The organism is Pseudomonas sp. FG13, assembly GCF_057809755.1.
Genome location: NZ_JBMDKO010000039.1, coordinates 1 through 48,722 on the forward strand (window position 1 = coordinate 1; position 48,722 = coordinate 48,722).

Genomic DNA, 48,722 nt, shown 5'->3' on the forward strand with positions numbered 1-48,722 from the left:
GCCTGCTTTGGGAGCAGGATGTCAGGAGTTCGAATCCCCTTACCCCGACCATATTGAAAATCCTCGTATCGAAAGATACGGGGATTTTTTTTTGCCTGCGAAAAAAAAACCGGGAAGTCTTAAGTTATCGTACAACTTGCCGATAGCTCACCGACAGGGGCACGTCCCCATTCCCGGCCAATAACAAAAAAGGGCGCCCGTTATGTTTCTTCGTCAACTGAATATCGCCCCTCGCGCGGCGCTGGGTTTTGCCTTGATCGCCGTGCTGGTGGCACTGCTCGGGATGTTTGCGCTGGGGCAGATGTCGAGTATCCGTGACAGTGAGGTGGCGGTGGAAACCCAGTGGCTACCGAGCATTCGCGGCGGTGACGAGATTCGCGAATGGATGCTGCGCATTCGCACCATCTCCCTGCGCATGGCCCTGGACCAGGACCCTAAGAACACCTCGGTCTACCGTGGGCAAATGGACGTTCGTGACAAGGAACTGAGCGAAAAAATCGCCAGCTACGAAAAGCTCGTCGTGACCCCTGAAGGCAGAGCGCTCTACGACCAGTTCAAGCAGACTTTTGCTGCCTACCGCGCGGGTATCGCGCAATCCTTCATCCTCGCAGAGCAGGGGCGCCGCGACGAGCTGATCAAACTGCTGCTGGTGGACATGAAAACCGTCGTGGACGGCTCCGGCAAGCAACTCAACGACCTGGCGGAGCTGTTTTCCAAACAGGTGTCCATCGAGAGTCAGAAGTCCCAGGAGCACTACGCCAATTCACGCATGATCGTCATCCTTTTCATCGTCTTGGCCGCCCTGGCTACCGTCGCCCTGGCGATGTTGTTGACGCGCAGCATCGTCAAGCCCCTGGGTGAAGCGCTAAGCGCCGCGGAAAGCGTGGCTGAAGGTGACCTGACCCGGCCGATCGAGACCCATGGCAACGACGAAGTGAGCCGCTTGCTCAAGGCCTTGGCGACCATGCAGAAAAACCTGCGCGATACGCTGCAGAGCATCAGTGGTTCGGCGGCGCAGTTGGCAACGGCAGCCGATGAGCTGAACGCCGTCACCCTCGACAGCACACAGAGCCTGCAACAGCAGAACAACGAAATTGAACAGGCCGCCACGGCTGTCACCGAAATGACCACTGCCGTAGAGGAAGTGGCGCGCAACGCCGTTTCCACCTCCGACGCCACACGTCAGTCCAGTGAGTCGGCATCCCTCGGACAGCAGCGGGTCAGCGACACGGTTGACGCGATTGGCGCCCTCGCCAGTGACGTGCAGGTGACGGGTGGGTTGGTGCAATCCTTGGCCAACCAGTCGCAGGATATCGGCAAGGTCCTGGACGTGATCCGGGCCATTGCCGAGCAGACCAATTTGCTGGCCCTCAACGCGGCCATTGAAGCGGCCCGGGCCGGCGAAAGCGGTCGAGGGTTTGCGGTGGTGGCTGATGAAGTGCGAGCGCTGGCTTACCGCACGCAGCAATCGACCCAGGAAATCGAACAGATGGTCCAGGGCATGCGCAGCGGCGCCACCCAGGCCCTGGATTCCATGCAGGCCAGCTCGACCCGCGCTGCCAGCACTCTGGCGATGGCGGAACGGGCGGGGGAGGCATTGCAGACCATCACCGCGTCGGTCAGCGAAATCCACGAGCGCAACCTGGTGATCGCCAGCGCGGCCGAAGAGCAGGCACAGGTGGCCCGCGAGGTTGATCGCAATCTGGTGAATATCCGTGATCTTTCGGTGCGCTCGGCCACTGGCGCAGACCAGACCAGCGCGTCCAGCCATGAACTGTCGCAACTGGCGAACTCGTTGCGCACGATGGTGCAGCGGTTTCAGGTTTGAGTGCAGGAGGAGACTTCGCGGGCAAGCCACGCTCCCACATGGGATTCGGGGTGGATGCAGCATTTGTATACATCATCAAACCCTGTGGGAGCGAAGCTTGCTCGCGATAGCGATGGGCCAGTCAATATTGTTACTGACTGACTTAGCGCAATCGCGAGCAAGCTTTGCTCCCACAGGTTTGTGGCTTAACTGACTGCACTAGCGCTTGCCCGCTCCCGCATTGGGTCTGGGTGTATGCGGTATCCGCATACGCCACCAGCCCCTGTGGGAGCGAGCCTGCTCGCGAAAGCGCTGTGTCAGGCCACTGCTATTTTCAGTGCAACTTGAGCCGCGGCTCGGTCCCACGTCCAATCTTGCTGCCCAGCATCAACATGGCCGTACGGAACATTCCATACAACGCCATCTGGTGCATGCGGTACAGCGACACATAGAACATCCGCGCCAGCCAGCCTTCGAGCATCACGCTGCCGGTGAGATTACCCATCAGGTTGCCCACCGCCGAGAACCTCGACAGCGAGATCAGCGAGCCGTAGTCGGTGTACTTGTAATGCGGCAACGCCTTGCCTTCGATCCGCAGCTTCAAGGACTTGGCCAGCAGCGATGCCTGCTGGTGCGCCGCCTGGGCGCGGGGCGGTACGTTGCGGTCGCTGTCCGGTTGCGGGCAGGCGGCGCAGTCGCCGAAGGCGAAGATGTTTTCGTCGCGGGTGGTCTGCAGGGTCGGCAGTACGTGTAGCTGGTTGATCCGGTTGGTTTCCAGCCCGTCGATGTCCTTGAGGAATTCCGGTGCGCGAATCCCGGCGGCCCAGACTTTCAGGCTGGCGTCGATCACCTTGCCATCGACGGTGATCAGGCTGTCGGCTGTCACCTGGCCGACCGCGGCGTTGGTCATGACATTGACCCCGAGCTTTTCCAGGGTCTTGTGCACGGGCCCACCGATACGCTCCGGTAATGCCGGCAGCACCCGTGGCCCGGCTTCGATCAGGGTGATGTGCATGTTTTCCGGCTTGATCCGGTCCAGGCCATAGGCCGCCAGCTCATGGGCGGCGTTATGCAGCTCGGCCGCCAGTTCGACGCCGGTGGCACCAGCCCCGACGATGGCGACGCTGATCCGCTCCACGGCATCGGTCTGGCCGGCGTGGGCGCGCAGGTAATGGTTGAGCAATTGCTGATGGAAGCGCTCGGCCTGTTTGCGGGTATCGAGAAACAGGCAATGTTGCGCCGCACCCTCGGTGCCGAAGTCGTTGGTGGTGCTGCCGACGGCAATCACCAGGGTGTCGTAGCCCAGCACCCGGGCGGGTAGCAATTCCACGCCGGCTTCGTCATAGGTGGCGGCCAGTTGGATACTCTTGCGTTCGCGGTCCAGGCCGCTCATGCGCCCGAGCTGGAACTCGAAGTGGTTCCATTTCGCCTGGGCGACGTAGTTGAGTTCGTCTTCGGAGGAGTTCAGGGAGCCGGCCGCCACTTCGTGCAGCAGGGGTTTCCAGATGTGGGTCAGGTTCGCGTCGACCAGCATCACGCTGGCCGTGCCACGTTTGCCCAGGGTCTTACCCAGACGGGTAGCCAACTCCAGGCCGCCGGCGCCGCCGCCAACGATGACAATACGATGAGTCATGGGGATATCTCGCAAGGCTAAAGGAAATCGGTGCCGTTACCCTCGCGAGCGCCAGTATCGTATCCCTCGATAACAGGCAGCTCATAGCGTCAGGTAACTGATCAGTCGGCTCAACAGGCCCAGGCCGATCGTCACGGCCAGTACCACCACCAGGAGCATCCACGGCCGGAAAGGCCGGCGCTCGACTCGGTGCTGGGACAGTTGCAGGTACTCTTCGACATGCTTCTGGTCGTCAGGGTTCAGGCGGCTGGTCATAAAGGCCTCGTCAGGTAGACGTTGCGAAGTGTGCGTACGTTACAGGGGATTGCTTGCGGCTGCGAACAGCATAGTCGTTCGGTGGACGCGGTGATGATTCACAGGCTGATCCCCACATCGAACACGATGCTGCGCCCCAGGTTGCCCCGCAGGAAATCCGGCGCATCGGGGTGGGCGAACAACACCCGGGCGAAGCTCGGCCCCACCAGCGACAGCGAACGCCAGCCCTGGCGCAGGTATTCGGTGGGCGGTGGGAAATGGCTGTTGAGGTCCAGTACTTCCCGTTTGAGGCTGGCGAAGGCGATGATATCCAGCTCTCCCAGGTCCATGCCGCGTTCGGTGTAGTTGTGGGCTTTCTTGCGCAGGGTCGGTGCCAGCCTCAGCAGGAATTCGTTGGCCGGGATCCGCCTGGGCTTGGCTTCGCGGCGCACCAGTTGGCTCAGGGAGAATGCACTGCGGCGGCGTTGCAGCTCGTCACGCCATTCGTCATTGAGCCGACGGCCCTCGTCGAGGACGAAGAACACCTCGAAGTTGGCATCACGGAACAACACGTCCGGTGGATCTCCGGCGGGGGCGAACTCGTCGGCGCGGTAGGGCACGTTCAGCCCTTGCAGCAGTCGCTGGCAGACCCAACGCTCACGCTCCCATTTGCGGGCATTGGAGAGAAAGGCGTTGGCTTGCTCGGCCGCGATGGTCAGCAGGCGTAAATAATCGGAATCATCCATGAACTCAAGCTTAGCGTTCAATTGCGACAAGCTGGAAGCGTTGCGTTGATGAATGACTCTTATGAGTGGGGTGTAGACTCTGCGTGTCGATAGAGACATAAAGCTGTGCACAATTCTTGTGGCGAGGGGATTTATCCCCGCGGGCGTGCGTAGCGCGCCCAAAAGAGTCTGAGGTTGTAGGAGTTGGCGAAGCCTTCGCTCGACAGCTCCTACGCAGTCTGACGGGAATGCACTGTGCCGGCTGCTGGAAAAAACAAGCGAAAGGTGTAGTCCCCATGATCGGAGCCGAACTGCTCTCACCCCAGACACTTGCGGTTGGCTGGTTGATCTATGTCCCGGTGCTGGCCTGGGCGGCGTGGCGAGCGCCATGGGTGGAACTGTTTACCGACAGCCGTCGCCAGCACCTGCTGTTCGGCACGGTGCTGGCGCTGTTCATGTTGTGGCTGGTGCGACGGGATTTCGACACCGGTGTGTCCTATCACTTCATCGGCATGACCGCCGTGACGCTGTTGCTGGATTGGCCGCTGGCGATCCTCGGCGGTCTCATTGCCCAGCTTGCGCTGGTGCTGTTGGGGCGCCAGGACATGGTGGCGCTGGGCGTCAACGGGGTGCTGTTGGTCCTGCTGCCGGTGCTGGTCACCGAAAGCTGCGCGATCCTGGTGGAGCGAGCCCAGCCACGCAATCTATTCGTGTATATCTTCTGCTCGGGGTTCCTCGCCGCCGCCCTGTCGGCTTTGCTGTGCCTGCTGCTGGGGCTGGGGCTGTTGTGGTACGACGGGGTGTTCGCCATGCCTTACTGGCTGAGCGATTTCGTTGGCTACCTCTGGTTGATCATTTTTCCCGAAGCGTTCATCAACGGCATGGTGATCAGTGCACTGGTGGTATTCAGTCCTGAATGGCTGGAAACCTTCAACCGCACGCGCTATCTGTCGGCACCCTGGAAGGATGACGACAAGTCTTGATGCATATCAAGGCCTTGCAGGCAGGTGCAGCTCATGCTCTGGAAAACTTCCAGGAGCACAACGATGAGTGTTTACGAGTGGGCGAGACAAGAGATCAGGCGTAGTCACGATGCCGCGATGGAAATCGGTTTCGATCCGGGCCTGAGCCTGCGTGCCTTGCTCAGTGCGATCGTGCAACAGAGCAAGACAGTGCGCAGCGCCGAGGACCTGGCCGATGAGTTGAGCTTCCTGGCGGAAAATCTCGACGACAAACAGGACTACGGTTTCATGCGGCCTTAGCCACACAGGCCACTAGTGGTGTGAGCGGGGGTTGAAATCTTCGCTGAACAGTTCGTCCTCGGCGTCGGGACTGACGGGGATCTTGTGTTCTTCCGACGCCCAGGCGCCCAGGTCGATGAGTTTGCAGCGATCGGAACAGAATGGCCGGAACTTGCTCTCCGGGCTCCATTCGACAGGGGCGCCACAGGTCGGGCAATCAACGGTCGGGGTCTGGCTCATGATTGGCCTCCACGCAATGTAAGGTAGGAATGATGCAGGCGTTCGACCTCGCTGTGCAGCCAGGCGAGGTCGCGGTCGTTGACCACCACATCGTCGGCATGGCTCAGGCGATCCTGGCGGCTGGATTGTGCCTTGAGGATCGCCTGGGCCTGTTGCTCGCTGATCTGGTCGCGTTGCAAGGTCCGTTCGATCTGGAGTTGTTCAGGTGCGTCGATCACCAGGATCCGTTGGGTCATGGCGTACTGCCCTGACTCGATCAGCAGCGGTGATACGAGGATTGCATAGGGCGATCGGGCTTGGGCCAGGTGATGGGCAATTTCGTCGGCGATCAACGGATGCAGCAGTGCCTCAAGCCAGCGACGCTCGTTGGCATTCTCGAAAATCAATTTGCGCAAGGCCGCGCGATCCAGCGTACCGTCGGCCTGGAGCACGTCCGGGCCGAAGTGTTCGGCGATTTTCGCCAGTGCCGGACGCCCCGGTTCGACCACCCAGCGCGCCGCATGATCGGCGTCGACCACATGCACGCCCAAGTCGATGAAGTGCTGGGCCGCAGCACTTTTGCCGCTGCCGATACCGCCGGTCAGGCCGAGAATCCAGGGTTTTTCCACGGGATTGTTCATAAGGAAATCGTTAGAAACCGACAGAGTGCCAATAGAAGTCGGTTATTTGACCACCCCAGAGCAAGGCAATCCAGCCGGCAATGGCTAAATAAGGCCCAAAGGGGATCTGTGTCGACGCCGGAGCATTGCGCATGCGCAACATGACGACCCCGACCAAGGCACCCACCAGCGACGACAGCAATAGCGTCAGCGGCAGGATCTGCCAGCCGCCCCAGGCCCCGAGCATCGCCAGCAGCTTGAAGTCGCCGTAGCCCATGCCTTCCTTGCCGGTGAGCAGCTTGAAAACCCAGAACACCGACCACAGCGCCAGATAACCGGCCACCGCTCCCCACACTGCCTGGTTCAGCGAAACGAACAATCCGAAGCTGTTGACGATCAGCCCCAGCCACAACAAGGGCAGCACCAGCGTGTCGGGCAGCAGCTGATGCTCGGCATCGATCAGGCTCATGCCCAGCAGGCCCCAGCTCAAGACCATCACCAGCGCGGCCTGCCAGCCGAAGCCGAAATGCCAGGCGACGAACGCCGACAGCGCGCCGCAGGCCAGCTCGGTCAGGGGATAGCGGCGCCCAATGGGGGTGGCGCAACTGGAACAGCGGCCACGCAGTGCGAGGTAGCTGAGCAACGGGATATTTTCCCAGGCCCGGATGCGGTGGCCGCAGTGAGGGCATTGGGAGTGAGGCAGCATCAGGTTGTAGGCCGGGCCGGGCGTTTCGGCAGGCAGGCCCAGCAGGTCGTGGGCTTGCAGCCGCCATTCGCGGGTGAGCATCTTGGGCAGGCGCCACACCAGCACATTGAGAAAGCTGCCGACAATCAGCCCGAGCAATAGCGCCGCCAGCACAAAGGCCATGGGATAAAGCACGAAGAATTCGCTCAGGGGCATGTCAGATCGCAGAGCCGAGTTGAAAGATGGGCAGGTACATGGCGACCACCAGACCGCCGACGACCACCCCCAGGACCACCATGATGAAGGGTTCCATCAGGCTGGTGAGGTTGTCCACCAGATTGTCGACCTCGGCCTCATAGAAACCCGCCACCTTGTCGAGCATATCGTCCAGTGCCCCGGATTCCTCGCCGATGGCGGTCATCTGGATCGCCAGGTTTGGGAATATGCCTGAGGCGCGCATGGAAAAATTCAACTGCATGCCGGTCGAGACGTCTTGGCGGATACGCTGTACCGCACGTTTGAACACCACGTTGCCGGTGGCGCCGGAGACCGAGTCCAGGGCCTCCACCAGTGGCACGCCGGCGGCGAAGGTGGTGGAGAGCGTCCGGGCGTAGCGGGCTACCGCCGACTTGTACATCAGGGCGCCTACCAGTGGCAGCTTGAGCAACCATTTGTCGCGCCAGTCACGAAAGCCCTGGGAGCGCTTGAGGGCATACTTCACGCCAAAAAACGCGCCCACCGCCCCGCCCAGCAGCAGCCACCATGACTCTTGCATGAACTCCGACAGGCCGATGACCATCAGGGTAAAGGCAGGTAGTTTCGCGCCGAACCCGGAGAACACCGATTCGAACTGCGGCACCACCTTGACCAACAGAATGCCGGTGACCACTGCTGCGACAAGCACAACGGCCGCCGGATAGGTCATGGCTTTCTTGATCTTGGCCTTGAGGGCCTCGCTCTTTTCCTTGTAGGTCGCCACACGGTCCAGCAAGGTGTCCAGGGCGCCGGCCTGCTCACCGGCGTCCACCAGGTTGCAATACAACTCGTCGAAGTACTGCGGGCATTTGCGCAACGACGCGGCAAAACTGTTACCGGCGGCGACTTCCTGTTTCACCTCCTCCACCAGCTTGCGCATGTTGGCATTGTCGAAGCCTTCGCCAATGATGTCGAAGGCTTGCAGCAGGGGCACACCGGCCTTGAGCATCGTCGCCATCTGGCGGGTGAAGAGGGCGATGTCCAGCGGTTTGATGCGTTTGCCCTTGCCGAATATCGACGTGGATTTCTTGCGTACCTTTTCCGGGTTGATGCCTTGTTTGCGCAGTTGCGCCTTGACCAGGGCCGGGCTCTGGCCGGTCAGCTCACCGGACATCTTCGTGCCTTTGCGGTCTTTGCCTTCCCAGGTGTAGGTGTCGGTTTTTACTGCCTTGACCGCCATGTTCAGTCCTTGGTGACCCGGTTGATTTCTTCGAGGCTGGTCACCCCTTGCATCACTTTGAGCAGCCCCGAAGTACGCAGATCGTTGAACCCGTCCTTGCGCATTTGCAGGTCGATTTCCAGGGAATTGCCTTCGGCCATGATCAGCCGTTGCAGTTCAGGCGTATTTTTTACCACTTCGTAAACCCCCACGCGTCCTTTGTAGCCGTTGTTGCACTGTTCGCAACCGACCGGCTCATAGATCGTGAATGAGCCGATGCGTTCCTTGGGGAAACCCTCCTTGAGCAGGGTTTCCTCGGGAATCTCCGTGGCTTTCTTGCAGTGGCTGCACAGTTTCCGCGCCAGGCGCTGGGCGATGATCAGATGGACCGCCGTGGCGATGTTGAAGCCGGGGATGCCCATGTTCTGCAAGCGGATCAGGGTTTCGGCGGCGCTGTTGGTGTGCAGGGTGGAGAGCACCATGTGCCCGGTCTGGGCGGCCTTGATGGCGATTTCGGCCGTTTCCAGGTCGCGGATCTCACCCACCATGATCACGTCCGGGTCCTGACGCAGGAAGGAGCGCAGGGCCTGGGCAAAGTCCAGCCCTTGGCGTGGGTTCACGTTGACCTGGTTGATGCCTTCCATATTGATTTCCACCGGGTCTTCGGCGGTGGAAATATTGATATCCACGGTATTGAGGATATTCAGGCCGGTGTAGAGCGAGACAGTCTTGCCCGAGCCGGTCGGCCCGGTGACCAGGATCAGTCCTTGGGGTTGTTTGAGGGCCGCAAGGTAGAGCTCTTTCTGATCCGGTTCGTAGCCCAGGGCATCGATGCCCATTTGCGCGCTGGAAGGGTCGAGAATCCGGATCACCACTTTTTCGCCCCAGAGCGTGGGCAGGGTATTGACCCGGAAGTCGATGGATTTGGTTTTCGACAGGCGCATTTTCAACCGACCGTCCTGGGGTTTGCGCCGCTCGGAAATATCCAGGCTGGCCATGACCTTCAGGCGCGCGGCGATGCGGCTGGCCAGTTGGGTCGGCGGCCTGGCCACTTCTCGCAGCATGCCGTCGGTGCGCACCCGCACCCGGTAGGATTTCTCATAGGGTTCGAAGTGCAGGTCGGAAGAGCCGCCCTTGATCGCGTCCAGCAGCATCTTGTTGACGAATCGCACCACTGGCGCGTCATCGGCGTCCTGACCGGCGATGGCGTCCTGCTTGCGATCGTCGTCCGACTCGATGTCCAGGCCATCGAGGTCGACATCACCCATGCCTTCCAGGCCCGTGGTGCTGGATTCGAAAAACCTCTCGATGGCATCGCTGAGTTTGTCGTCTTCCACCAGGATGGCTTCGGTGGTCAGGCCGGTACTGAACTGGATGTCGTTGATGGCCTGGTGGTTGGTGGGATCGGAGATCCCCACGAACAGCTTGTTGCCGCGCCGCCACAGCGGCAGGGCATGGTGTTGCCGAACCAGTTTTTCACTGACAAGGCCGGTGGGCTGGCTTTCCTTGTCCAGGCTGTTGAGGTCCAGCAGGGCGACGCCGAAATGCTCCGAGGCGATTTCCGCAACCTGGCGACTCTGGACCAGTTTGTTCTGCACCAGATAACTGACCAGGGGCATGCGGTTGCGTTGGGCTTGTTGCTGCGCCTGCTGCGCGCTTTGCTCGGTGATCAGCTCGGCCAGCACCAGTTGCTTGGTCAGGCCGCTGAGGGCGATGTCATTCATGGGGATCCCGACTGCTGACAGTTCATGACTTATAGCCTAGTCAAGCCTCGACGCCAAACCAGCGGGGGCGGGTGACAAAAAACGTCAGATAGTGCGGATGTTGGGGTAGGACGTTGGGCTTCCTTGGGCTGGAAGCTCTTGCTGGCAGGGTCGCGGGGATTGGCATGTGCCGTGCAATACACCCTCCAAGCATGAGATTTCGCCTCATGTTAATGGAGATGTCTATGAACAAGCAGAATGGTTTCACGTTGATCGAGCTGCTGATCGTCGTGGCGATTATCGGCATTCTGGCGACGTTTGCGTTGCCGCAGTATTCCAAGTATCAGGCGCGGGCGAAGGCCACCGCTGGGCTGGGGGAAATTTCTGCATTAAAGGTGCCCTACGAGGATGTTATAAATCAGGGTAACGATCCAACGGCAGCCAACATGGGCTTCACATCACCTACCAGCAACTGCACGATTGCTGTCACCGGCACTGCGGCGGCCGGAACAGGCACCATTGTCTGTACCCTCTTGAAGGCTCCAGCTGCTGTAGCGGGTAAGACGATCACCCTCAGTCGTGATGCGGCCGGTGCCTGGACATGTGCGTCGACGGCCGCCAAAGAGTTTCTGCCGGCGGGATGCCCTGGCGTCTGATAGCGGGGTTTTACTTGCCTGATGCGCAGCCCAAAAGCAGGGCTGCGTGCTGGCGCATCTGTCCGATCCGGCGGGAGCATGCGCTCCAAAAAAAATCTTCGTATTTCATTGGCTTAAGGAGAGAGCAAACCCGCAAGTTGCATGTCAGAAAGCAGGAATTCATGCATTTTGCATGACCAGCCAAATTGCCGTTTCGCTTAACTTATTGATTTTAAACAAATTAATAAAATCCTTAAAGCTGGCACACCCTTCGCACTACTCCTGATAACCCTGCCGGGAATCACCTCCGGCAGTTTCTGAGAAAAACAGGAGTTACTCGTATGAAGAAGTTCGCTATCACTGCCGCTACTGCTGCCGCACTGACCTTGACCATGGCTAACGCATTTGCCGAGACTGCTCAAGCGACCCAGGCTCCGATGATGTTGGCTGCTGGTGAAGTGACTAAAGCCAAGGAAGAAACCAAGGACACCTGGATCACCACCAAAGTCAAAGCTGACCTGGTCACCGAAAAGGGTATCCCAGGCTCCGACATCAAGGTTGAAACCAACAAAGGCGTCGTATCCCTGTCTTCGACCGTTGCTGTCACCGCAGCTCAAAAAACCACCGCCGTGGCGATCGCCAAGAAAATCAAAGGCGTCAAAGCCGTATCGGCTGATGGCCTGAAGGCCGAATAAGGCCAAGACTTCTCGCCTGGACTGGGAGAGGGCGCGGCAAACGGGCTGTGTCATACGTTTGCCGTTGCTTTGGAGTTCATGCGAAAGGCCACAGGGACGTGGCCGCCACAGGCCCTCGGCATTTTGCCGGGGGCCTGTTTTATTTTGGATGGAGGTCAGTCGACGATTGTATTGGCTGATCCACCGCCATCGCGAGCAGGCTCGCTCCCACATTGGTATTGGGTTGTTCCAAAAATGTACGCTCGGCACCGATCCCCTGTGGGAGCGAGCCTGCTCGCGATAGCGGTGTCATTGCCAACCTCAGTGCCCACGCCGACTGGTGATCTGCACCAGTCGATTACCCTCGAAGCGCAGGAACTGGTACATGCCGCTGTTGGGGCCATAGGTCCATTCTTCCACCGGGTATTCCTCCCGGCGATTGACGCTGCGTTTGTAGCCCAGATCGTCCCGCGCCACCGGTTGTCCGCACTTTTGCAACACTTCGCTCGAGCGGTCGCCAACGCTGATCAACTGGCTGCCGCAACGCAATGTGTCGGCAGCCGATGCGTGAGCAGTGGTGAGCATCAAGCCCAGGCCGAGCCAGTAGAGACGCTTCATCCTATTCGGCATCCAGATGCAGGGGGGTGATCACACGCCCGTCGCTTTCGGCCTGGCCGAGGCTGGCGTCGATGAAATAGACCCGGTCATCGGCCAGTTGGCCCTTGTCCACCAGGAAGTCCTTGATGCTGCTGGCCCGCTCCTGGCCCAACTCGCGCAGCAATACGTCACTGCCGCTCCAGAATTTGATAACGCCTTCACGCAGTTTCTCGATGCGGGCCTTTTTATCCAGTTGTGTCCATTCGGCCGGCGGCTGGGCCTTGAGACGGGTTCGATAGATGCCTTCCAGCAGCGGTGCCTTTTCGTCCTCCGGCACCTGCAGCAGCGCCGCCTTGGCCGGAACCTTGTCGCCCCGGCGTTGCAGCATCTTGTAGTAGTTGTACTGGTATTCGCGTTCCAGGCGCTGGCCGGCGAGTAGCGGCCCGTCGCTGCTTTCGGCGGCAGTGCCTTCGATTTCCAGGCGCAGTTCCGGACGCTTGGCCAGTGCCTCGGAGAGCTTGAGCAGCACACCTTCGCTTTCCTGGCTCAGGTCGCTGGAGCCGGGTGCGAAGGCGACGCTGCCCAGGTCTTCCGAGCCACCGCCGGCCACCAGTCCGCCGATGAGTTTGAACGGCGCCTGGGCCGCTCGCACCACCAGGTTGCGCAGGGTTTGCCAGACAATCGGCATCACACTGAATTGCGGGTCGTTGAGGTTGCCGGACACCGGCAGCTCGATGGAGATCCTGCCCTGCGAATCCTTCAGCAGTGCGACGGCCAGTTTCAGCGGCAGGCTCACGGCGTCCGGGCTGTCGACCTTTTCCCCCAGTTGCAGTTGCTCGACCACCACCTTGTTTTCGGCCTGGAGCTGACCCTTGGTGATCCGGTAATGCAGGTCGAGATTGAGTCGGCCCTTGCGAATGCGATAGCCGGCGAACTTGCCGGAGTAGGGCGTCAGCGTCGTCAGCTCGACCCGTTTGAAACTGGTGGCGATATCGAGGCTGGCCATCGGGTCGAACGGGTTGAGAGCGCCCTTGATCGTTACCGGGGCGTAGCGGTCGACCTTGCCATTGACGTCCACGCTGGCCGGTTTGGCCTGGCGGCTGTCGATGGTGCCGATCTGACCGTTGAGCTGCTGGATGGCCGTGGCGAAATTCGGCGTCAGACTGAAGTCGGCAAAGTTGGCCGAGCCTTCGTTGATGGCAATCGCGCCGATGTGGATACCCAGTGGTTTTTCCTGGGACGCCGGTTTTGCTGCAGCGCTCTTCGTGCCGCTGTCCGGCGGCTGTGGGATCAGCAAGTCGTCGACGTTGGTGGTGCGGTCGTCGTTGATCATGAAGCGGGCATAAGGCTGGAACAGGTTGACCTTGTCGATGGACAGGCTGTCACCGTGCTGATAATTGAGGCCTTCAAGCACCAGGCTCTGCCATTTGACGAAATCGCGGGTCTTGAGGGTGTCGAGGGTGTGCAGTTGGTCGACCTGGGCGCGGCCGGTGACGGCGAAGGCCAGCGGTGCGGTGTTCTTGAGATCGACCATCAGGTCGCTGCCGAGCATCCCTGAGCGCAGCTCCAGGCGAATGAACGGGGTGATATAGGCCTGGGCGACCCGCAGATCGATGTCCTGGGTCTTGACCTTGAGCCTGGCGGTAATCGGGTTCAGGTTGACTTCGCCGTCGGCCAGGAGCTTGCCCTGTTTACCTACACCGGTATCAAGCTTGAGGGTAAAAGGCGAGCCGTTGAGGGTGTCGTAGTTCTGCAGGTCGAGGTTAAGCGGGCCGACGTCCAGTGCCACGGCGGGTTGCGCCTGGCGGTCGGCCAGATGTACCCGATAATCGCGCAGTTGCACATCCTTCAACAGTACCTGCCACGGCTTGCCGGGTGCCTTGGGCTCGGGTTTGGGGGAGTCGGCGGCTGCCGGGGCCGATGCGGGTTCTACCTTGACCTGCGGCTTGGCCGGCTGGCTGGCGAAGAGTTTCTGCCAGTCCAACTGGCCATCGGCCTCGCGTGCCGCCCAGGTTTCGAGCTTCTGGCTGCGGACCTTGCCCACGACGACCTGTTGTTTAGCCAGGTCCACCGTAGTCTCGCTGACATCCAGGCGTTCGAGTTTCACCAGTGGACGGCCATCGGGGGCCTTGATGGCGAAAGGCGCGACACTGACGGCCACGTTGTTGAGCTGCAACTCGGTGCCCTTGGCCAGGTTGAGCTTGTAGTCGGTGCTCAGGTTGAGGATGCCGTTCTCCAGCACCAGCGGTACCGCGTCGCGTACGTAAGGCCACCAGAACTTCATCTGGCCATCGGTGACCTTGAGCTTGCCCTCGGATGCGATTGGCGAAAGGCTGACGTTACCGGTCCAGTCGATCTTCCCGCCTTCGGGACCGGCGGCTACCAGGGTCATGTCGGCGCTGTCGTCGGGCAGGGTGCTGAGGTTCTTCAGCTCGAAATCAAGGGCGTCGTAGAGAAATTCGATGGGCTCGCTGGGGCGCAGGTCCTGGAAATGGACATAACCGGTGGCCAACTTGATCCGGTCGACCCGCAGGGGAAACGGCTTGGCCTCGGGGTTGGCTGGGGTCGGCTCGCTGGGTGGCAGCTTGAACAAGCCCAGGAGGTTCAACTGGCCGTCCTTGGCGAACAGCACCTCGGTCCGGGGCTTGTCCAGTTCGATGTCGGCCAGGTGCAGGGCACCGGACCACAGGCTGTCGATCTGCAGGTTGGCGTACAGCCGTTCGAAGCCCACCTGTTCCTTGCCCGGTTCGCCGATATTCAGGCCCCAGACGGTGACTTCAAGACTGAAAGGATTGAGTTCGATGCGCTGGATCTGAGCAGGTACCGTGGCATGGTTGGCCAGTTGCTGATTGGCGATTCGCAAGGCGATGCCTGGCAGTATCAGAAAACCCAGCAGGCTATAGAGGGCCAGTGCGGTGAACAGGGCGCCGAGGGCGCGCAGCAATCCTTTGAGCATGTGTGGCTTCATCTGGTGGAATCGGAGTGCCTTGGAGTATGGCACGCGTTTACGGTTCCGAAGCCACTGGGATTTATGAGAATTGTCCGTTTTTTCCGTAGGAGTCCTGAGGTTGGCTCAGAACTGCAGGATCAGTGTCTTGAGCGGAGGATTACGGTCCATGGAAGGGAAGTCCTCGCCGGGCGTCAGTACGCTCCATTCGCGCACTGGTCGGCCGGCTTTTTCCGCACAACGCAACACCTGTTCGCGCCAGTCGTCCATGGACACCTTTGCCAGATTGTTGCAGCAGATCAGCACGCCATTGTCGGCGGTGGCGAGCAGCGCCGGCTTGAGCAGGCTCTGGTAGTCCCGCAGCAGGTCGACGGTGCCGAAGGCGCTCTTGGCCCAGGCCGGCGGGTCGAGCAGCACCAGGTCGTATTGGCGTTGTTCCAGGCGTACATAACTAGGCAGCTTCTGTCCGCGCCGTTGGCTGATGGGCAGGCCTGCCAGTTGGCGGATCGCCGGGAAGTAGTCCGACTGCACGAACTCCATGGACGGTAACGTGGGGTTGAGCAGGCCGTTTTCGCGACCCACCGCCAGGTTGCCTTCGGCAAAGTCCAGGTTACACACCTCCCGCGCGCCACCGGCCGCGGCGCTCAGGCCAACGCCACAGGTGTAGGCAAACAGGTTCAGCACGCTTTTGTCGCGACTGTGCGCCTTGACCCAGCCGCGAGCATTGCGCAGATCGAGAAACAGCAGCGGATCCTGCCCGGCATGGCGTCCACGAACGCGATAATTCAGGCCCCATTCGTGGCCGACCAGGTCTTGCAGGGCGGCCTCTTCGGCTTGGTAGACCGTGTCCTGGCGGTCGATTCGCGAGTTGCCGCGGGCGCGATCGTTGTAGACCAGCAGGGTGTCGAGGCCCAAGGCTTCGTTGACGATGCCATGCAACTGCAACAAGGCCTCGCGTTCCAGCGACTGATGGAAACTCTGCACCAGCAATTGCGGGCCGTAGCGGTCGACGGTCAGGCCGGGTGCGCCTTCCTGGCTGCCATGGAACAGGCGATAGCAATCGGTGCCTTGCTGATGCAACTGGCTGAGCAGGTCCTGACGTTGGTCGAGGGCGGCGCGCAGCGCCTGATTCAAGGAAGACATGCCAAGCGCGCCTTAAGGAAATGAGGCGCGGGAGTTTAACAGCTTCGTGAGGGATCGTTCCCACGCTCTGTGGGAGCGAGCCTGCTCGCGATGACGGCGATACATTCAGAATCGTTGCAAGCTAACCCACCGCTATCGCGAGCAGGCTCGCTCCCACAGAGCGTGGGAACGAGCAGTCAGCGGAACGTCATGTCCGCTAGCGATTCAGGCGCTTGTCGATCAACCCCTCCACCACGCTCGGGTCGGCCAGGGTCGAGGTATCGCCGAGGCTGTCGAGTTCGTTGCAGGCGATCTTGCGCAGGATGCGCCGCATGATCTTGCCCGAGCGGGTCTTGGGCAGCGCCGGCGCCCACTGGATCAGTTCCGGCTTGGCGAAGCTGCCGATTTCCTTGCTGACGTGGGCCAGCAATTCTTTCTTCAATTCATCATTGGCCTCGACCCCGTTCATCGGCGTGACAAACGCATAGATGCCCTGGCCCTTGAGGTCATGGGGATAACCGACGACCGCCGCTTCGGCGATGCTGTCGTGCAACACCAGGGCGCTTTCCACCTCGGCGGTGCCGATGCGGTGGCCGGAGACATTGATCACGTCATCGATGCGCCCGGTAATCCAGTAATCGCCGTCCTCGTCACGGCGGGCGCCGTCGCCGGTGAAGTAATAGCCGGGGTAGGGCTTGAAGTAGGTGTCGACCATGCGTTGATGATCGCCATAGACACTGCGGATCTGTCCCGGCCAGCTGGACTTGATCGCCAGTACACCGCTGCCGGGTCCGGTGATTTCCTTCCCCGTTTCATCCAGCAGGACCGGCTGCACGCCGAACATCGGGCGGGTGGCGCAGCCTGGCTTGAGTCGCTGGACGCTCACCAGTGGGCTGAGCATGATGCCGCCGGTTTCGGTCTGCCACCAGGTATCGACAATCGGGCAGCGCTGCTCGCCCACGGCGTTGAAATACCATTCCCAGGCTTCCGGATTGATCGGCTCTCCGACGCTGCCGAGCAATCGCAGGCTTTTGCGAGAGGTGGCCTGCAAGGGCCCGGCACCTTCACGCATCAGCGCGCGCAGGGCGGTGGGAGCGGTGTAGAAGATGTTGACCTGGTGCTTGTCGATCACCCGCCAGAAACGTGAGCTGTCGGGATGGCTGGGAACGCCTTCGAAGATCAACGTGGTGGCGCCGTTGGCCAGCGGGCCGTAGACGATGTAGCTGTGGCCGGTGACCCAGCCGACATCGGCGGTGCACCAGAACACTTCGTTGTCGCGATAGTCCAGCACGTACTTGAATGTCATGGCCGCCTGCAGCAGATAGCCGCCGGTGGTGTGCAGCACGCCCTTGGGTTTGCCTGTGCTGCCGGAGGTGTAAAGGATGAACAGAGGATCTTCGGCGTCCATCGGTTCGGGCGGGCAGTCGTCGCTGGCGTCATGCATGGCCTGGTGATACCAGAGGTCGCGACCTTCGGCCCAGCTCACTTCGGCCTGGGTGCGCTCGACCACCAGGACCGTGCTGACGTTCGGGCAGCTTTCCAGGGCTTTGTCGACGTTGCGTTTGAGCGGGACGAAGCGCCCGCCGCGCACGCCTTCGTCGGCGGTGATCACGGTGCGGCAATCGGCGTCGAGAATCCGGTCACGCAGCGAGTCCGGCGAAAACCCACCGAACACCACCGAATGCACCGCGCCGATGCGGGTGCAGGCGAGCATGGCGTAGGCCGCTTCCGGGATCATCGGCATGTAGATGCAGACCCGGTCACCTTTCTTCACGCCACGGCTTTTCAGCACGTTGGCCAGGCGGCACACATGCTTGTGGAGTTTTCGATAGGTGATTTCCGCCGATTCGGCGGGGTCGTCGCCTTCCCAGATGATTGCCGTCTGGTCGCCGCGTTTTTCCAGATGACGGTCGATGCAGTTGGCGCTGACGTTCAGCTTGCCGCCCGCAAACCAGGTGGCATCGCCGTTCTTGAGGTCATAGCGCTGGACCGTTTGCCAGGGCGTCATCCAGTCGAGAAACCGGGTGGCCTGTTCAGTCCAGAAGGTACTGGGGTGTTCTATGGATTCTTTGTAGAGCCGCTGGTATTCGTCCTGACTCAGTTGCGCAGCCCGGCGGACGGCATCGGCTTGGGGGTACTGGCTGATATCGAACATGACGGTTCCTTATTCTTGTTTTTGCGACAAGTCATAAAGATGCGCCGAGTAGCCGGAGGGTTCAAGCCTGCACAAACGACTGTGGGAGAGAGCCTGCTCGCGATGGCGGCGTGTCAGTCGACATTGATGTCAACTTATCCACCGCTATCGCGAGCAGGCTCGCTCCCACAGGGGGAGTGCGCCGTTTGGATCAGCCGCGATGGCGTCCACGGAAGTAGCTGATCAGACCTTGGGTCGAAGCGTCTTCGGCCGCGCTTTCTTCGCTGCCCACCAGGCGGTTGTAGACACCCTTGCCCAGTTCCTTGCCCAGCTCCACGCCCCACTGGTCGAAGGCGTTGATACCCCAGACCACGCTTTGTACGAACACTTTATGCTCATACAGCGCCACCAGTGCGCCAAGACGCCGTGGGCTGATGCGTTCGACCACCAGGGTGTTGCTCGGGCGGTTGCCCGGGATGACCTTGTGGGCGGCCAGTTTCTGCACGTCTTCTTCACTGGCGCCTTTGTCCCGCAGCTCGGCTTCGGCCTCGGCGCGGGTCTTGCCGAGCATCAGGGCCTGGCTTTGTGACAGGCAGTTGGCGTACAGCCATTGGTGGTGATCGGAAACCGGGTTGAAGCTGACGACCGGCACGATGAAGTCGGCCGGGATCAATTGGGTGCCCTGGTGCAGCAACTGGTGGTAGGCATGCTGGCCGTTGCAGCCGACGCCACCCCAGATCACCGGGCCGGTGTCGGTGGACACCGGTGTGCCGTCCTGGCGCACACTCTTGCCATTGGACTCCATGTCCAGTTGCTGCAAGTGCTTGGTGATGTTGCGCAGGTAGTGGTCGTACGGCAGGATCGCGTGGCTTTGCGCGCCCCAGAAGTTGCCGTACCACACGCCCAGCAAGGCCAGCAGCACCGGCATGTTCTGTTCGAATGGCGCACTCTGGAAATGCTGGTCCATGGAATAGGCGCCGGACAGCAGTTCCTTGAAGTTCGACATGCCGATTGCGAGGGCGATCGGCAGGCCGATGGCCGACCACAGCGAGTAACGCCCGCCGACCCAGTCCCACATCGGGAAGATGTTTTCTTCGCGGATGCCGAAGGCCACGGCCGCTGCGTTGTTGCTTGATACGGCGATGAAGTGGCGATACAGCTCCGCTTCGGAGCCGCCCTGAGCGAGGTACCAGGCGCGGGCGGCCTGGGCGTTCTTCAGGGTTTCGAGGGTGTTGAAGGATTTCGACGAGACGATGAACAACGTGGTCTCGGCGCGCAGCTTCATGGTCAGTTCGTGGAACTCGCTGCCGTCGATGTTCGCCAGATAGTGGCAGCGAACGCCTTTTTGCGCGTAGGACAGCAGGGCTTCGGACACCAGTTCCGGGCCGAGGAACGAGCCACCGATACCGATGTTCACCACGTCGGTGATCGGCTTCTCGGTGTAGCCGCGCCACAGGCCATCGTGAATTCGGCCCACCAGGTCGGTGATCTGGTTCAGCACCTTGTGCACATCCGGCATCACGTTGACGCCATTCACCAGCAACCGGTCGCCCACCGGCCGACGCAGGGCGGTGTGCAGGGCCGGGCGGTTTTCGGAAGCGTTGATGATTTCGCCTTCGAACAGCGCCTTGATCGCGCCCTTGAGGTCGACTTCATTGGCCAGGCCCACCAGCAGGTCGCGGGTCTGGGCGGTAATCAGGTTTTTTGAATAATCGAGAAACAGGCCGCAGCTCGACAGGGTGAATTGGTTGAAACGCTGCGGATCGGCATTGAACGCTTCGCGCATGCTGAAATCCTGCATGGCCTTGCGGTGGTCATTCAGCGCCTGCCAGGCGGGCAGAGCGGTCACGTCATGAGGGTTTCGGTAGTACGCCATCGCTGCGGGTTTCCTTTTACTTGAACGACCTTTTGTACACTAAAAATTCCGGCCTGGCCCGCGCTGGGCGTCCGGACACCTGCGTCGACACGATCTGCGGGCGCAGGGCGACTACAGTAAACCTCGCGTTGCGATCTGTCTTGGCTTTGTCAGACCGGTTCCCGGTACTTTTTTATACAACGGGTGCGGGAAAGGGCCGACAGACGGGAGGACGAAGCACTCTTCTGGACAAGAATTACTCACTGTGGGAGCGAGCCTGCTCGCGATGACGTTAGTTCAGTTGACGTTGATGGCGACTGACAAACCGTAATCGCGAGCAGGTTCGCTCCCACAGGGGGGATGTGCGGGGGCGATCAGGCGACCTGCACCGGAATGGCATTGCTGGTGTGGCTCAGCTCATTGCCCGGCGCCATGTACAGCATGCGGGGCTTGAAGTTGACCAGCTCGGCTTCGCTGTAGTGGGCGTAGGCGCAGATAATGACGCGGTCACCCACCTTGGCCTTGTGGGCTGCGGCGCCGTTGACCGAGATCATCCGCGAGCCTTCTTCGCCACGGATGGCGTAGGTGGTGAAGCGCTCGCCGTTGTCGACGTTGTAGATCTGGATCTGCTCGTATTCACGGATTCCCGACAGGTCCAGCCACTCACCATCGATGGCACAGGAGCCTTCGTAGTCGAGCACGGCGTGAGTGACTTCGGCGCGGTGCAGCTTGGCCTTGAGCATGATGGCGTGCATGGTTTTCTCCTCTGGTCGGGTCCGAACGGCGGGCAGTTTGCCCGAAGGCCGCCAGGGCGGCAATGGCTCCACCATCCCCTGTGGGTGAGCCCGTGGGAGCAAGGCTTGCCCGCGATACAGTCACCTCGGTTCCAGGGCCGACCGCGTTAACTTCATCGCGGGCGAGCCTTGCTCCCACAGTTTGCTCCACAGAGGGGATGGTGTCAGGCGGCGTCCAGATCCAGGTGCAGGTTGTCGATCAGCCGCGTGGTGCCGAGGAACGCGGCGACCAGGATCACCAGGTCGCGATCTTCAGGCGTGGCCGGGCGCAAGGTCCGGGCCTCGCGGATTTCCAGGTAATCGGGACGCATGCCCGTGGCTTCGAGTTGCTTGAGCTGCTCGGCAATCAGGGCCGGGAAGTCCCGTCGCCCTTGTCGGATCGCTTCGGCAATGCGGCTGAGGCTGCGATAGACCTCAGGCGCCACGGCGCGTTGTTCAGGGCTGAGGAAACCATTGCGCGACGACAACGCCAGGCCGTCCTCGGCGCGGACGGTCGGTTCGCCAATGATCTGGATCGGCATGTTCAGGTCGTGGACCAGTGCACGGATCACTGCCAGCTGCTGGAAGTCCTTCTGGCCGAACACCGCCAGGTCGGGCTGGACCATGTTGAACAGCTTGCTGACCACCGTCGCCACGCCCTCGAAGTGCCCGGGGCGGCTGGCACCGCAGAGGCCTTCGGACAATTGTGGCACGCTGACCCGGGTTTGCCCGGTCATGCCGTCGGGGTACATCTCTTCGACGGACGGGGCGAACAGCAGATGGCAGCCGGCCTGGAGCAGTTTTTCCTGGTCGGCGGCGAGGGTGCGCGGGTATTTGTCGAGGTCTTCGCCAGCGCCAAACTGCAGCGGGTTGACGAAAATGCTCGTCACCACGAAGTCGGCTCGCTGCGCCGCTTTGGTGACCAGCGCCACGTGGCCGCTGTGCAGGTTGCCCATGGTCGGCACGAAGGCGATGCGTTTGCCTTCGCTGCGGGCACGGGCCACGGCGGCCCGCAGTTCACGTACGGTCTTGACGGTGTTCATGCAGAGAATCCGTGTTCGGCGCCAGGGAAGGTGGCCGCTTTGACCTCCGCCACGTAAGCGCTCAGGGCGGACTGGATGTCGGGTTGCCCGGTCATGAAGTTCTTCACGAACTTCGGCGCGCGACCCGTGAGCGACAGCCCCAGCATGTCGTGCAGCACCAGTACCTGCCCATCGGTGCCATTGCCAGCGCCAATCCCGATGACCGGAATCTTCACCGCCTGGGTGATTTCTTCGGCCAGCTCGCTGGGCACGCATTCGAGCAACAGCATTGCCGCCCCGGCCTGCTCCAGCGCGATGGCATCGGCGCGCATCTGTCGCGCCTGGTTTTCATTGCGGCCCTGGACCTTGTAGCCACCGAGCACGTTGACCGCCTGCGGTGTCAGGCCCATGTGCGCGCACACCGGGATACCGCGTTCGGCCAGCAATCGGATCGACTCGGCCAGCCACAATGCTCCTTCGACTTTGACCATGTTGGCGCCGGCCTGCATTAGCAGGGCGCTGTTGGTCATGGTCTGTTCGAGGGTGGCGTAGGCCATGAATGGCAGATCGGCGAGGATCAGTGCGTCGGTGTTACCGCGTTTGACGCAGGCCACGTGGTAGGCCATCTCAGCAGTGGTCGCCGGCAGCGTGCTGTCGTGGCCCTGCAACACCATGCCGAGGGAATCGCCCACCAGCAGCACTTCGACACCGGCCTCGTTGCAGGCGTGGGCGAAGGTTGCGTCATAGCAGGTCAGCATGGCGATCTTTTCGCCTTTCTGCTTGAGACCTTGCAGCGTGGTCAGGGTAATAGCTGGCATGAAAAAGTCCTCATTAGGCGCTCGTGAACTACTGCGAGTAACGCGCATGATTCGTCATTTATACAGGCGCACCCTCTATGCGTGGTGCTTGTAAGGCCTGGATTGCGCCCTTCAATGCCGCATTGGCGGCAACGGGACGCCTATAGTCGTGAGGAGCACGGGGGAAGTCAATTGGATGTGTTACCGGCGGGTGTTACCGAGGTTACTGATGCGTTTCAGCCGGGAGGGGTGTTCAGGATGTGACTGCTTGGTGCCAGATCCTGTGGGAGCGAGCCTGCTCGCGATGACGGTATGTCAGTCAACATATGCATTGATGGATCCACCGCTATCGCGAGCAGGCTCGCTCCCACAAGGGGGCTGTGTCAGTGAGGCGGCATGCGCTCCAGGCCGACGAATGGACACGCGGCCAGCAGGTCCTGGAGCAGGCGCCCGTCGGCCAGGCGCAGGTCGGCGGGGGCCAGTTCCGCCAGCGGGTACAGCACAAACGCCCGGGCGTGCATGTGGTAGTGGGGAACCTTGAGCCGAGGCTCGTCGATCAGCCGATCACCGAACAACAGAATGTCCAGGTCCAGGGTGCGCGGGCCCCAGCGCTCCAGGCGTTCGCGGCCCTGACCGGTTTCGATGGCTTGCAGTGCGTCGAGCAGGACCAGTGGCGCCAGTTGGCTGTCCAGCGCGGCCACTGCATTGGTGTAGCGTGGCTGGCCCGGCAACAGTGAATCGCTTTGATAGAACGCCGAGACGTCAACGAATCGGCTATCAGGCAGGCTGGCCAGTGCCTGGAGGGCGCTGCGCAGTTGTGCCTCGGGTTCCGCCAGGTTGCTACCCATGCCGATGTAGATGCGTTCCATCGATTACTCGCCCGACGCGCTCGGCACACCGGCACGCTTACGCTTGGCGCCGCTGCTGCGACGACGTTTGCGTGGGCCGCTGGCGCCGTCTTCCTTGCCGCTGAGTTCGCGAATCATCTCGCGGCGCTCGCTGTCATTGGCATCCTGGTAATCGGTCCACCATTCGCCCAGGCCGTCGGTCTGTTCGCCGGCGCTTTCACGCAGCAGCAGGAAGTCGTAGCCGGCGCGGAAGCGCGGGTTGTCCAGCAGCAGGTCGGCACGCTTGCCACTGCGACGGGGCAGGCGTTCCTGCATATCCCAGATTTCGCGGATCGGCATCGTGAAGCGCTTCGGAATCGCGATGCGCTGGCACTGTTCGGCGATCAGCTCGTGGGCGGCTTCCTGCATGGCCGGTATCGGCGGCATGCCACGGTCCTGCAGGCGCAATACCCGGGCCGGTAGCGCCGGCCAGAGCAGGGCGGCAAACAGGAAGGCCGGGGTCACCGGCTTGTTCTGCTTGATACGCAGGTCGGTGTTGATCAGCGCTTCGCTGATCAGGGTATGGGTGTAGGTCGGGTTGTGTTCCAGCGCCTCGGCACTGGCCGGGAACAGCGGATCGAACAGTTGCAGGTCCACCAGCATTTCGAAAGTGTCCGCCGCGTTGCCCGACAGGAACAGCTTCAGCACTTCCTCGAACAGCCGGGCCGAAGGGATTTCCCGCAGCATCGGTGCCAGGTCGCGAATCGGCGCGGCGCTGTGTTTTTCGATGCCGAAGTTCAGCTTGGCGGCGAAACGCACGGCCCGCAGCATCCGTACCGGGTCTTCCTGGTAGCGCTGCTTGGGATCGCCGATCAGACGGATCAGATGATTGCGGATGTCGTGTACGCCGTTGGCGTAATCGAGGATGCGTTCGCTGACCGGATCGTAATACAGGGCGTTGATGGTGAAGTCGCGGCGTTGCGCGTCTTCTTCCAGCGTGCCGTAGACGTTATCCCGCAGGATGCGCCCGCTCTCGTTGCGAGAAGACTGGTTGCTGTCTTCTTCTTCGTCATTTTGCGGGTGGTTGGCACGGAACGTCGCCACTTCGATGATTTCGCGGCCGAAGTGGATGTGGACGAGCTTGAAGCGCCGGCCAATGATACGTGCGTTGCGGAACTCGGCCCGGACCTGTTCCGGCGTGGCGCTGGTGGCTACGTCGAAATCCTTGGGGGTGATGTTGAGCAGCATGTCGCGCACGCATCCACCGACCAGGTAAGCCTGGTAGCCGGCGTTCTGCAGGCGTTCGACGATGTTCACCGCATAACGGCTGAACTGGGCCTTCTGCAATGAGTGCTGGCCGCTGTTGAGCACTTCAGGCGTGCTGCGGATGTGTTGCGTACGACGCAAGGGAGAACGGAGTGACTGGAACAGCTTCTTCAGCATGGGATGCACTGTTTGAAGGAATGTTCGGCCAAAACGAAGAATGACCGCATGATGGGCGGGGATTCTAGCATTTAGTCTGGGGATCGTGTAGGACGCAGCAGATTTGAGCTGCAAGCTTTAAGCGGCAAGCCTTGTAGGCTTCGCGGTGGCGGAACGTCGGAAACCACAAGGGGAGCCGAAGCTCCCCCAGAATTAGTTGCGTGCTCTGTTTTTATTATTGGTTTCGGGCTTCTTGTTTTTGTTGAGTGCCCGCGTCACCAGGTTTCCCTGCGTGACCCTCCCAATCGGGAGCCAAGAGCAAACGGATTGCTTTGGTCGCTGTGTTGCAGTGATCCATCGATCCAACCAGTTCAGGCACCTGTCTTGAGACAGTTTTTATTGTTCTCGGCCTGGTTGTGGGGCAAGCCCCAAATACAACGCCTCTCCAAAAGAATCAGTTAGCTGCGCCTCTCGCCGTCTTGTTTTTATTGTGCGTGAGTCGATTCGTCTTATTTTTATTGTCTTGTGCATTGCTTGTTATTGTTCTTGTACCAAAGCTATAGCAGGGTGCGTGCCAACTTTTGCGAGACCCAGCGAAACCGGGGGTTCTAAGGTTATGCCGCTTTTTTTGGGGCGAAAAAAAGCCGGGGTTTCGTTACCGTAAACCCCGGCTTCTGTTACGTGAAAAAGCTGAGGTAACAGTTTTTTCACATTCACGGCGTTGTAACCGTCTACCTCTGTGGGAGCGAGCCTGCTCGCGATAGCGCTGTGCCAGTCACCCTGAGTGCAGGCTGATACACCGCTATCGCGAGCAGGCTCGCTCCTACCCTTGATCTCAGCTTTCGCTGGCCACTCCGGTCTTGCGACGCGGAATCCCCAGGCGCTGGCGACGTTCCCACAGGCACTTGCGACTCACCCCCAGCTTGCGTGCCAGTTCGGTCTCGGTCATGTGGTCCTGATGTTCCAGGACGAAATGCTGGAAGTAGTCTTCCAGGGACAGGTCCTCGGTAGGCTCGTGGCTGGTGTTGTTGGCAGCGCCCCCCTGTTGTGGAGCCAGGCCGATGAACTCTTCATCGTCGAGATCGCTGAGCTCGACGTCGATCCCCAGCAGGTCGGCGGAGATTTCCGGGCTTTCGCACAGGATCACTGCCCGCTCCACTGCGTTTTCCAGCTCCCGGACGTTACCCGGCCAGGCGTAATGACGAATGGCCTGTTCTGCGTCGGGGGCAAACTTCAGGTCGGTGCGGTTGACCCGCGCGCTCTGGCGCGCGAGGAAGGCGTTGGCGATTTCGTTGACGTCCGCGCCCCGTTCGCGCAGGGCAGGCAGTTTCAGCGCAATGACGTGCAGGCGGTAATACAGGTCTTCACGGAACTGGCCGATTTTCGCCAGGCTCTTGAGGTCACGGTGGGTTGCGGCGATCAGGCGCACATCGACTTTTTGCGACTGCACCGACCCGACCCGACGGATTTCGCCTTCTTGAAGGACCCGCAGCAGTCGTGCCTGGGCCTCCAGCGGCAATTCACCGATTTCGTCGAGAAACAGCGTGCCACCGTCCGCCGCTTCTACCAGCCCGGCGCGCCCGGCGCTGGCCCCGGTGAAGGCGCCTTTTTCATGACCGAACAGCTCGGACTCGATCAGACTTTCCGGAATCGCCGCGCAGTTCACCGAGATCATCGGCGCCTTGGCTCGGCGCGACAGGTTATGCAGGGCACGGGCCACCAGTTCCTTGCCGGTCCCGGACTCGCCCTGGATCAGCACGTTGGAGTCGGTTGGCGCGACCTTGCGGATTTTGACGTACAGATCCTGCATGGGCGGACAGGAGCCGATGATGCCGATTTCGCCATTACTGTTGCCAACGACACCTTTGGTGGTGGCAGCCTTACCGTTCGTCGGCTCCGGTGGGTTACCGGTCGCCGTCTGTCGGTCACGCAGGATACGGGCCACGGCCTGGAGCATCTCGTCGTGATCGAACGGCTTGGCGATGTAGTCTACCGCGCCCATTTTCATGGAGTCGACGGCCGAGCGCAGGCTGGCATAGCTGGTCATGATCAGCACCGGCGTGCCCTGGCCGAGCTTGATCAGCTCGGTACCGGGTGCACCGGGCAGGCGCAGGTCGCTGACGATGAGGTCAAACGTTGGGATGCTGAATCGCTCTTGTGCTTCCTGCACGGAACCGGCTTCGCTGACCTGGTACTGGTTGCGTTCCAGCAGGCGACGCAAGGCGGAGCGGATAATTGTTTCGTCTTCGACGATCAAAATGTGCGGCATTGATTCGATTCTCTCGACGGTCTCAGTTCACAGCGGACGTCGCTTCGACATGACGCGGCAAGGTCACCCGTATACGGGTGCCGCGTTGGCCTTGTACATCGGCCGGGCTGTCGATGGTGATTTGTCCATAATGCTCTTCAACGATGGAATAGACCAGTGCAAGGCCCAGTCCGGTGCCTTCGCCAGGATCCTTGGTGGTGAAGAAGGGTTCGAACAATCGATCCATGATGTTCTGTGGAATACCGCTGCCTTCGTCTTCGACGATCAGATCGATCGTGTGTTCGCTGGCTTCGCTCTTGACCCGCACGGCGCTGCCGGCCGGTGAGGCGTCGCGGGCGTTGGACAGCAGGTTGATCAGGACCTGGGCGAGCCGCTGGGGATCGCCGTCGACCCAATGATCCGGGTCGCACAGGTTGAAGAATTGCACTTCGAAATTGCGCCGGTTGAGGGCCAGCAGGCCAATGGCATCCTGGGCCACTTCGGCCAGGCAGACAGGCTCGTCGTTGTGCTGGTGGCCGCCGGCGTGGGCGAAGCTCATCAGCGACTGCACGATACGCGACACGCGTCGGGTCTGCTCAAGGATCTGGCTGCTGATTTCCGTCAGTTCGCCATCCTCCTCGCGCTCTTCACGCAGGTTTTGCGCCAGGCAGGCGATGCCGGTGATCGGGTTGCCAATTTCGTGGGCCACCCCGGCTGCCAGCCGGCCGATGCTCGCCAGGCGTTCGGAGTGGACCAGCTTGTCTTCGAGCATCTGGGTGTCGGTCAGGTCTTCCACCAGCAACACCAGGCCACTGTTGCCCGGCGCCAGCGGCTCGTCGATGGCCGCCTTGTGCAGGTTCAGCCAGCGGGTCTGGCCGTCGAGGGCCAGGTGCTGTTTGTGCAAGTGCTCGTCCGGCAAGTCGATGAAGCCTTGCAACAAACCTTTCCATGGCTCGCCCAGGGTGCTCAGGCGTGAACCCACCACACGCTGGGCGGCGATTCCGGTCAGTTCTTCCATGGCCTTGTTCCACATCAGGATTTCCTGGTCCTTGGCCAGGGAGCACACGCCCATCGGCAGTTCCTGCAAGGTCTGGCGGTGATAACGGCGCAGGGCATCCAGCTCGGCGGCAAGGCCGGTGAGGCGCGAGTGGTAGTCCTCGAGGCGGCTTTCGATGAAATGGATGTCCTCGGTGACGTAGTTTTCGCCGCCGGCCTTGTAGGGCAGGAACGTCTCGACCATGTCCTGGGCCACGCTGGGACCCATCAGGCCGGACAGGTTGGCTTCGATCCGGTCCCGCAGGCGACGCAAGGCATAGGGGCGACGCTCATCGAAAGGCAGGTAAAGGTCCCGCAGGGCCTGTTCGACTTCCTTTTGCGCGGCCTTTGCACCCAGGGGTTTGGCCAATTGCGTGGCGAACTCCTGGGGCGAGGCCGCGTGCAGTTCACGGCGTTGCGGGCGGCGAACGTTGTCCACGGCGCAGGCTTCGGCGGCGCTGGCTTCTTCGCTGCTGGCATTGGTGAACAGCGAGATCAGGGTGAACATCAGCACGTTCGCCGCCAGCGAGGCGATGGCCGCCATGTGCCAACTGGTGTCGTCGAGCACATAGATCATGTTCAGCAACGGGATATAGAAGCCTTGCAGGTTGCCCAGCAGCGGCAACAGCATGGCAACCAGCCAGACCAGGATGCCCGCCAGCAGGCCGGCGATAAAGCCGCGGCGGTTGGCAGTCGGCCAGTACAGCACCGACAACACACCCGGCAGGAACTGCAAGGTGGCAACGAAGGCGACAATGCCCAGGTTGGCCAGGTCCTGGCCATCTCCCAGCATCAGGTAGAAGCCGTAGCCGGCCATGATGATCGCGACGATCAGTGCCCGCCGGGTCCATTTCAGCCAGCGGTAGATATTGCCCTCGGCCGGTGGTTGGTAGAGCGGCAGCACCAGGTGGTTGAGGGCCATGCCCGACAGCGCCAGGGTGGTCACGATGATCAGGCCGCTGGCCGCCGACAGGCCGCCGATATAGGCCAGCAGGGCCAAGGCGTGATTGTTGGCGGCGATGCCGATGCCGAGGGTGAAGTATTCCGGATTGGTACTGGCCCCCAGCTTCAACCCGGCCCACAGGATCAGCGGCACCGCCAGGCTCATCAGCAGCAGGAACAGCGGCAGACCCCAGCTCGCGCTCACCAGCGAGCGTGGGTTGAGGTTTTCGGTGAAGGTCATGTGGTACATGTGCGGCATCACGATCGCTGACGCGAAGAACACCAGCAACAGCGTACGCCACGGGCCTTCCTGCAACGGTGTGTGCAGGGCGGCGAGGGCGGTCTGGTTCTGCAGCAGCCACAGTTCAAGCTGTTGCGGGCCGTTGAACACACCGTACAGCGCGTAGAGGCCGACGCCACCGATGGCGATCAGCTTGATCACCGACTCGAAGGCGATGGCGAACACCAGGCCTTCGTGTTTTTCCCGGGTGGCGATGTGCCGGGAACCGAAGAAAATGGTGAACAGGATGATCAGGACGCAGAAGCTCAGCGCCACCCGGTGCTGCACCGGCTCGTGGGTCAGGATGCTGATGGAGTCGGCCACGGCCTGCATCTGCAGGGCCAGCAACGGCAACACGCCCACGAGCATGAAGATCGTGGTCAGCGCACCGGCCCAGGTGCTGCGGAAACGAAAGGCGAACAGGTCAGCCAGGGACGACAACTGGTAGGTGCGGGTGATTTTCAGGATCGGGTACAGCAACACTGGCGCCAGCAGGAAGGCTCCCGACACACCCAGGTAACTGGACAGGAAGCCATAGCCATACTGGTAGGCCAGCCCGACCGTACCGTAGAACGCCCACGCACTGGCGTAGACCCCCAGCGACAGGGTGTAGGTCAGCGGATGGCGGATGATCGCCCGGGGGATCATGCCTCGTTCACTGATCCAGGCCACGCCGAACAGTACCGCCAGGTAGGCCGCACTGATCAGGATCATCTGGGTCAGGCTAAAGCTCATCGGCATCTTTTTGGCTCTGCAGGATGAAGGTCACGACGATCAGGATCAGCCAGAGCAGATACGGCCGATACCAGGCACCCGTGGCATCGATCCACCAATCCATGATGGCCGGGGAGAACAGATAAATCCCCACTACCAGGAGCAGGACCAAGCGATAGATGTACATCCCGGCCTCTCTTTTTTAAGCGCGTGCCCGAAAACGTGCGGCGATGGTAACGGATGGGCGCCAAGCTGCAAGGGCCGTCAACGTATTTGCGCCTCGGGCAGGGTCATTGTGCGCGGGATCCGTGCCGCATCCCAGTGGCGAACGCCCCAGGCCAGCAGCTCCCGAGGGCTGGCGTCGGCCAGTTCGACGCCGGATTCCTGACCCAGTGCGCGCAAGGCCCTGCACAGCAACGGCGTGGCCTGGTCGGCCGCCAGCGGTGGCGAACGGTAGGACTTGCCCAGCTTGTGTCCGTCCGGTTGGGTGATCAACGGCACATGCAGGTAGCGCGGCTGTGGCAGCCCGAGCAACTCTTGCAGATAGAGCTGGCGGGGTGTGGAGTCCAGCAGGTCGGCGCCGCGCACGATATCGGTCACTCCTTGCCAGGCGTCGTCCAGCACCACGGCCAGTTGATAAGCATAGAGCCCGTCGCGGCGACGGATGACAAAATCGCCGACCTCGCGGCCCAGATGCTGGCGGAACTCGCCTTGTACCCGGTCGATGAAGTGGTACTCGAGCTCGGGGACGCGCAGGCGGATGGCGGCGTCTTCGGTGCTGTGCCCGGCGTTGCGGCACAACCCCGGATACACACCCTGATACGCCTCCAGTTGTTTGCGCGAACAGGTGCAGGCATAAGCCAGGCCTTGGCTGAACAGGCGGTTGATCACCTGATCGTAGGCCTCATGGCGTTCGCTCTGGCGGACCATCTCACCGTCCCATTCGAAGCCATAGCTCTCCAGGGCCTTGAGAATCGCCACTTGCGCGCCGGGTTCTTCCCGGGGCGGATCGAGGTCTTCCATGCGCAACAACCAGCGTCCGCCAGCGGCCCTGGCGTCCAGGTACGACGCCAGGGCCGCGACCAGCGAGCCGAAATGCAGGTGGCCACTGGGAGTGGGGGCGAAGCGTCCGATGTAGGAGGAGGTGGCAGTCATAGGAAAATAATAGTGGAGGAACACTGCCCCTTTGTGGGAGCGAGCCTGCTCGCGATAGTGGTATGCCTGCCACCGCAGAGGTGACTGATCTGGCGCTATCGCGAGCAGGCTCGCTCCCACAAGGGGGGCACACGTTCTGAGTAGGGAACCTGGTGCAAACAAAAAACGGAGCGTATGAACGCTCCGTTTTTCGGTAACAGCTCAGGCAAATTACTTGCCGACCTGTTTTTCCTTGATTTCCGCCAGGGTCTTGCAGTCGATGCACAAGTCGGCCGTCGGGCGGGCTTCCAGCCGGCGGATGCCGATCTCGATGCCGCAGGACTCGCACCAGCCGTATTCTTCGTCTTCGATCAGTTGCAACGTCTTGTCGATCTTCTTGATCAACTTGCGCTCACGGTCACGTGCGCGCAGTTCCAGGCTGAACTCTTCTTCCTGGCTGGCACGGTCGGCCGGGTCGGGGAAGTTGGCCGCCTCGTCTTTCATGTGGTCCACGGTGCGGTCGACTTCCTGCATCAAGTCCTGTTTCCACTTGTTCAGGATCTTGGTGAAGTGCGCGCGCATGGGGGCGCCCATGTACTCTTCGCCCGCTTTAGGGACATAAGGCTCAAACCCGCTGAGCGACTGATTTTGATTTTGCTTTGCTTGGGTGGGCATGAATGGACCGCCTCTACTCTTGTAATCCACTACGCAGGATTGCTCCATCACCGACACCTGCCGGCCCTGCGGCTGCAAGCGGGCGAACTTACCAGATCGAATCGGGCCGCGCCACTCCCGGTTGTCGAGCCTGCGGCGGGCGGGGCCTCGCAAGGCATGGCCGGGTTCGGTTCGGTGAAGAGGTCATCCTGCTCAATGCTTGATTCTAGTCAAGCCTGGGCCAATCGCCGGAGTCATTTCCTGCAATCCGGGGCTATGACCTCTTCCTGCTCGCGCTCGTTCCGCAGTTGTTTCTGACTTGGGCGGAGAGTTGGGTAGAATCGGTTCTTTTTTATGCGAAGGAAGGCTAATGGCTCAGTCCTACAGTGCGCGCAGTCGCGCCATCGAACCTTTCCATGTGATGGCGTTGCTGGCCCGTGCCAATGAACTGCAGGCCGCCGGACACGACGTCATCCACCTGGAGATCGGCGAGCCGGACTTCACCACGGCCGAGCCGATCATCCAGGCCGGCCAGGCCGCGCTGGCGGCGGGCAAGACCCGCTACACCGCCGCTCGCGGCATCCCCGAACTGCGGGAAGCCATTGCCGGTTTCTACGGGCAGCGCTACGGGGTGAGCATCGACCCCCGACGTATCCTGATCACACCGGGTGGGTCCGGTGCGTTGCTGCTGGCCAGTGCCTTGCTGGTAGACCCGGGTAAACACTGGTTGCTGGCGGACCCGGGCTACCCCTGCAACCGCCACTTCCTGCGGTTGGTGGAAGGCGCGGCGCAACTGGTGCCGGTGGGGCCTGAGGTGCGTTACCAGTTGACCCCCGAGCTGGTGGATCGGCATTGGGACCAGGACAGCGTCGGTGCGCTGGTGGCGTCGCCGGCCAATCCGACCGGAACGCTGCTTTCCCGGGATGAACTGGCCGGGCTCTCGAAGGCAATCAAGGCGCGTAAGGGCCATCTGGTGGTGGATGAGATCTATCACGGCCTGACCTATGGCACCGAGGCCGCCAGCGTGCTGGAAGTCGACGACGATGCCTTCGTCCTGAATAGTTTTTCCAAGTATTTCGGCATGACCGGCTGGCGATTGGGCTGGCTGGTGGCGCCTTCGGCCGCCGTCAGTGAGTTGGAAAAACTGGCGCAGAACCTCTACATCAGCGCGCCAAGCATGGCTCAGTACGCGGCCCTGGCCTGTTTCGAGCCAGCGACCATCGAGATCTTCGAGCAGCGTCGGGCCGAGTTCGCGCTACGCCGGGATTTCTTGCTGCCGGCCTTGCGTGAGTTGGGTTTCGGCATTGCGGTCGAGCCGGAAGGCGCGTTCTACCTCTATGCCGATATCCGCGCATTCGGTGGCGATGCCTTTGCCTTCTGCCAGCACTTCCTGGAAACCGAACACGTGGCGTTCACCCCCGGCCTGGACTTCGGCCGTCACCAGGCTGGGCACCATGTGCGCTTCGCCTATACCCAGAGCCTGCCGCGGCTACAGGAAGCGGTGGAGCGAATCGCGCGTGGACTGCGGAGCTGGCAAGGCTGATGCGCTTTTCTCCTGCCCTGGAAGAAGGTCGACTGATTCGGCGCTACAAGCGTTTCCTTGCCGATATCGAAACCCTTGATGGCGAACAGCTGACGATCCACTGTCCCAATACCGGCTCGATGCTCAATTGCATGGCCGAAGGCGCACGGGTCTGGTTCAGTCGTTCCAGCGATCCCAAACGCAAGCTGCCCGGAACCTGGGAAGTCGGCGAAACCCCCCAGGGGCGGCTGGCCTGCATCAACACCGGGCGGGCCAATGGCTTGATCGAAGAGGCGTTGCGTGCCGGGGTGATCAGCGAGCTCAATGGCTTCATCGGGTTAAAGCGGGAAGTGGCCTACGGCGTGGAGAACAGTCGTATCGATTTTCGCCTGGACTACGAGCATGGTTCGGCCTGGGTCGAAGTCAAGAGCGTTACTCTGGGGTTCGATGGCACGAACGTCGCCGCGTTTCCCGATGCCGTGACGCAGCGCGGCGCCAAGCACTTGAGGGAATTGGCCTGCCTGGCTCGCGAAGGTGTGCGGGCGGTGCAGTTGTATTGCGTGAACCTGAGCGGCATCGACGCAGTGCGCCCGGCCGAGGAAATCGACCCGGGCTATGCGGCAGCCCTGCGCGAAGCGGCCGCGGCGGGTGTGCAGGTGCTGGCCTACGGGGTCACGCTGACGCCCGAGCAGATGTGGGTGGACCGTGCGTTGCCAGTGTTGCTCGAGCCGCTACACCTTGACCCAGATGCCTTGCGCGTTCTCCCGGCTGTCTAGCGCCACCAGGAACTGGCCGGCACAAGGACCGGCCACGCATTCGCCGCTTTCGATCAGAAACAGCGCGCCGTGGGTGGCGCACTGGATCAGGCTGGCACTGGCGTCGAGGAACCGGTCGGGTTGCCATTCCAGCGGTACGCCACGGTGCGGACAGCGGTTGAGATACACATGAACCTGACCCGCACGCCGTACCGCCAGCACCTTGCGCCCCTCAATGTCGAAACCGCGACTGTCGTTGTCGGGCAGTTCGGCGTTGCTGCACAGAAATTTCATGTGAGTCTCGATGCGGATGTTGAATGCCTCCCTGTGGGAGTAACTTCACAGTTGACGGTCAGATAGAAGTATTCATCAAATGTCGGGTCGAGAGTACTCGCCTGACGATTCCATGCCCATTCATGAACAACTTCGTCGAGAACGCTGCCCGATGCGCCTGATCCTGATTCTGGTCTTGAGTACCTTGACCGCCTGCCAGAGCATCGCACCGCCACCGATCAGCGGGCGGATCCGTGACCTGCACAATGGTCAGTCTGTTGCGCCCAGGGTTCTGGTCGAACGTCTGGCGAAGGCACCTCGGGTTATCGTGGGAGAGCAGCATGACAACCCGGATCATCACGCGCTGCAATTATGGCTGCTCCAGGCCCTGGCCGGGCAACGGGCGCAAGGCAGTCTATTGCTGGAAATGCTGACGCCAAGCCAGCAGTCGCGGGTCGATGGGGTCCGCCAGCAACCTGCCATGCCGGAAAACTTGCCTGACGCGCTGGATTGGTCGCCGGGTTGGGATTGGAACCTCTATGGACCTGTCGTCGAATACGCACTGGCGCAACCTTATCCGTTGTTGGCCGCGAACCTGGATGCTGTCGAAATCCAGCGCTTCTACCGGCAAGCGCCAGGCTTGAGCGGTGTTCGCTCCAATGGGGCGGCGGTAAAAGAAGAGCTGCTGGGGCAGATTCGCGATGCCCACTGCGGCCTGCTGCCGGAATCGCAGATGCCGGCGATGGTGGCCGTTCAGCAACAACGCGATCGGCGCATGGCCGAGCGATTACTGGCCGCGCCAACCCCCGCATTGTTGTTTGCAGGTGCCTGGCATGGACGCAAGGATATTGGCGTACCGCTGCATGTCCTGGACCTTGGGGCAGGTGAAGCACCGGTGGTCCTGATGCTGGCCGAGGAGGGCAGCGAGGTCACATCGGCCATGGCGGATTACGTCTGGTACACACCGGCCACGCCACCCGTGGATTATTGCGCGCAAATGCGCGGACAGCCGTAGGCTTCTCGCGGACAAAAAAAGACCCGGCAAGAGCCGGGTCAAATAACCGTGATTAGCCTGATGAGGAGATATCTGAGAGTCCGAACCAAGGGCTTTTCAAATATCGACCAGTCTCGCGACCGGATGTGGTAATCATAGCGATTCTCATTACCATGTCAAACGTTGTTTTCCAGTTCGTCGCAATAACCGCGATGGTTTATGTCGATAACCAAGGGCGTCAGGCTTTGTGGCGTGTGGAAATGGCGTCCAATTGCTTGTTCAATGCTTCCTTGCGTTCGGCGGGGATGTCATTCCAGTGCATATCCATCAGCGCGCCTTCAATCGCGTACAGCAACACCTTGGAGGCCCGGAAACCACGAGTGCGTACCGCACGATAGGCATCGACCGCTCCGAGTCGACGCAGATCCGAGGCGCTGTGGATGCCCACGGCGTGTAGCCATTGGGCCGACGTCTTGCCCAGATTTTTCAGGTGTTGCAGTTCATCATTCATCGAGCCTCCTTGCGACGGCCGACTGTTCAGTGGGCAAGCTTCTCAGGAGTGTAGCGCTCAGTAGGAAAAGCGTGATTCTTTGGCAGGATTGTCGCAAAAGCTTCTAAGGCATAACGCACGATGAGGGAAAACCAGTGGCGACGGACCCTATCCAGCGCGGGCGGGGGCGCTGGATTTGGTCGTGCGGGTTTGCCTTTTCTGGCAAATCAGCGGGTACGGTAGCGCAACCGGGTGCCGAAGTTCATCGACATCAGAATTTCGTCGGCCGACAGCTCGGGTGGGAAATAGGCGCCGGAGATCTGCGCATGGGCCAGGCTCGCGCCTTCCAGCTTCGACTTGCGGAAATCGACGCCACGCAAATCAGCGGAACGGAAGTAAGCGTCCGTGAAGTCGACGTCGTCCACATTCAATTCCCGCAGGTCGAGCCCGCGAAAATCGCCGCCGCGCAAGTCAACCGGGCCTTGAGGGCGTTCTTTATTGAAGCCTGCAATGTCGTCTTTGCGCAGCAAGGCATACAGCGGCGTGTCGAGAATCTTTGGGCGGTTCATGTCATGTCACCTGTTGGTTTTATGGCGCCAGTATAGTGCCAGTATTTGGCGACCGTGAAGCCAGGTGTCGCTTCACGGTCGAAATAGTTGCTTACAGGCCTGGCAGGCGTTGGCGAATCTGCGCGACCACGTTGTCGAGCGTGCCGCTTTCATTGGTCTGCACCGGTTTGCTGCAGAGGATTTCCTCCGGCGTCAGCGCTTCGCGGTTAGCCTGCTGTGCGGCGATGACGGCCAGGGTCGCGTCGGAAGGGTCTTTCTGATCGGCCTGACGCTGCGCCAGCCTGTTTTCGATGACCGCTTGCGGGGCATTGCAATCGAGGATCAGGAACGGGGTGCCCGTCGCTTCGGCGATTTTCGCTGCGGCTTCACGCTGCTCGCGCTTGAGGTACGTGGCATCGATCACCACCGGGAACCCGGCGCGCAGGATCCCGCCGGCGATTTCATGCAAGCGCGCATACGTGGCGCTGCTGGCATCGCTGCTATAGATGCCGGCCTGGGGATCGTTCGGCACCTGTTGCTCACCGAACAGGCGCTTGCGTTCCACGTCCGAACGCAGGCGAATCGCCCCCAGCGCTTCCACCAGGCGCATCGCGACGTGGCTTTTGCCTACGGCTGAAACACCATGGGTAATGGCCAGGAATGGCGACGGAATGGTGCTGTAGCTCTCTGCCAGGTTGGCGTAGTTGCGGTACTGGCGCAGGGTGGTGGCGCGTTGCACCGGGTCGGCTTCGGCCGGCATGCTGAACAAGGCGATCTTGGCCCGGACCAGGGCCCGGTAGGCTTTGTAGAAGTTCAGCAGTTCCAGGCCCTGGTAATCGCCGGTCAGCTCCAGGTACTGGCTGACGAATCGCCGGGCCAGGGACTTGAGCCCGCGGTCTTCCAGGTCCATCGCCAGGAATGCCGTGTCGCCGTAGACGTCGGTGAAACGGAACGGTTCGTTGAACTCGATGCAGTCGAAAATCACCACATTGCCATCGATCACGGTGGCGTTGCCCAGGTGGATGTCGCCATGGCATTCGCGGATGAAGCCTTCGGCCTTGCGCTGGATGAACAGCGGCTTGAGGCGTTCGAAACTGCTTTCAGCCCAGGCTTGCAGGGCCTCGAGTTGCGCCAGGTCAGCCTTGTCGCTGAGGAACGGGAGGATCTGTTCGAAATTCTGCCGCACCGGTGCCATCACGCTGTCCGGGGTGCCGGCCGGGTTTTCGGCGGGAACCTTGGGCGTGGAGAGGTGGAACCGGGCAATCTGCTCGGCCATTTCGTCGACGTGGGCGGTGGTCAGTTCACCGTTGGCCTGCAACGTGCTGAGCAACTGGCTTTGCGGGAACTGACGCATCTTCAGGGCATATTCGATCGCCGGTCCGTCACCATTCAACTGTGGCGCTTCGGCGCTGCCGGTGATCGGCAACACTTCCAGGTACAGGTCCCGGGTCAAGCGCTGGTTCAGGCGCAGCTCTTCGCCGCAGAAATGCTTGCGGGCGTCGAGCTCGGTGAAGTCGAGGAAGCCGAAATTGACCGGCTTCTTGAACTTGTAGGCGTAAGGACCGGTGAGCAAGACCCAGGAAATGTGGGTTTCGATGACCTGGAACCCTTCGACGGGGTGCGGATAGAGGGCCGGGTTTTGCAGGGCAGCGATCAGGGTCTGGCTCACAGGCGATCCTTCAGAGTCTGGAAAAATTCAAGGCCGTCATTATGGCGGCAAGCTGCATTAACGCAAACCGGATGGCCTGTGCATCACGCAGCTTATCGGGCTCATGTTGAACCATCGCAAAGTGCGTATAATCCGCCGCCATGACTCGTACCCGATCCCCCCGTACCCCCAAGAAACCACCCGCCAGCCGCCTGCGGCCCTGGCTGGGCTGGGCCCTTAAACTCGGCCTGGTGGGCCTTGTCGTGCTTGCCGGTTTTGCCGTCTACCTCGATGCGGTGGTCCAGGAGAAGTTCTCCGGCAAGCGCTGGACGATCCCGGCCAAGGTCTACGCCCGGCCGCTGGAGCTGTTCGTCGGACAGAAGCTGAGCAAGGACGACTTCCTCACCGAACTCGACGCCCTGGGCTATCGCCGTGAAAGTGTGGCCAACGGCCCGGGCGAAGCTTCCGTCAATGGCAACACTGTCGATCTCAATACCCGTGGCTTCCAGTTCTATGAAGGCATGGAGCAGGCGCAAGCGGTGCGCGTGCGGTTTTCCGGCGACTACGTGGCCGCGTTGACGGGTGCCAACAATGCCAGTCTTTCGGTGGTGCGCCTCGAGCCGCTGTTGATCGGCGGCCTGTATCCGAAGAACCTCGAAGACCGGATCCTGATCAAGATCGACCAGGTGCCACCGTTCCTGATCGATACGCTGGTCGCTGTCGAAGACCGGGATTTCTACCATCACTTCGGCGTCTCGCCCAAGTCGATTGCCCGGGCCATCTGGGTCAACACGTCCTCGGGCCATATGCGTCAGGGTGGCAGTACTCTGACCCAACAGTTGGTCAAGAACTTCTACCTGACCAACGAGCGCAGCCTCACCCGCAAGCTCACCGAAGCCATGATGGCGCTGTTGCTGGAGTTGCATTACGACAAGCAGGAGATCCTCGAGGCGTACCTCAATGAGGTCTTCATCGGCCAGGACGGTCAGCGGGCGGTGCACGGTTTTGGCCTCGCCAGCCAGTTCTTCTTCAGCCAGCCGTTGTCCGAACTCAAGCTGCATCAGGTGGCGCTGCTGGTGGGCATGGTCAAGGGGCCGTCTTCCTACAACCCGCGGCGTAATCCGGAGCGGGCCCTCGAACGTCGCAACCTGGTGCTCGACCTGCTGCAACAACAAGGCGTGGCGACGGCCGAGCAGGTCGAAGCAGCGAAGAAAATGCCATTGGGCGTGACCAAGCGCGGCAGCCTGGCGGACAGCTCGTTCCCCGGTTTCCTCGACCTGGTCAAACGGCAACTGCGTGAAGACTACCGCGACGAAGACTTGACCGAAGAAGGCCTGCGGATCTTCACCAGTTTCGACCCGATCCTGCAGATGAAAGCCGAAGCGTCGGTCGAGGATACTTTCAAGCGTCTGGGTGCGCGCAAGGGTGCCGAGGATGTGGAAGCCGCCATGGTGGTGACCAACCCGGAAACCGGTGAAGTCCAGGCCATGATCGGCAGCCGCCAGGCCAGTTTCGCCGGTTTCAACCGGGCCCTGGATGCCGTGCGCCCGATCGGCTCGCTGATCAAGCCGGCGGTGTACCTTACCGCCCTGGAAAAACCAAGCCAGTACACACTGACCAGTTGGCTGTCGGACGAGGTGTTCTCGGTCAAGGGCGCGGACGGCCAGGTCTGGAAACCGCAGAACTATGACCGGCGCTCCCACGGTACGGTTTTCCTGTATCAGGGGCTGGCGCATTCCTACAACTTGTCCACGGCTCGCCTTGGGCTGGAAGTCGGTGTGCCGAATGTGCTCAAGACATTGGCGCGTCTGGGGGTCAGCCGCGAATTGCCGGCCTTCCCGTCGATGCTGCTGGGAGCCGGTGGCCTCACGCCGATCGAGGTTGCGGCCATGTACCAGACGCTGGCCAACGGCGGCTTCAATACGCCGATGCGCGGGATCCGCAGCGTGCTCACCGCCGACGGTGAGCCACTCAAGCGTTATCCGTTCCAGATTCAGCAGCGTTTCGATCCGGGTTCCATCTACCTGATCCAGAGCGCCATGCAGCGGGTCATGCGTGAAGGTACCGGCAGCTCGGTCTATAACGTGCTGCCCCGAACCCTGACGCTGGCGGGCAAGACCGGCACCAGTAACGATTCCCGTGACAGCTGGTTCGCCGGTTTCAGCCAGGACCTGCTGGCCGTGGTCTGGCTCGGTCGCGATGACAACGGCAAGACGCCGTTCACCGGCGCCACGGGCGCATTGCAGGTCTGGACCAGCTTCATGCGCAAGGCCGACCCATTGCCGCTGGACATGCCGCAGCCGGACAACGTCGTTCAAGCCTGGGTCGATTCGCGCACCGGACAAGGCTCCGATGCCAATTGCCCGGGCGCGGTGCAGATGCCGTATATTCGCGGCAGCGAACCACCACCCGGAGCCGCCTGCGGCGGACAGAATCCAGCCGAGTCGGTGATGGATTGGGTCAAAGACTGGATGAATTAAGCAAAGAGGGTTTCACGTGAACAAGTGGTTGATTCCAGCGGTAACTGCCGTGGCTTTGCTCAGTGGTTGCTCGACCGTACAGCGCGGCTCGATTCCGGTTGTCGACTCCGGCACTGCCGTTTCCAACAGTGAGCGGGTGTCGGCCAACGGCGGCTTCCGTCAAACGACGGTGAAGCGGCCGGTGCAAGGCCAGGCCCAGGCGATTCCTCAAGGCGACACCGGTGTGGTCGTGATGGTGCCCGGTGGCGGTGCCACGACCTCGGCGCCGATCAGCACTACGCCGATCACGCCCGGACCCATCACGCCAGGCCCTATCGAAACCTCGCCGATCAATCAGGGCAGCTACAGCATGCCTGCCTCGCCCGGCAGCATTCCGTCGGCCGGCTCCGGTGGCCTGTCCGCCGATGAACAGCTGGATGGCCCGGTGTTGGCCCTGCTGACGACCGCCCAACAGCAACAGGCCAGTGGCGACCTCAACGGTGCCTCTTCCAGTCTGGAACGTGCCCAGCGCGTAGCGCCGCGTGAACCCCAGGTTCTTTATCGCCTGGCCCAGGTACGCATGGCCCAGGGCGATGCGCCGCAAGCCGAACAACTGGCCCGTCGCGGTCTGACATTCACCAGCGGTCGTCCGGCCCTTCAGGCTAGCCTGTGGGAACTGATCGCCCAGGCGCGTGAGAAACAAGGCGATTCGGCCGGCGCGGCGCTGGCCCGTCAGAAGGCCAAGGTTTCGCTCTGATGGATACGCGTTTTCCCCAGATCGCCGATCAGTTGCTGCTGATCGAGCGGGAGTTGCGGGTCCAGGGCTGGTGGAGCAGCGTTTCGCCTTCGGTCGAAGCGCTGGCCAGTGTCGAGCCGTTCGCGGTCGACACCCTGGACTTCGAGCAATGGCTGCAATGGATTTTCCTGCCACGGATGAAAGCCATCCTGGAAAATGACCTGCCGCTGCCCAACGCCTCGGGCATCCTTGCCATGGCGGAAATGGTCTATGCCCAGCGACCAGGGCAGGGCATCGAGTTGCAGCGGTTGCTGTCGCAGTTCGACCGGTTGATCAGCGACGTCAGCTGACTGCCGTCACTGGCAGTGTTCCTCGATCTGCTTGCTCGTCTCGTCGATTCGCTGGCGTCGTTCCTCGTCAGTGAGGCGGCGCATTTCCCCCTCCACGTCTTCACGAACCCGTGGGTTGTTCTTCAATTGTGCGAGGTTGGTCCGGGCCTGCTCGCAGAACACCTTGAGCTGGGCTTCCTGGTCAGCCACTTGCTGCTTGACCTGCTCGTCAATGGCCTTTTGGTCGCCAATGGTGCCGGCGGAGGGGGGCGCGGGCGGTTTGCCGACGGGCGGTGAGGACTTGATCACGGTCGTGGCCCCTGCGTCATCGGGTGGCTGGGCGCTGAAGTGAGTCACCCCCTGGGCGTCCACCCATTTGTAGATCTGACCGGCCATGCACATCGGGCTCAGGCCAACCAGCAGGCTGGCCGTCAGTATGAACATTCGCATGCTGTTTCCTTGTCATGGGTTGCGCAATTGAAGCTAACACAGTTGCCGTTTAAAGGTTTTTTCTTGCGTTCTCATGCGCTTACTTCGAATAAAGCACATAGACGACTTGACTTGCAGAAGGCGAAACAGAAGAATCCAAAGTCCGCTGTAGAGGGACTGCCAGAAGCAGGCCCACTCGGCAGATCATGAGGCGCATATCCGCGTCGACCTGTTACACCCGCAACGCGTTACCTCGCGCTGGGTGGGAAAGGCCCGCAACACTTGGGACGATCCCAATACTTGCTCAGTCAGTGCTGACGTAGTCGGCGACCACCGTCGCTCATGCTCTGCCGAGAAGTAAACCTATTAAGACCCGTCCCCTTTTGAGGGGCGGTATTCTGGCGTTTTAGAGGTGAACAACGTGGAGCTTTTATCTGGCGGTGAGATGCTCGTCCGCTTCTTGCGTGACGAAGGCGTCAAATATATCTACGGGTACCCGGGTGGTGCTCTTCTTCATGTCTATGATGCCCTGTTCAAAGAACCGGAAGTGACCCACATCCTGGTTCGTCACGAGCAGGCGGCGACCCACATGGCTGACGGCTACGCCCGCGCCACCGGTAAGGCCGGCGTGGTGTTGGTGACTTCCGGTCCAGGCGCCACGAACGCCATCACCGGTATCGCCACCGCCTACATGGACTCGATCCCGATGGTGATCATTTCCGGCCAGGTGCCCAGCACCATGGTCGGTACCGATGCGTTCCAGGAAACCGACATGATCGGTATCTCCCGGCCGATCGTGAAGCACAGCTTCATGATCAAGCACCCGTCGGAAATCCCGGAAGTCATGAAGAAGGCCTTCTACCTGGCCGAATCCGGTCGTCCGGGCCCTGTGGTGGTCGATGTCCCGAAAGACATGACCAACCCGGCCGAGAAGTTCGAATACATCTTCCCGAAAAAAGCCAAGCTGCGCTCCTACAGCCCGGCCGTACGCGGTCACTCCGGGCAGATCCGCAAGGCAGCCGAAATGCTCCTGGCGGCCAAGCGTCCCGTGTTGTATTCGGGGGGGGGCGTGATCCTCGGTGGCGGCTCCGCGCCGCTGACCGAACTGGCGAAGATGCTCAACCTGCCGGTCACCAATACGCTGATGGGCCTGGGCGCCTTCCCGGGCACCGACCGTCAGTTCATCGGTATGCTCGGCATGCACGGCAGCTACACCGCCAACCTGGCGATGCACCATGCCGATGTGATCCTGGCGGTCGGTGCGCGTTTCGATGACCGGGTCATCAACGGTGCGGCGAAGTTCTGCCCGAACGCCAAGATCATCCACATCGACATCGACCCTGCGTCCATTTCCAAGACCATCAAGGCAGACGTGCCGATTGTCGGTCCTGTGGAGAGTGTCCTGACCGAAATGGTCGCGATCCTCAAGGAAATCGGCGAGACCCCGAACAAGGAGTCCGTGGCCAGTTGGTGGAAGCAGGTCGATGAGTGGCGTGGCGACCGTGGCCTGTTCCCCTATGACAAGGGCGACGGTAGCGTGATCAAGCCGCAGACCGTGATCGAAACCCTTTGCGAAGTGACCAAGGGCGATGCCTTTGTAACCTCCGACGTGGGCCAGCACCAGATGTTCGCTGCGCAATACTATACGTTCAACAAGCCCAACCGCTGGATCAACTCCGGTGGCCTGGGCACCATGGGCTTCGGTTTCCCGGCGGCCATGGGCATCAAGTTGAGCTTCCCGGATGTCGACGTCGCCTGCGTCACCGGCGAGGGCAGCATCCAGATGAACATCCAGGAGCTGTCCACCTGCCTGCAATACGGTTTGCCGGTGAAGATCGTGATCCTGAACAACGGTGTGCTGGGCATGGTTCGCCAATGGCAGGACATGAGCTACGGCAGCCGTCACTCGCACTCGTACATGGAATCGCTGCCTGATTTCGTCAAGCTGGCCGAGGCCTATGGTCACGTCGGCGTGCGCATCACCGAATCGAAGGACCTGAAGTCGAAGATGGAGGAGGCGTTCGCCATGAAGGATCGCCTGGTGGTCATCGATATTGCGGTCGACACCAGCGAACACGTCTACCCGATGCAGATCAAAGACGGTTCCATGCGCGATATGTGGCTGAGCAAGACGGAGCGTACCTAATCATGCGGCATATTATTTCCCTGCTTCTGGAAAACGAACCGGGTGCTCTGTCTCGCGTAGTGGGCCTGTTCTCGCAGCGCAACTACAACATCGAAAGCCTGACGGTGGCGCCAACCGAAGACCCGACCCTGTCGCGTCTGACGCTGACCACCGTGGGCCACGATGAAATCATCGAGCAGATCACCAAGAACCTGAACAAGCTGATCGAGGTGGTCAAGCTCGTGGACCTGTCGGAAAGTGCTCACATCGAGCGCGAGCTGATGCTGGTCAAGGTCAAGGCCACCGGCGCCCAGCGCGCCGAGATCAAGCGCACTACCGATATTTATCGTGGGCAGATCGTCGATGTCAGCGCCAGCGTCTATACCGTTCAGTTGACCGGTACCAGCGACAAGCTCGACAGCTTCATTCAATCGATCGGCACTGCCTCGATTCTGGAAACCGTACGCAGTGGTGTCACCGGCATTGCCCGTGGCGACAAAGTACTGAGCATCTAAACCAAATTAGCGAATGGCCTGAACGGCCGGATATAGGGGAAATTCATGAAAGTTTTCTACGATAAAGATTGCGACCTGTCGATCATCCAGGACAAGAAAGTCGCCATCATCGGCTACGGTTCCCAGGGTCACGCCCAGGCGTGCAACCTGAAGGACTCCGGTGTTGACGTGACCGTCGGCCTGCGTAAAGGCTCGGCCACCGTTGCCAAGGCAGAAGCCCACGGCCTGAAAGTGGCTGACGTGGCTTCCGCCGTTGCCGCTGCCGACCTGGTCATGATCCTGACCCCGGACGAATTCCAGGGCGCACTGTATCGCGACGAAATCGAACCGAACATCAAGAAGGGCGCTACCCTGGCCTTCTCCCACGGTTTCTCGATCCATTACAACCAGGTCGTGCCACGCGCTGACCTCGACGTGATCATGATCGCGCCGAAGGCTCCGGGTCACACCGTGCGTTCCGAGTTCGTCAAGGGTGGCGGTATCCCTGACCTGATCGCGATCTACCAGGACGCTTCGGGCAACGCCAAGAACGTGGCCCTGTCCTACGCTGCGGGCGTTGGCGGCGGCCGTACCGGCATCATCGAAACCACCTTCAAGGACGAGACCGAAACCGACCTGTTCGGTGAGCAGGCCGTTCTGTGCGGCGGTACCGTCGAGCTGGTTAAAGCCGGTTTCGAAACCCTGGTTGAAGCGGGCTACGCGCCGGAAATGGCCTACTTCGAGTGCCTGCACGAACTGAAGCTGATCGTTGACCTCATGTACGAAGGCGGTATCGCCAACATGAACTACTCGATCTCCAACAACGCCGAATACGGCGAGTACGTGACCGGTCCGGAAGTGATCAACGCCGAGTCCCGCCAGGCTATGCGCAACGCCCTGAAACGTATTCAGGACGGCGAATACGCCAAGATGTTCATCAGCGAAGGCGCTACCGGCTATCCTTCGATGACCGCCAAGCGTCGCAACAACGCTGCCCACGGCATCGAGATCATCGGCGAGCAACTGCGCTCGATGATGCCTTGGATCAGCGCCAACAAGATCGTCGACAAAGCCAAGAACTGAGTCGCGGGCTTGATCGAAAAACGCGGCCTCGGCCGCGTTTTTTCGTTTGGGCGATGGCTTCTGGTATAAAGCTGCATCGTTTGCGGCCGAACCCTCGTCCCAGACACCTGTCGAATTTTTTCACACCGTTGCAAGGTACTGTCCATGAGCGAACGTCCCGACGAGCCAAACCAGGCTCCTGACGCCGAAAGCATGTTGCCCATCGATGAACACGTCGAGGAAGGTCATGACGCTGAAGGCCGTAAGGTCCGGCATCGTGGCATCTATCTGCTGCCGAATCTGTTTACCACCGCCAACCTGTTTGCCGGTTTCTACTCGATCATCAGCTCCATGAGCGCCCAGGCTGCGTTGAGCGCTGGCGATAGCGCGGGGGCGAGCCGTTATTTTGCTTTCGCCGCCATCGCGATCTTTGTCGCCATGGTGCTCGATGGCCTGGACGGGCGCGTGGCCCGCATGACCAATACCCAGAGCGCATTCGGGGCCGAGTACGATTCCCTGTCGGACATGGTCGCTTTCGGCGTGGCCCCGGCCTTGTTGGCGTTCGGTTGGGCGCTGGGGGACATGGGCAAGGTCGGCTGGATGGTCGCCTTCATTTATGTGGCGGGCGCCGCGTTGCGCCTGGCGCGTTTCAACACCCAGGTCGGCAAGGCCGACAAGCGCTACTTCATCGGCCTGGCGAGCCCGGCTGCGGCGGGCGTCGTGGCGGGTGTGGTCTGGGCGTTCAGTGACTATGGCATCCAGGGTTCGAAGATGTCCTTCCTGGTGGCACTGCTGGTGGCGGCGGCCGGTATGCTGATGGTCAGCAACATCAAATACAACAGCTTCAAGGAGCTTGATCTGAAGGGGCGTGTGCCATTCGTGGCCATCCTGGCGGTGGTGCTGGTGTTCGCGGTGGTCTTCAGCGATCCGCCGCGTATCCTGCTGCTGGTATTCCTTGCCTATGCCGCATCCGGCCCGGTTCAGTACCTGTTGCGCCTGCGTCGTCACAAAAGCGCCGAGTGATGTAATTTCCCCCATACTCCGCAGTCTATTGGTGCACCTGCCCTCCAATACTGCGGAGTTGTCATGCTGATCAAGATCCCCAAGTCGTCCGACTGCCGTGAATCGGACGTCACGCCCGAATCCTTTTATTTATCTCGTCGCCAGATGCTGGGAGCATCCATGGCTGGCCTTGCCGTGAGCAGCCTGCCGCGCTGGGCTAGCGCCGCCGATGTGGCGCGCTATCCCGACGTGGAGCCAGGCAAGGCGCCGTCCTGGTTTGCCGAAAAACTACCCTCAACCCAATGGGGCGCGGTGACGGTCAAGAATGAACCGATTACGCCGTTCAAGGATGCAACCCATTACAACAACTTCTATGAGTTCGGAACCGACAAGGGCGATCCGGCGGCCAATGCCGGGTCCTTGAAAACCGAGCCTTGGAGCGTGGTGGTGGATGGAGAGGTAGGCAAGCCTGGGCGCTACGGTCTGGAAGACTTCATGAAGCCCTATCAATTGGAGGAGCGGATCTATCGACTGCGCTGCGTGGAGGCCTGGTCAATGGTCATTCCATGGATCGGCTTTCCCATCTCTGCGCTGCTCAAGCAGGTTGAACCGACCTCCAAGGCCAAGTTCATCCGTTTTGAAACATTGCAGGATCCGAAGACCATGCCTGGCCAGCGCTCCGGCTTCGCCCTGATCGACTGGCCTTATGTAGAGGGTTTGCGGCTGGATGAGGCCATGAACCCATTGGCTATCCTCGCGGTTGGCATGTATGGGCGGGAGTTGCCGAACCAGAACGGCGCGCCGCTGCGGTTGGTGGTGCCATGGAAGTACGGTTTCAAAAGTGTGAAATCCATTGTGCGTATCAGTCTGGTCAGCGAACAACCCAAGACGACCTGGCAAAGCATTGCATCGGACGAATACGGCTTCTATGCCAACGTCAACCCGACGGTCGACCACCCGCGCTGGACCCAGGCGCATGAGCGTCGCCTGCCAAGCGGACTGTTCAGTCCCAATGTGCGCGATACATTGATGTTCAACGGCTATCAGGATGAAGTCGCTTCTTTATATGCAGGGATGGACCTGAGGAAGGACTACTGATGCGTTTTCCAGTGTGGCGGATTGGCGTCTTCGTTGCGGCGGCGATCTGGCCGTTGTTCTGGCTCTACGAGGCGTTGATGAATACCTTGGGCCCCGATCCTGGCAAGGTGCTGGTGGATCGGTTGGGGTTGGGGACGCTGATCCTGCTCCTCATTACCTTGAGCATGACCCCTCTGCAGAAGTTGACGGGATGGGCGGGATGGATCGCGGTCAGACGCCAACTCGGATTATGGTGCTTCACCTATGTGGTGCTTCACCTGAGTAGCTACTTGGCCTTCATCTTGGGATTCGACTGGTCGCAGTTGGGTGTCGAGTTGAGCAAGCGGCCGTACATCATCGTCGGGGTACTCGGGTTTCTCGGTTTGTTGTCCCTGGCCGTCACGTCCAACCGTTATAGCCAGCGGCGCCTCGGTGTGCGTTGGAAGAAGCTGCATCGCCTGGTTTATTTCATTCTCGGGCTTGGGTTGTTGCACATGCTGTGGATCGTGCGGGCAGATCTGAAGGAGTGGGCAATCTATGCTTTCATCGGGGGTGTCTTAATGATGCTGAGGATTCCTTCGATTACGCGCCGGATCCCGCGTTTGATGGGTAAGAAAGTGTCTTCTGCAACAAAAGCGTAATTAAGGGTTGACGGCAGATTCTGAGTCTCTATAATTCGCCCCACT

General features: G+C 60.9%; 46 protein-coding genes. 18 read left to right on the forward strand and 28 right to left on the reverse strand.

The window, feature by feature from the left end:
* Positions 1 to 184, forward strand: a 184-nt coding sequence (locus ACODTO_RS23090) for a hypothetical protein (protein ID WP_489107098.1), incomplete at its 5' end; no start/stop codon positions are given.
* An 18-nt stretch (positions 185 to 202) separates the two neighbouring features.
* A complete protein-coding gene (locus ACODTO_RS23095) occupies positions 203 to 1,828 on the forward strand; it encodes a methyl-accepting chemotaxis protein (protein ID WP_139649801.1) in 1,626 nt (541 codons plus the stop codon).
* Positions 1,829 to 2,141: 313 nt separating this feature from the next.
* Here ACODTO_RS23095 and ACODTO_RS23100 read toward each other — a convergent pair whose 3' ends face one another.
* The 3 genes from ACODTO_RS23100 to ACODTO_RS23110 all read right to left on the reverse strand — a co-directional run bounded on the left by ACODTO_RS23100 (position 2,142) and on the right by ACODTO_RS23110 (position 4,420).
* Positions 2,142 to 3,440 carry an NAD(P)/FAD-dependent oxidoreductase gene (locus tag ACODTO_RS23100; protein ID WP_139649799.1) on the reverse strand — a complete coding sequence of 433 codons (1,299 nt, stop codon included), beginning with the start codon at positions 3,438 to 3,440 and terminating at the stop codon, positions 2,142 to 2,144.
* An 81-nt stretch (positions 3,441 to 3,521) separates the two neighbouring features.
* Positions 3,522 to 3,695, reverse strand: coding sequence for a DUF3094 domain-containing protein (locus ACODTO_RS23105; RefSeq protein ID WP_003185543.1), 174 nt, complete (start codon positions 3,693 to 3,695; stop codon positions 3,522 to 3,524).
* A gap of 98 nt (positions 3,696 to 3,793) precedes the next feature.
* Positions 3,794 to 4,420: a DUF1780 domain-containing protein gene (locus ACODTO_RS23110; protein ID WP_175363820.1), complete on the reverse strand. Its 627-nt coding sequence runs from the start codon at positions 4,418 to 4,420 to the stop codon at positions 3,794 to 3,796.
* Between the two features lie 275 nt (positions 4,421 to 4,695).
* Here ACODTO_RS23110 and ACODTO_RS23115 point away from each other — a divergent pair, with 275 nt between their 5' ends.
* A complete protein-coding gene (locus ACODTO_RS23115; RefSeq protein WP_139649795.1) occupies positions 4,696 to 5,382 on the forward strand; it encodes an energy-coupling factor ABC transporter permease in 687 nt (228 codons plus the stop codon).
* Positions 5,383 to 5,445: 63 nt separating this feature from the next.
* On the forward strand, positions 5,446 to 5,661 hold the full coding sequence (locus ACODTO_RS23120; protein WP_139649792.1) for a hypothetical protein: 216 nt from the start codon (positions 5,446 to 5,448) through the stop codon (positions 5,659 to 5,661).
* A 12-nt stretch (positions 5,662 to 5,673) separates the two neighbouring features.
* Here the strand turns inward: ACODTO_RS23120 and yacG are convergent, their stop codons facing one another.
* From yacG to pilB, 5 genes are read right to left on the reverse strand one after another with little or no spacing between them, the layout of a single operon-like run.
* Positions 5,674 to 5,880: a DNA gyrase inhibitor YacG gene (gene yacG, locus ACODTO_RS23125; protein WP_024779578.1), complete on the reverse strand. Its 207-nt coding sequence runs from the start codon at positions 5,878 to 5,880 to the stop codon at positions 5,674 to 5,676.
* The gene (coaE, locus tag ACODTO_RS23130) at positions 5,877 to 6,500 is read right to left on the reverse strand and encodes a dephospho-CoA kinase (protein WP_489107099.1); all 624 of its coding nucleotides are present in this window, start codon (positions 6,498 to 6,500) and stop codon (positions 5,877 to 5,879) included. The genes yacG and coaE overlap by 4 nt, the downstream gene beginning before the upstream one ends.
* A 10-nt stretch (positions 6,501 to 6,510) precedes the next feature.
* Entirely contained in the window at positions 6,511 to 7,380 is an 870-nt protein-coding gene (locus ACODTO_RS23135; protein WP_139649788.1) for a prepilin peptidase, read from the reverse strand.
* 1 nt (position 7,381) lies between these two features.
* Positions 7,382 to 8,599: a type II secretion system F family protein gene (locus ACODTO_RS23140; protein WP_139649786.1), complete on the reverse strand. Its 1,218-nt coding sequence runs from the start codon at positions 8,597 to 8,599 to the stop codon at positions 7,382 to 7,384.
* Positions 8,600 to 8,601: 2 nt separating this feature from the next.
* Entirely contained in the window at positions 8,602 to 10,302 is a 1,701-nt protein-coding gene (pilB, locus tag ACODTO_RS23145) for a type IV-A pilus assembly ATPase PilB (protein ID WP_175386701.1), read from the reverse strand.
* 224 nt (positions 10,303 to 10,526) lie between these two features.
* Between pilB and ACODTO_RS23150 the strand changes: the two genes are divergently transcribed.
* Together ACODTO_RS23150 and ACODTO_RS23155 are read left to right on the forward strand one after the other, a co-directional pair.
* Positions 10,527 to 10,937 (forward strand): pilin, encoded by a 411-nt coding sequence (locus tag ACODTO_RS23150; protein WP_489107100.1) that lies wholly within the window; start codon positions 10,527 to 10,529, stop codon positions 10,935 to 10,937.
* A gap of 320 nt (positions 10,938 to 11,257) precedes the next feature.
* Positions 11,258 to 11,611, forward strand: a complete 354-nt coding sequence (locus ACODTO_RS23155; RefSeq protein ID WP_041023147.1) for a BON domain-containing protein — start codon at positions 11,258 to 11,260, stop codon at positions 11,609 to 11,611.
* Between the two features lie 300 nt (positions 11,612 to 11,911).
* On the opposite strand, the gene ACODTO_RS23160 is transcribed toward ACODTO_RS23155, so the two are convergent.
* The 15 genes from ACODTO_RS23160 to dksA all read right to left on the reverse strand — a co-directional run bounded on the left by ACODTO_RS23160 (position 11,912) and on the right by dksA (position 32,114).
* A complete protein-coding gene (locus ACODTO_RS23160; RefSeq protein WP_464709710.1) occupies positions 11,912 to 12,208 on the reverse strand; it encodes a DUF2845 domain-containing protein in 297 nt (98 codons plus the stop codon).
* 1 nt (position 12,209) lies between these two features.
* Positions 12,210 to 15,143, reverse strand: a complete 2,934-nt coding sequence (locus ACODTO_RS23165; protein ID WP_489107101.1) for a DUF748 domain-containing protein — start codon at positions 15,141 to 15,143, stop codon at positions 12,210 to 12,212.
* A 117-nt stretch (positions 15,144 to 15,260) separates the two neighbouring features.
* The gene (locus tag ACODTO_RS23170) at positions 15,261 to 16,277 is read right to left on the reverse strand and encodes a class I SAM-dependent rRNA methyltransferase (RefSeq protein ID WP_139649774.1); all 1,017 of its coding nucleotides are present in this window, start codon (positions 16,275 to 16,277) and stop codon (positions 15,261 to 15,263) included.
* A gap of 196 nt (positions 16,278 to 16,473) precedes the next feature.
* On the reverse strand, positions 16,474 to 18,411 hold the full coding sequence (acs, locus tag ACODTO_RS23175) for an acetate--CoA ligase (protein ID WP_139649772.1): 1,938 nt from the start codon (positions 18,409 to 18,411) through the stop codon (positions 16,474 to 16,476).
* Positions 18,412 to 18,601: 190 nt separating this feature from the next.
* Complete coding sequence (gene pgi, locus ACODTO_RS23180) at positions 18,602 to 20,266, reverse strand: glucose-6-phosphate isomerase (protein ID WP_139649770.1); 1,665 nt, start codon at positions 20,264 to 20,266, stop codon at positions 18,602 to 18,604.
* A 353-nt stretch (positions 20,267 to 20,619) separates the two neighbouring features.
* Positions 20,620 to 21,000 (reverse strand): aspartate 1-decarboxylase, encoded by a 381-nt coding sequence (panD, locus tag ACODTO_RS23185; RefSeq protein WP_007963888.1) that lies wholly within the window; start codon positions 20,998 to 21,000, stop codon positions 20,620 to 20,622.
* Positions 21,001 to 21,203: 203 nt separating this feature from the next.
* Positions 21,204 to 22,061, reverse strand: a complete 858-nt coding sequence (panC, locus tag ACODTO_RS23190; protein WP_489107102.1) for a pantoate--beta-alanine ligase — start codon at positions 22,059 to 22,061, stop codon at positions 21,204 to 21,206.
* Positions 22,058 to 22,858, reverse strand: coding sequence for a 3-methyl-2-oxobutanoate hydroxymethyltransferase (gene panB / locus ACODTO_RS23195; RefSeq protein ID WP_464709708.1), 801 nt, complete (start codon positions 22,856 to 22,858; stop codon positions 22,058 to 22,060). Before panB ends, panC begins: the two co-directional genes overlap by 4 nt.
* Before the next feature lie 362 nt (positions 22,859 to 23,220).
* Complete coding sequence (gene folK, locus ACODTO_RS23200; RefSeq protein WP_489107103.1) at positions 23,221 to 23,706, reverse strand: 2-amino-4-hydroxy-6-hydroxymethyldihydropteridine diphosphokinase; 486 nt, start codon at positions 23,704 to 23,706, stop codon at positions 23,221 to 23,223.
* A gap of 3 nt (positions 23,707 to 23,709) precedes the next feature.
* Positions 23,710 to 25,107: a polynucleotide adenylyltransferase PcnB gene (locus ACODTO_RS23205; RefSeq protein ID WP_139649759.1), complete on the reverse strand. Its 1,398-nt coding sequence runs from the start codon at positions 25,105 to 25,107 to the stop codon at positions 23,710 to 23,712.
* 814 nt (positions 25,108 to 25,921) lie between these two features.
* On the reverse strand, positions 25,922 to 27,355 hold the full coding sequence (locus ACODTO_RS23210) for a sigma-54-dependent transcriptional regulator (RefSeq protein WP_139649758.1): 1,434 nt from the start codon (positions 27,353 to 27,355) through the stop codon (positions 25,922 to 25,924).
* Between the two features lie 22 nt (positions 27,356 to 27,377).
* Entirely contained in the window at positions 27,378 to 30,332 is a 2,955-nt protein-coding gene (locus tag ACODTO_RS23215; RefSeq protein ID WP_175363812.1) for a sensor histidine kinase, read from the reverse strand.
* Complete coding sequence (locus ACODTO_RS23220; RefSeq protein WP_003176118.1) at positions 30,316 to 30,492, reverse strand: hypothetical protein; 177 nt, start codon at positions 30,490 to 30,492, stop codon at positions 30,316 to 30,318. The genes ACODTO_RS23215 and ACODTO_RS23220 overlap by 17 nt, the downstream gene beginning before the upstream one ends.
* 77 nt (positions 30,493 to 30,569) lie before the next feature.
* Positions 30,570 to 31,460: a tRNA glutamyl-Q(34) synthetase GluQRS gene (gluQRS, locus tag ACODTO_RS23225; protein WP_489107104.1), complete on the reverse strand. Its 891-nt coding sequence runs from the start codon at positions 31,458 to 31,460 to the stop codon at positions 30,570 to 30,572.
* A 210-nt stretch (positions 31,461 to 31,670) separates the two neighbouring features.
* Positions 31,671 to 32,114, reverse strand: a complete 444-nt coding sequence (gene dksA, locus ACODTO_RS23230; RefSeq protein ID WP_024779597.1) for an RNA polymerase-binding protein DksA — start codon at positions 32,112 to 32,114, stop codon at positions 31,671 to 31,673.
* A 349-nt stretch (positions 32,115 to 32,463) separates the two neighbouring features.
* Here dksA and ACODTO_RS23235 point away from each other — a divergent pair, with 349 nt between their 5' ends.
* Together ACODTO_RS23235 and sfsA are read left to right on the forward strand one after the other, a co-directional pair.
* Positions 32,464 to 33,636: a pyridoxal phosphate-dependent aminotransferase gene (locus ACODTO_RS23235; protein WP_175386689.1), complete on the forward strand. Its 1,173-nt coding sequence runs from the start codon at positions 32,464 to 32,466 to the stop codon at positions 33,634 to 33,636.
* Positions 33,636 to 34,391, forward strand: coding sequence for a DNA/RNA nuclease SfsA (sfsA, locus tag ACODTO_RS23240; protein WP_175363809.1), 756 nt, complete (start codon positions 33,636 to 33,638; stop codon positions 34,389 to 34,391). The genes ACODTO_RS23235 and sfsA overlap by 1 nt, the downstream gene beginning before the upstream one ends.
* Here sfsA and ACODTO_RS23245 read toward each other — a convergent pair.
* Positions 34,347 to 34,664: a Rieske (2Fe-2S) protein gene (locus ACODTO_RS23245; protein ID WP_139649749.1), complete on the reverse strand. Its 318-nt coding sequence runs from the start codon at positions 34,662 to 34,664 to the stop codon at positions 34,347 to 34,349. The two genes, sfsA and ACODTO_RS23245, sit on opposite strands and share 45 nt — an antisense overlap.
* A 151-nt stretch (positions 34,665 to 34,815) precedes the next feature.
* On the opposite strand from ACODTO_RS23245, the gene ACODTO_RS23250 reads away from it, so the two are divergent.
* Positions 34,816 to 35,658, forward strand: a complete 843-nt coding sequence (locus ACODTO_RS23250) for a ChaN family lipoprotein (protein ID WP_175386711.1) — start codon at positions 34,816 to 34,818, stop codon at positions 35,656 to 35,658.
* Positions 35,659 to 35,875: 217 nt separating this feature from the next.
* Here the strand turns inward: ACODTO_RS23250 and ACODTO_RS23255 are convergent, their stop codons facing one another.
* The 3 genes from ACODTO_RS23255 to ACODTO_RS23265 form a co-directional block, all read right to left on the reverse strand.
* Positions 35,876 to 36,148 carry a TfoX/Sxy family protein gene (locus ACODTO_RS23255; protein ID WP_024779602.1) on the reverse strand — a complete coding sequence of 91 codons (273 nt, stop codon included), beginning with the start codon at positions 36,146 to 36,148 and terminating at the stop codon, positions 35,876 to 35,878.
* A gap of 206 nt (positions 36,149 to 36,354) precedes the next feature.
* A complete protein-coding gene (locus tag ACODTO_RS23260) occupies positions 36,355 to 36,696 on the reverse strand; it encodes a pentapeptide repeat-containing protein (RefSeq protein ID WP_139649745.1) in 342 nt (113 codons plus the stop codon).
* Between the two features lie 91 nt (positions 36,697 to 36,787).
* Positions 36,788 to 38,344, reverse strand: coding sequence for a bifunctional aminoglycoside phosphotransferase/ATP-binding protein (locus tag ACODTO_RS23265; RefSeq protein WP_175363808.1), 1,557 nt, complete (start codon positions 38,342 to 38,344; stop codon positions 36,788 to 36,790).
* 140 nt (positions 38,345 to 38,484) lie between these two features.
* Here ACODTO_RS23265 and mrcB point away from each other — a divergent pair, with 140 nt between their 5' ends.
* Genes mrcB through ACODTO_RS23280 form a run of 3 tightly spaced genes read left to right on the forward strand, consistent with a single transcriptional unit; the run spans position 38,485 to position 41,868 of the window.
* Positions 38,485 to 40,803, forward strand: a complete 2,319-nt coding sequence (mrcB, locus tag ACODTO_RS23270) for a penicillin-binding protein 1B (RefSeq protein WP_139649740.1) — start codon at positions 38,485 to 38,487, stop codon at positions 40,801 to 40,803.
* Between the two features lie 16 nt (positions 40,804 to 40,819).
* Complete coding sequence (locus ACODTO_RS23275) at positions 40,820 to 41,539, forward strand: tetratricopeptide repeat protein (protein WP_041020672.1); 720 nt, start codon at positions 40,820 to 40,822, stop codon at positions 41,537 to 41,539.
* Positions 41,539 to 41,868 (forward strand): YqcC family protein, encoded by a 330-nt coding sequence (locus ACODTO_RS23280; protein WP_055129265.1) that lies wholly within the window; start codon positions 41,539 to 41,541, stop codon positions 41,866 to 41,868. Before ACODTO_RS23275 ends, ACODTO_RS23280 begins: the two co-directional genes overlap by 1 nt.
* A 6-nt stretch (positions 41,869 to 41,874) precedes the next feature.
* Here the strand turns inward: ACODTO_RS23280 and ACODTO_RS23285 are convergent, their stop codons facing one another.
* Entirely contained in the window at positions 41,875 to 42,297 is a 423-nt protein-coding gene (locus ACODTO_RS23285; protein WP_175386687.1) for a DUF4124 domain-containing protein, read from the reverse strand.
* Between the two features lie 400 nt (positions 42,298 to 42,697).
* Here ACODTO_RS23285 and ACODTO_RS23290 point away from each other — a divergent pair, with 400 nt between their 5' ends.
* The 6 genes from ACODTO_RS23290 (at position 42,698) to msrQ (ending at position 48,677) form a co-directional block, all read left to right on the forward strand.
* Complete coding sequence (locus tag ACODTO_RS23290; protein ID WP_139649738.1) at positions 42,698 to 44,422, forward strand: acetolactate synthase 3 large subunit; 1,725 nt, start codon at positions 42,698 to 42,700, stop codon at positions 44,420 to 44,422.
* A 2-nt stretch (positions 44,423 to 44,424) separates the two neighbouring features.
* The gene (gene ilvN / locus ACODTO_RS23295) at positions 44,425 to 44,916 is read left to right on the forward strand and encodes an acetolactate synthase small subunit (protein WP_003205610.1); all 492 of its coding nucleotides are present in this window, start codon (positions 44,425 to 44,427) and stop codon (positions 44,914 to 44,916) included.
* 45 nt (positions 44,917 to 44,961) lie between these two features.
* Positions 44,962 to 45,978, forward strand: coding sequence for a ketol-acid reductoisomerase (gene ilvC, locus ACODTO_RS23300; RefSeq protein WP_489107105.1), 1,017 nt, complete (start codon positions 44,962 to 44,964; stop codon positions 45,976 to 45,978).
* A 144-nt stretch (positions 45,979 to 46,122) separates the two neighbouring features.
* Complete coding sequence (pssA, locus tag ACODTO_RS23305; RefSeq protein WP_041020669.1) at positions 46,123 to 46,980, forward strand: CDP-diacylglycerol--serine O-phosphatidyltransferase; 858 nt, start codon at positions 46,123 to 46,125, stop codon at positions 46,978 to 46,980.
* 63 nt (positions 46,981 to 47,043) lie between these two features.
* On the forward strand, positions 47,044 to 48,057 hold the full coding sequence (gene msrP, locus ACODTO_RS23310) for a protein-methionine-sulfoxide reductase catalytic subunit MsrP (protein ID WP_489107106.1): 1,014 nt from the start codon (positions 47,044 to 47,046) through the stop codon (positions 48,055 to 48,057).
* Complete coding sequence (gene msrQ, locus ACODTO_RS23315) at positions 48,057 to 48,677, forward strand: protein-methionine-sulfoxide reductase heme-binding subunit MsrQ (protein ID WP_139649734.1); 621 nt, start codon at positions 48,057 to 48,059, stop codon at positions 48,675 to 48,677. The genes msrP and msrQ overlap by 1 nt, the downstream gene beginning before the upstream one ends.
* The last annotated feature ends 45 nt before the right edge of the window (positions 48,678 to 48,722 follow it).

What these genes read in the sequence shown, in the direction of transcription:
- ACODTO_RS23095 (WP_139649801.1), top strand. Translation starts at nt 203, where the DNA reads ATGTTTCTTCGTCAACTGAATATCGCCCCTCGCGCGGCGCTGGGTTTT.
- ACODTO_RS23100 (WP_139649799.1), bottom strand. Translation starts at nt 3,440, where the DNA reads ATGACTCATCGTATTGTCATCGTTGGCGGCGGCGCCGGCGGCCTGGAG.
- ACODTO_RS23105 (WP_003185543.1), bottom strand. Translation starts at nt 3,695, where the DNA reads ATGACCAGCCGCCTGAACCCTGACGACCAGAAGCATGTCGAAGAGTAC.
- ACODTO_RS23110 (WP_175363820.1), bottom strand. Translation starts at nt 4,420, where the DNA reads ATGGATGATTCCGATTATTTACGCCTGCTGACCATCGCGGCCGAGCAA.
- ACODTO_RS23115 (WP_139649795.1), top strand. Translation starts at nt 4,696, where the DNA reads ATGATCGGAGCCGAACTGCTCTCACCCCAGACACTTGCGGTTGGCTGG.
- ACODTO_RS23120 (WP_139649792.1), top strand. Translation starts at nt 5,446, where the DNA reads ATGAGTGTTTACGAGTGGGCGAGACAAGAGATCAGGCGTAGTCACGAT.
- yacG (WP_024779578.1), bottom strand. Translation starts at nt 5,880, where the DNA reads ATGAGCCAGACCCCGACCGTTGATTGCCCGACCTGTGGCGCCCCTGTC.
- coaE (WP_489107099.1), bottom strand. Translation starts at nt 6,500, where the DNA reads ATGAACAATCCCGTGGAAAAACCCTGGATTCTCGGCCTGACCGGCGGT.
- ACODTO_RS23135 (WP_139649788.1), bottom strand. Translation starts at nt 7,380, where the DNA reads ATGCCCCTGAGCGAATTCTTCGTGCTTTATCCCATGGCCTTTGTGCTG.
- ACODTO_RS23140 (WP_139649786.1), bottom strand. Translation starts at nt 8,599, where the DNA reads ATGGCGGTCAAGGCAGTAAAAACCGACACCTACACCTGGGAAGGCAAA.
- pilB (WP_175386701.1), bottom strand. Translation starts at nt 10,302, where the DNA reads ATGAATGACATCGCCCTCAGCGGCCTGACCAAGCAACTGGTGCTGGCC.
- ACODTO_RS23150 (WP_489107100.1), top strand. Translation starts at nt 10,527, where the DNA reads ATGAACAAGCAGAATGGTTTCACGTTGATCGAGCTGCTGATCGTCGTG.
- ACODTO_RS23155 (WP_041023147.1), top strand. Translation starts at nt 11,258, where the DNA reads ATGAAGAAGTTCGCTATCACTGCCGCTACTGCTGCCGCACTGACCTTG.
- ACODTO_RS23160 (WP_464709710.1), bottom strand. Translation starts at nt 12,208, where the DNA reads ATGAAGCGTCTCTACTGGCTCGGCCTGGGCTTGATGCTCACCACTGCT.
- ACODTO_RS23165 (WP_489107101.1), bottom strand. Translation starts at nt 15,143, where the DNA reads ATGCTCAAAGGATTGCTGCGCGCCCTCGGCGCCCTGTTCACCGCACTG.
- ACODTO_RS23170 (WP_139649774.1), bottom strand. Translation starts at nt 16,277, where the DNA reads ATGTCTTCCTTGAATCAGGCGCTGCGCGCCGCCCTCGACCAACGTCAG.
- acs (WP_139649772.1), bottom strand. Translation starts at nt 18,411, where the DNA reads ATGTTCGATATCAGCCAGTACCCCCAAGCCGATGCCGTCCGCCGGGCT.
- pgi (WP_139649770.1), bottom strand. Translation starts at nt 20,266, where the DNA reads ATGGCGTACTACCGAAACCCTCATGACGTGACCGCTCTGCCCGCCTGG.
- panD (WP_007963888.1), bottom strand. Translation starts at nt 21,000, where the DNA reads ATGCACGCCATCATGCTCAAGGCCAAGCTGCACCGCGCCGAAGTCACT.
- panC (WP_489107102.1), bottom strand. Translation starts at nt 22,061, where the DNA reads ATGAACACCGTCAAGACCGTACGTGAACTGCGGGCCGCCGTGGCCCGT.
- panB (WP_464709708.1), bottom strand. Translation starts at nt 22,858, where the DNA reads ATGCCAGCTATTACCCTGACCACGCTGCAAGGTCTCAAGCAGAAAGGC.
- folK (WP_489107103.1), bottom strand. Translation starts at nt 23,706, where the DNA reads ATGGAACGCATCTACATCGGCATGGGTAGCAACCTGGCGGAACCCGAG.
- ACODTO_RS23205 (WP_139649759.1), bottom strand. Translation starts at nt 25,107, where the DNA reads ATGCTGAAGAAGCTGTTCCAGTCACTCCGTTCTCCCTTGCGTCGTACG.
- ACODTO_RS23210 (WP_139649758.1), bottom strand. Translation starts at nt 27,355, where the DNA reads ATGCCGCACATTTTGATCGTCGAAGACGAAACAATTATCCGCTCCGCC.
- ACODTO_RS23215 (WP_175363812.1), bottom strand. Translation starts at nt 30,332, where the DNA reads ATGCCGATGAGCTTTAGCCTGACCCAGATGATCCTGATCAGTGCGGCC.
- ACODTO_RS23220 (WP_003176118.1), bottom strand. Translation starts at nt 30,492, where the DNA reads ATGTACATCTATCGCTTGGTCCTGCTCCTGGTAGTGGGGATTTATCTG.
- gluQRS (WP_489107104.1), bottom strand. Translation starts at nt 31,460, where the DNA reads ATGACTGCCACCTCCTCCTACATCGGACGCTTCGCCCCCACTCCCAGT.
- dksA (WP_024779597.1), bottom strand. Translation starts at nt 32,114, where the DNA reads ATGCCCACCCAAGCAAAGCAAAATCAAAATCAGTCGCTCAGCGGGTTT.
- ACODTO_RS23235 (WP_175386689.1), top strand. Translation starts at nt 32,464, where the DNA reads ATGGCTCAGTCCTACAGTGCGCGCAGTCGCGCCATCGAACCTTTCCAT.
- sfsA (WP_175363809.1), top strand. Translation starts at nt 33,636, where the DNA reads ATGCGCTTTTCTCCTGCCCTGGAAGAAGGTCGACTGATTCGGCGCTAC.
- ACODTO_RS23245 (WP_139649749.1), bottom strand. Translation starts at nt 34,664, where the DNA reads ATGAAATTTCTGTGCAGCAACGCCGAACTGCCCGACAACGACAGTCGC.
- ACODTO_RS23250 (WP_175386711.1), top strand. Translation starts at nt 34,816, where the DNA reads ATGCGCCTGATCCTGATTCTGGTCTTGAGTACCTTGACCGCCTGCCAG.
- ACODTO_RS23255 (WP_024779602.1), bottom strand. Translation starts at nt 36,148, where the DNA reads ATGAATGATGAACTGCAACACCTGAAAAATCTGGGCAAGACGTCGGCC.
- ACODTO_RS23260 (WP_139649745.1), bottom strand. Translation starts at nt 36,696, where the DNA reads ATGAACCGCCCAAAGATTCTCGACACGCCGCTGTATGCCTTGCTGCGC.
- mrcB (WP_139649740.1), top strand. Translation starts at nt 38,485, where the DNA reads ATGACTCGTACCCGATCCCCCCGTACCCCCAAGAAACCACCCGCCAGC.
- ACODTO_RS23280 (WP_055129265.1), top strand. Translation starts at nt 41,539, where the DNA reads ATGGATACGCGTTTTCCCCAGATCGCCGATCAGTTGCTGCTGATCGAG.
- ACODTO_RS23285 (WP_175386687.1), bottom strand. Translation starts at nt 42,297, where the DNA reads ATGCGAATGTTCATACTGACGGCCAGCCTGCTGGTTGGCCTGAGCCCG.
- ilvN (WP_003205610.1), top strand. Translation starts at nt 44,425, where the DNA reads ATGCGGCATATTATTTCCCTGCTTCTGGAAAACGAACCGGGTGCTCTG.
- ilvC (WP_489107105.1), top strand. Translation starts at nt 44,962, where the DNA reads ATGAAAGTTTTCTACGATAAAGATTGCGACCTGTCGATCATCCAGGAC.
- pssA (WP_041020669.1), top strand. Translation starts at nt 46,123, where the DNA reads ATGAGCGAACGTCCCGACGAGCCAAACCAGGCTCCTGACGCCGAAAGC.
- msrP (WP_489107106.1), top strand. Translation starts at nt 47,044, where the DNA reads ATGCTGATCAAGATCCCCAAGTCGTCCGACTGCCGTGAATCGGACGTC.
- msrQ (WP_139649734.1), top strand. Translation starts at nt 48,057, where the DNA reads ATGCGTTTTCCAGTGTGGCGGATTGGCGTCTTCGTTGCGGCGGCGATC.